This is a genomic window from Nannocystis sp. (genome assembly GCF_016714285.1).
Classification (GTDB): Bacteria; Myxococcota_A; Polyangia; order Nannocystales; family Nannocystaceae; genus Nannocystis.
In genome coordinates, this window is the sequence record NZ_JADJNN010000003.1 from 285,685 (window position 1) to 342,842 (window position 57,158).

Here is a 57,158-nt window from a genome sequence, read left to right on the forward strand (position 1 = left end):
GGGCCGAAGCGGTGGGCGAGCGCGGCGACCAGCGTGCCGGCGGCCTCGTGGTCGGGGAAGGGCCCTTGCATCCCGGTGAGCAGGACCTCGCCGGGGTGCGGGTTGTAGGTGCGCAGGCCCGGGTTGCCGATCGGTGCCGTCTGCGGGTGCACGGGGATGAGCGCGAGGTGGGTCTTCGCCAGGTCGCCGTGCAGGCGGGCGCCGTGGTGGACCTCGACGGCGAAGTGGTAGCTGGCCGGGAGGAGGTAGGGGCCGCTGTACTCGGGCAGCAGCCTGGCGAGCTTGTCGAGCTCGAGCTCGGGGGAGGTGAAGCGGAGGCGGCCGAAGGCGAGGCGGCTGTGCACGCTGATCGGGCGGTCGAGCTCGGGGTCGGTCTTGTGGCGCAGGACCGCGGTGTCGGTGCCGGAGAGGAAGTCCCAGGCCGGGACCTCGAGCTCGCCGAGGCGGTTGATGAAGCCGAGCTCGAGCCCGCGGGCGGGGGTGTCGAGTCGGAGGTGGACGATGCTACCTGGCGTGAGGCCGCTGCTCGTGGGTGCGGTGAGGACCACCGGCGGGCGCTCGCCAGCGGCGAAGGGGCCGGTGTAGTTGAACGTGACGAAGTCGCGCAGCGCGGGGTTCTTCGGCGCGTCGGGGGGTGGTGGCTCTGCGTAGAGCGAGAAGCGTTCGCCCTCGTCGAGGTGGAAGCTGCGGACGACGCCGGCCTCGAAGGTGTAGTCGGCGACGTTGAGGAAGGGGCCCTCGAGGTCACGGGCCGCCATCAGCTGGCGGAAGTTGAGGTTCGGGTCGATCGGGTGGAGCTGAAGGAAGGGCCCCAGGCGGGTCTCGACGATCTCCCGGCGGACCGGGATGCGCAGGTCGAAGCCGGCGTTCTTGCTGCGCTCCGGGTCCTTGTCGCGGAGGATCACCGTGTCGACCGTGCGTGTGAAGTCCCAGGCCGGCGCCGCGACCACGTTCTCCTCGCGGAAGGCCTCGCCGTAGCGGTGCCCGCGGGGGTCGGCGCGCAGGACCATGCGGTAGCGCTGGCCGGCTTGCAGCTCGCTGTCACGCGGCAGCACGATCAGCTGGCCGTAGTCGCTGGGCGTGAGGCCGTCGCGCAGGTGGTGCTCGAGCGCGTGGAGCTCGCGGCCGACGCTCGGGGTCGGCGTGCTCAGCTTGCCCGCGTGCGCGGCCAGCCCGGTGAGCAGCGCCACCGCGGCGACCACCAGCGACTCGCCCCAGGCTCCGCGTTGATTCGGCTGGGCCGCCGCGACGCCGCCGACCGCACCTGCCACGCTCGCTCGCAGCACGCCCTGGGCCGCCGCCGCGAGCCCGCCGGCGAGCGCGGCCTGACCGTCGAACGCGGCGCGGACGATGTCCAAGACGATCGCCGAGAGCCCGGGCCCGTTGAACAGCAGCGAGACCGTCAGCGCGGTGTACACGCCCAGCGCCAGCAAGGTCAGCGGCGCGAGCCAGCGGCCGTCACCCTGCTCTGCGCGAGGCCTTGCGCGGCGGATGCTGATGCCGGTCGCCGCGGCGAGTCCGAGGCCGATCGCCCACGGCAGGACCGGCGCAGCGGTGCCGCCCGACGCGCGCAGCAGCTCGCTGGCCTGCTGGCTGAGCAGCAGGGCGCCGGCGGACAGCGCGGTGAGCACGACGGCGAGGGCGTGGCCGACGCGGACTACCTGGCCCAAAGGACCTGTCTCGGAGGCCCTGTCCTCGGGGCCAGCCTTGGGGCCAACCTCGAGCTTGTGGATGAAGGCGCCGGCGATGCAGGCGAGCACGAGCCAGAGCAGCGCCCCCGGGCCGCCGAGGCCGACCGCGAGCAGGGCGGCGACGATGCCCGAGAAGCTGGCGTAGGCGACCTGGGTGACTGGCGCCCGCGGACCGGAGCCAGAGCCGAAGCCGGGTCGGCCCAACATCGCCGCGAGGGCAGCGAGCGCGCCGGCGGTGAAGACGACGAAGACGAGGGCCCGGGCCAGCAGGTCGAGGGGGCCGCCGAGGGCCGCGGGGATGAGGGCGAGCATGAGGTCGTGTTCCGCAGGACACTAGAACGGAGGTGCACAGGAATCGAACCTGCCCAGGAAGCTCCTCGCATCCCGCACCGGTGTTGAAGACCGGGGGCCGCACCAGCGCGCCGAGCACCTCCGCGGCGGAGCATAGCGGAAGGCGCGCTGGCTTGGAACTGCCCCGACTCGGTGGCCGACTCGGCGGGCCTACTCGGCGGGCATCACCGCCGGGATGCCGCAGTAGTCCATGCAACCCGTGACCTCGAAGACCGCGTCGCCGCGGGTCTGGAACACGTACTTCGTGGTCTCGCCGTCGCTGTTGAACAGGCCGTAGGGGAGCGTCGAGTAGCGGTAGGTCTGGTTCGAGTCGGGGTACTCCTCGACCGCGATCGAATAGGGTTCGCCGACTTTCGGCGCGGTCGAGTCCTTGGGTGGGTCCTCGACCTTGACGCCGCCCTTCGGCGTGAACTCGGTCCAGGTCATCTGCGTCTCCTCGAACTCGTAGGTGAAGCAGCGACACTGGTACGTGTCGGCGTCACACAGGGTCTCGGTGATGTCGGTCCGGTTCATCGAGTCGATGCAACCCGACGCGGCCACGATCTTCGACTCCTGATCGAAGTGGATGAGGAACTGGTCCAGGCGGGCGCTGATGTCGAATTTCACGAGGCCGGTGCCGTCGATGTCAAACAGCACCAGCGCCCAGGTGCCCTGCTCATCGAAGAGCGGAACCGGGTCCTCGTTGCAGGCCGCTGCGGGAACGATGGCGAGGGCACAGATGGCTCCGCAAGACCTGAGGAGGAGCCGAAGCTTGTGGTTGCGCTTGAGGGTCGACATGGAGGCTCCGGCCACGCTACCACAGGCCGCCCACACCGTGGAATTACACCCCGTTTCGCAGGTTGACAGGCCAGACCGGGGTGTTTAGCTTCACGCGCGCCGTGACCGCAAAACGCGATTATTACGAGGTTTTATCCGTTGAGCGGGGCGCGGCCACGGCGGACATCAAGCGCGCCTATCGCAAGCTGGCCATGCAGCACCACCCGGACCGCAACCCGGGCAACAAGGAGGCCGAGGAGCGCTTCAAGGAGGCGGCCGAGGCCTTCGAGGTCCTGAGCGACGACGACAAGCGCAAGCTCTACGACCAGTACGGCCACGAGGGGCCGTCCCGGGCGGGCTTCAGCGGCTTCCAGGGCACGGATGAGATCTTCAGCCGCTTCGGCGACCTGTTCGGCGATCTGTTCGGCAACCTCGGCGGCTTCGCGGGCGGCCGACGCGGCGGTCCGCAGCGCGGTCAGGACCTCAAGACCCGCGTCGTGATCCCGTTCAGCGAGGCCGTCGTCGGGATCGAACGCGAGGTCACGATCCCCCGCCGGGACCCCTGCGAGGAGTGCGACGGCAGCGGCGCAGCGGCCGGGACCAAGCCCCAGGCCTGCAGCACCTGCAACGGCCAGGGCCAGGTGATCCACCGCCAGGGCTTCTTCACCGTGCAGACGGCCTGCCCGCGCTGCCACGGCGAGGGCCAGATCATCGCCAGCCCGTGCCGCGGCTGCAGCGGCACCGGCGTGGTCCAGAAGGAGACCACCCTCAAGCTGTCGATCCCCGCCGGCGTCGATGACGGCCAGACCCTGCGCATCCCCGGCCGCGGCATGGCCGGCAGCAAGGGCGGTCCGGCCGGCAACCTCTACGTGGTCGTCGCCGTCGAGGCCGACCCTCGCTTCCAGCGCGACGAGTTCGACATCCACAGCAAGGTGACGATCAGCATGGTCCAGGCCGCGCTCGGTTGCACCGTCAAGGCGGCCAGCCTGCACGGCGACCAGGACCTCGAGATCGAGGCCGGCACCCAGCCCGGTCACATCATCGTCCGCAAGGGCAAGGGCATCCCGGTGCTCGGCGCCCGCGGCCACGGCGACCACCACGTCCACGTCGAGGTCACGGTGCCGAGCAAGCTCTCGGGCGAGCAGGAGGAGATCCTCCGCGAGCTGGCAGAGAGCCTCGGTGAGGCGGTCAGCGAGAAGAAGGGCTTCTTCAGCTCGCTGCGCAAGCGCAAGCGCTAGGCGCCGCTGTCCATCTTGCTGTGGGTGCCGTCGCAGAACGGCTTGCCGGCGCTGTGCTTGCAGTTACACAGCGCGACCTCCCTGCACTCCTTGATGCGCAGCTTGACCGGCTTGATGTCCGTGATCTCGTGGGTGCCATCGCAAAAGGGCTGGGTCTTCGAGCGGCCGCAGGCGCACCACCAGTAGATGCCCGGGTCGAGGGTCACCACGGTGGGCTCGCACTTGGCGACGAGAGGCTTGTCATTCGGCACGTCGTCCGTCATCGCTCTGGTCTACACCAAAGCGCCCAGCTCGCGGGGCAAGCGACGCACGAGCGCTCCTTCGCGCACGAGGCCCTCGGTGAGCACGCGGGCGTAGAGGCGGCTCCACCCCGGGTGCAGCTTCTCGGAGATGCGGGTGAATTCGCCGCCCGTGAAGCTGCCCGCGATCGTGGTGCAGGGCGGCGCAGGTCCGGAGATCTCGAGGACCGCGACCTCGCCGACGGCGAGGCGATCGCCGGCCTGTAGCTCGGACCACGGTAGCCCGGCGATCGTCAGGTTCTCACCGGCGCCGCCGGGGACGATCGGGTGACCCTCGGCGGCCAGAGCGTCGATGCACTCCTGTCCGAAGAGACAGACGGCTCGCTCAGGCCCGCCGTGGTGCTTGAGGTCGAGCTGACGATCACCGGCCACGCCGAGGGCGGTGAGCAGGGCCGCGACCACCGGCCGCTTCGGCACGCCGCCCTCCGGCGCCACGTTGATCTGGACGACGCGTCCCGTCGACATGGCCGCGAGTGTAGCGGCTTAAACGAGTCGAGCGCGCCACCTCTGGGATGGTCGCGCTCGGTCGCCGGCCAGGATCTGATGAGCTCACGGCCGGCCCAGCATCACCGGCTCACTTGGACTTGGAGCCGCCGCACTTCTCGAGATCTTCCATCGACGCGGCCTTGAGGGCGCAGTCGATCTCGGCGCGGGTGCCCTTGTCGACGCACTCCTTGACCAGATCACCCTTCATGCCGTCGGCCACCTGCTTGGTGATCTCGGCAGCCGGACCCTCCTGGCCCTTGGTCATCAGGGTGGCGAAGTGATCGGCGAACTTCTTACAGTCGTCCTCGGAGGGCTTGCCGCCGCAGGCGCCCACAGCGAGGGAAACAGTGAAGCCGGCGGCGATGAACATGGCGTAGCTCTTGCGCATTGGTGTCCTTTTCTGATCAGGCACGGAGGGCCGTGAAACGAGTGCGGTTTCTGGGGTTCAAACCGATCGTTGGGGAGGCTACACGCACGCCCACAGCTTCCACAACCGTTTCTTTCGCCGGCCCGCGCGCCCGTTGGGGCGTCGCCCAAGCACCCGACATCTGCCAGCGGAGGCCCAGGCGGCGCCGATTCGCGCGTGATTCATGAAGGGATTGTGCGCGTTCGCACCCAATCTACGGCGCATCCATGAAGGGATATCGGTGGGTCCGCAGCGCCGCGAAGTTCTCCTTGATCGTCCGCGGCGAGACCCAGCGGATCAGGTTGAGCAGGCTGCCGGCCTTGTCGTTGGTGCCGCTGGCTCGACTGCCGCCAAAGGGCTGCTGACCGACGACGGCGCCGGTCGGCTTGTCGTTGATATAGAAGTTGCCCGCGGCGTGGCGCAGCACGGTGGTCGCAGTGGCGATCGCGCCCCGGTCCTCGGCGAAGATGGCCCCCGTCAGCGCGTACTCGCTGCCCTTGTCGCACAGCGCGAGGGTCTCCTTGTAGCGCTCGGCCGGGTAGACGAAGACGGTGAGCACCGGTCCGAACAGCTCCTCGCGCATGGTCCGGTAGTCGGGCTCGCGGGCGACGATCACGGTGGGCTTCACGAAGTAGCCCTCGCTGTCGTCGCAGTCGCCGCCCAGCACCTCGTCGATGCGCCCGCCCTGGCGCTGCTTCGCCTCGTCGATCGCCTCCTTGAGCTTGTTGAAGCTGCGGTTGTCGATCACGGCGCCCATGAAGTTGCGAAAGTCGGCCACGTCGCCGACCTTGAGCTGAGCGAGGCCGTCCGCGAGCCGCTCGCGCAGCTCCGGCCACAGGTTGTCCGGGATGTACGCCCGCGAGGCTGCGGAGCACTTCTGGCCCTGATACTCGAAGGCGCCGCGCAGCAGGTTGTGCGCCAGCGACTCGACGTCGGCGCTCTGGTGGGCGAACACGAAGTCCTTGCCGCCGGTCTCGCCGACCAGGCGCGGATAGGCGGCGTAGCCGTCGATGTTCTGGGCGATGTTCCGCCACATCTGCTTGAAGACCGGGGTGGAGCCGGTGAAGTGCACGCCGGCGAGGTCGCGGTGGGCGATCACCGGGTCGCCGACGGCGGCGCCCGAGCCCGGCACGAAGTTGATGACGCCCGGCGGCAGCCCGGCGGCGGTGAGCAGCTCCATGATCACGCTGCCGCTCAGCACCGCGGTGGAGGCCGGCTTCCACACCACCGTGTTGCCGCACAGCGCCGGCGCGGTCGGCAGGTTGCCGGCGATCGAGGTGAAGTTGAAGGGCGTCACCGCGAACACGAAGCCGTCGAGCGGGCGGTACTCCGAGCGGTTCCACGTGCCCGGCGGCGAGATCGGCTGCTCGCGGTAGAGCTGGGTGAGGTAGTGGACATTGAACAGGAAGAAGTCGATGAGCTCGCAGGCGGCGTCGATCTCGGCCTGGTGGGCCGTCTTCGACTGGCCGAGCATGGTGGCGGCGTTGAGGCGGTCGCGGAACTCGCCGCGCAGCAAGGTCGCGGCGCGCAGGAAGATGGCGGCGCGGTCCTGCCAGGCGAGCGCGGCCCACTCGGGGCGCGCGGCCTGGGCCGCCGCGATCGCGTCGTTGACCTCGTTGGTGCCGGCCTGATGAAACACGCCGATCGGCTTGCGGCGGTGGTGCGGGACGATCAGCGGCGCCGTGTTCCCGGTGCGCACCGGTTTGCCGCCGATCCACAGCGGGATGTCGAAGCTCGCGCCGGCGAGCTGGCGGTACACGGCCTTGAGCTGGTCGCGCTCGGGGCTCCCGGGCGCGTAGCTTCGCACCGGCTCGTTGATTGGTTCGGGGACGCGGAACAGACCAAAGGACATCGACGCTCGACTCCGGGGGTGGCGAGAGCATGCCCGGAAATTCGCGCGTCGGCGACGCCCCGGGGCCGTGCGACGCCGCTCGCGCCGGGTCAGGCTCGGCGGCGCAACGGGAGGCTTCGCCGGGCGCGCCCAACGAGGCAAACGAGGCAAACGAGGCAAACGAGGCGAGCCAGGCTGACCGGCTCGCTGGCGACGGCGCAGCCGCTGCGGGAGATCGGCGCCGGACCGCCGAGGTCGGGCGGTGGCGGGGCGATCCGCGGTGGTTCGCGGCTGGTTGGTTCGGCCACCGGACGGTTGCCCGGCGCGCTGCCTGGGCCGAGCACCGCGAGGTCCTCGTCGGCCGAACTCGCCAGCCGCGTGCGTGAGCAGAGGTTGTCCGTCAGCTGGCCGTCGTCCTGCTTGCTCGCGTAGATGACATAGACCTTGCCGATCGTCAGGCTGCGCCCGCAGGCCGCGCTGCTGGCCCGCGAGCTCAGCTGCACCGCGGCCTTGAGCTCGCCCTTCCACTGGCGCAGCACCTCGAGGTCGTAGCGCACGAGGCCGGGGCCGGAGGAGCTGGCGAGGTCGGCGCTGACGTTCTCGACGCGGGCCTCGAACACCGCGTCGGCGCGCTCCATGGCGACCGCGGGGGCGGGCGGCTGCAGGCACGAGCAGGCGCGTGCGGCGTGAGGAAGCGCCCAGACCGTGAGCGCGAGCAGGCCGACCGCGAGTCGCGGGAGAGGTTGCCGGGTCAAGGAGCGCACGCTAACCCCTGCGGGCTGGCGTCGGCAAGCGTCGCGGCGCTGGTCAAGCGGCGTTGAAGTGCCTTACATAGCGCCGCCTGCGGGCCACATCGGCGGCGCGGCGAGGGGTAGCGATGCTCACGGTATCGGAAGTCACCAAGTCTTACGGCGGCAAGACCTTGTTCGAGGATGTCACCACCAGCTTCGAGCCGGGACATCGTTACGGCCTCACGGGGGCCAACGGGGCGGGCAAGTCGACCTTCATGAAGATCCTCGCGGGTCAGCTCGACCCGGACAAGGGCACGGTGTCGCGGCTGCCGCGGACGCGCCTCAGCGTGCTGCATCAGGACCACTACCGCTACGAGAACGACCGCATCCGCGACGTCGTGATCATGGGCAACGCCAAGCTGTGGGCGGCGATGCAGGAGAAGGAGCAGCTGCTGGCGTCGGGCGACGACAGCAACGAGGTCGGCATGCGGCTCGGCGAGCTCGAGGGCACGATCGCCGAGGAAGATGGCTACGGCGCGGAGCACGAGGCTGAGCAGCTGCTCGAGGGCCTCGGCCTGCCGACGGCGCAGCAGGACCAGCCGCTGAAGGTCCTGACCGGCGGCATGCGCCTGCGCGTGCTGCTGGCGCAGGCGCTGTTCGGCACGCCCGACATCCTGCTGCTCGACGAGCCGACCAACCACCTCGACCTCGAGTCGATCCACTGGCTGTCACGGTTCTTGATGGAGTACCGCGGCGTGCTGGTCGTGATCTCGCACGACCGTCACTTCCTCAATGAGGTGTGCACCCACACCGCCGACGTCGACTACCAGAACATCATCACGTACACCGGCGGCTACGACGAGATGATGAAGCAGAAGATCCAGTACCGGATCTCGGCCGAGAAGGGTAACGCGAGCAAGCAGAAGCGGATCGCCGAGCTCAAGGACTTCATCCAGCGCTTCGGCGCCAACGCCAAGAAGGCCAGCCAGGCCCAGTCGCGGCGGCGGGCGATCACCAAGATCGACCTCGTCGACCTCAAGCGATCGAACATCCAGCGCCCCTTCATCCGCTTCGACCCGAAGGTGCCGAGCGGCAAGCTGGCGCTGGCGGTCGACAAGCTGTGCAAGTCCTTCGATCGCCCGGTGATCAAGGACCTCACGTTCAACGCGACCCGCGGCGAGAAGATCGCGGTGGTGGGCCCCAACGGGATCGGCAAGACGACGCTGCTCAAGTGCCTGGCGGGGGTCTACGAGCCCGATCGCGGCAAGATCGTGCAGGGGCACGAGGTCGTGCTCGGGTATCTACCGCAGGACCACGAGGAGGGAATTGGCAAGGCCGACAACATGACCGCCTTCCAGTGGCTGTACCAGTGGGACGTGAAGTCGACGGTCGAGGAGATCCGCGGGCTGCTCGGGCGCATGCTGTTCCCCTCGGAGGACGCCGACAAGCCGGTCAAGGCGCTCAGCGGCGGCGAGACGGTCCGCCTGCTGCTGGCCAAGCTGACGCTGACCCGGCCGAACCTGCTGCTGATGGACGAGCCGACCAACCACCTCGACCTCGAGTCGATCCGCGCGCTCACCGAGGCGCTGCAGCGCTACGAGGGCACGTTGATCTTCGTCACCCACGACCACGCGATGATCGCCGAGGTTGCGACCCAGGTGCTCGAGCTCAAGGGCGAGAAGGGCTACGACCTGTTCCCCGGCAGCTACGAGGAGTTCCTGGAGAAGACCGGGAAGAACGACAAGCGCTAGACCGACGGGCGCGTCGGTTCACTCGTCCGGTTGGTTTGCGGCTGGCTCGTCAGGTTGGGCGGGCTCGGCCGGTCCTGCGATCGGCGGGCCCTTGTAGAGCTTTTGCGCAGAGAACAGCTCGGCGAGCGAGATGGTGCCGTCGGCGTTGAGGCCGAGGCGCAGCACGGCGTCCTCACCGTTGTCGCAGCGGGCGTGGAACAGGCCGCCGCGCTCGCCGACCACCCACGGCTGCAGCAGGGTGCAGTGGCCCAGCTTGGTCGCGGGCGAGAGGGTGAGGTTGTGCTTGAAGGGGTGGCTGGTGTTCCAGGCCCAGGGCAGCGAGGCGAGCAGCGTCTTGGCGGCGGCGAGCAGCGCGGGCGGGGTGGGGATCCCAGCGGCCCCCGAGCGGACGCGGACGATGTGGCCGGCCGCGTCGAGGGTGAAGTGGGCCTCGAGCGCGCCGCGCTCGCAGGGGTAGCTCCAGCGGGCGCTGCGTTTGTCAGCGACCCACATGAATCGCGGCTCGCCGCAGGCGCCGAGCTGCTCGCGCAGCCACGTGAAGTGTTCGCGGGAGTGCCCGACTGGATCGGGCAACGCGGACAGCTTCGCCGCCTTTTCCGGAGTGAACAGCGCGAGGAAGCGGGCCTCGTCCCAGTTGTTGTAGAGGGCGCCGTACTCGGCGGCGACCTCGGGCATGACCTCGGGGGTCGGGCGCGGGGTCGGGCCACCGCAGGCGCCGACGAGCACGAGCGAGGTGACCAGCAGGCGTAAGCGCATCGTGCCACCGTAACAGCGCCCGCGGACGCTGTCACTTCAGGGCCGGGGCCTCGCAAGTCGGCACACCGCTTCGCCTGGCCTCGTCGGCGCTGGCTTCGCCCGGTACAGCTTCGATGTGCCGCCTCGCCAGCGACGGCGAGGGTCTCAGAGTGGCACTAGAACCGGTCGCGCGCCGCGAACACCTTCTCGACGTACTTCTTGCTGCCGTCGGGGATGCCGCGCTTGCCGGCTTTTTGCCACTTGAGCACGTGGCCGGGGCCGCCGTGATAGGCGGCGAGGCCGAGCTTCACGTCGCCGAAGCGCTTGATCATGCGCGAGAGGTAGAGGCTGCCGGCGCGGATGTTGAAGCCGGGGTCGTAGGGCCGGGGCCGCTCACCGAGGCTCTTGGCGAGCTCGCGTGCGGTGGCCGGCATCAGCTGCATGAGCCCCTGGGTGCCGCCCGGACCGCGAGCCCGGGCGTTGAACTTGCTCTCGACCCAGATGATGCCGTTCACCAGGCCAGGGTCGATCTGGAAGCGCTGCGCGGCCTCCTGGACCTCGGGCTGCACGGCGGCGATCTGCTCCCGCTGCGCCGCGGGCCACGAGGGCTCGCCGCCGCTGCCGTGGACCATGCCGGGAGATCGCGCTGCGCTCGATCGTGAGCCCGCACATGCCCCGCTGGTCAGCGCCAGGCCCAGCAACAGCCATGTGACCGTCCACGGCGTCGGGCCGATGGCCCGCACGAGGCTGTTGCGCCAGAGATGCCGTGCGACTGTGCGCAACCGCCGACCGGGAGCTGAAGTGGGCATATGTAAGCCTCATCTTACATGGTGCGATGTGGCTTCCAAGTTTTTCCCGTCCAGGACAGGACAGCCGAGGGTTGGAGCAGCACCGGTTGGGGGTTCTGGCGCGAGGCGAGGTGGCGCTGCAGGGGGCCCGGGTCGGCGTGTCACGCGCGACGGGACCGCGGCCGTGTGTGCGCGGCTTGACCCTTCGGGGTCGATCCCGTTATACGCCTTGTCCCTTCGCGCTCGGCGGGGGCTTCACCACTCCGAGCAGACGCGGCCGGCTCGACGGTCGCCGCCCGGGTGGGCGCATCACCTGAAGAACTGAGAGTTTCTGTGAGCGAGCTTCAGCAAGCCATCATCCGCACCGGCGGCAAGCAGTACCGCGTCAGCCCCGGCTCCGTCCTCAAGGTCGAGAAGCTGGCGGTCGCCCAGGGCACCGCGGTCGACTTCGAGGTGCTCCTCGTCGGTCAGGGTGACGCCGTCAAGATCGGCACGCCGCTCGTCGCCGGTGCCAAGGTCACCGGCGAGGTCGTGAGCCACGGCCGCGGCGTCAAGATCGTCGTGTACAAGTTCCGCAAGCGCACCAACTACCGGAAGAAGCAGGGCCACCGCCAGGCTTACACCGAGGTCAAGATCACCGGGATCCACGGCTAAGAGACAGCCGCTTGTGTCTGTCCTTCGGGGCAGGCCGCGGCAGGAGAGACGACGATGGCACACAAAAAAGGTCAAGGTTCGATCAAGAACGGCCGCGACTCCAAGTCGCAGCGGCGCGGCGTCAAGAAGTTCGGCGGCGAGCTGGTGCGCGCGGGCAACATCCTGGTGCGCCAGGTCGGCAGCAGCTTCCACGCCGGCAACAACGTCGGCACCGGCAAGGACTACACGCTGTTCGCCCTCAGCGACGGCACCGTCCGCTTCTACAAGCGGGGCCACGAGCGCAAGACCTTCGTCGCCATCGACCCGGTCGCGGTCGGCGCGAACGAGGCCGAGCTCGCGTCGGCGGCCGAGTAGCGATGCGCTTCGTCGACCAGGTGCGCATCGTCGTCCGCGCCGGCAAGGGCGGCGACGGCCTGGTCGGCTGGCGACGCGAGAAGTTCGTGCCCGACGGCGGTCCCGCGGGCGGTGATGGTGGTGGCGGCGGCGATGTCATCTTCGTCGCCGACGACCATTTAACCACCCTGCTGGATCTGAAGTTTCGCCAGCACTTCGCGGCCGAGTCGGGCAAGAACGGCGGGCCGAACAAGATGGCCGGGCGCAGCGGGGACGACCTGCGGGTGCGCGTGCCGCTCGGCACGATGGTGTACCTCGAGGGTCTCGCGGGCGAGCCCGGCGAGCGCCCGCCGTGGCTCGCGGAGGCGGGCGAGGACGCGGACGCGATGGAGAACTTCGGCCTGGTCCACTGGGTCGAGGATCCGCGCGACGAGGAGGACGAGCCGCCGGAGCTCGTGTTGCCGGAGAAGCCGCAGAAGCCGAGGAAGCGGCGCCAGGGCCAGAAGGACCCGGAGCTGCCGCCCGAGCCGGGGGACCTGCTGGCCGACCTGACGACGCCGGGGCAAGAGCTGGTGATCGCCAAGGGCGGCCGCGGCGGGCGCGGCAACGTGCACTTTCGCAGCTCGACCAACCGGGCGCCGGACCACGCCGAGCCGGGCACGCCCGGTGACGCCTACTGGCTGCGCCTCGAGCTCAAGCTGCTGGCCGACGTGGGCATCGTCGGCTTCCCCAACGTCGGCAAGTCGACCTTCATCCGGGCGATCTCTCGCGCGCGGCCGAAGGTCGGGGACTATCCGTTCACGACGCTCGTGCCGCAGCTCGGCGTGGCTGCGCTGCCCGATGAGCGCTCGCTGGTGGTCGCCGACGTGCCGGGGCTGATCCGCGGCGCGAGCGAGGGCAAGGGCCTCGGCCTCGACTTCCTCCGCCACCTTGAGCGCACCCGCGTGCTGCTGCACATCCTCTCGCCGGACTTCGCCGAGGACCGCGACCCGCTGCGCGACCTGGCCGCGCTCGAGCACGAGCTCAAGCACTACGGCGACATGTTCGAGGGCCGCCCGCGGGTGGTGGCGATCAACAAGATCGACACCAGCGAGAGCCAGGAGGCGTTGCAGCCGCTGCGCAAGGCGCTGCGGGCCCAGGGCATCCCGCTGTTCCCGATCTCCGCGCTCACCGGCGAGGGCGTGCCAGAGCTGATGGAGGCGCTGTGGCGCCGCGTCGACATGGTGCGCCGCCAGCCCGCCGCGGTGGAGTGACCCCGCGGGGCGCGGCGGAGTGACCTGTCCGATCGGACAGGCGGGAGCTGCCGTGCGAACGGCGCGTGGAGTGGCGGCGAGCGAGTGGCGGCGCCGTGATCAGACCAGGCGCTCGAGCTCGTGTTCGAAGCCGCCGCTGAGGATCGGGAAGCGGCACCAGGTCTTCGGGTCGAGGTTTTGGTCGTCGAGGTGGAAGCTCGGGGCGTAGCGCTCGCGCTTCCACTGGTTGCGGGACCACAGGCGGAAGAAGCGTTTGACCCACACGATGAGCTGGGGGCGGTCGTACTCGGGGAAGCGGGCGGCCATGACCTGCAGGCACTCCTGCGGGGTCCGCTTGTCGCGGATCGCGGCGCGTTCGATGGCGTCGAGGAGGGGGTAGGGCATGAGGTCGGCCTCGTCGGTCTGGGCCTGCTCGGCGGGGCGCAGCTCGGCGGTGGGCTGCTGGGCGTTGACGGCGTGGAGCTCGGGGACGGGGGCGAGGCCGGTGGGGCCCTTGGCCTCGACCCAGCGCAGCCACTCGCGCAGGAAGGCCTTGTCGATGCCGGCGATCGGGGAGAGGCCGCCGCAGGTGTCGCCGTCCATGGTGGCGTAGCCGACGGCGGCCTCGCTGCGGTTGCTGGTGGCGAGCAGGAGGGCGCCGCGGAGGTTGGCGATCATCCACACGCCGGGGGCGCGGACGCGGGCCTGGATGTTCTGCAGGGCGATGTCGTCGGTCTTCCACGACAGCTGGCGGCCGATCGCTCCCTCGACCATGCCGAGGTAGCCGCGGACCAGGGGCTCGACGTCGAAGAGGAGGAACTCGGCGCCGACGGCCGCGGCGACGGTGCGGGCGGCGCTGAGGGTGACGGGGCCGCTGTTGGCGGTGGCCTGGTAGACGCACACGAGCAGGGCGTGGCAGAGGTCGCGGGGGGTCTCGGCGGGCGGTTGGCCCAGGCGCGTGCAGGCGGCGGCGAGGCCGAGCTCCTGGCAGGCGAGCTCGACCATGGCGGAGATGAGGTACGCGATCGCGGCCGAGTCGGCGCCGCCGCTGAGCGAGATGACGAAGCCGCGGGACCGGCTCTTGCGCAGGTAGTCGAACAGGCCGAGGGCGAGGGCGCGGGTGAACTCCTCGTGCTTCTCGTAGCGGGGCTCGGGCCACTGGTTGGCCTGGCTGGGCGGCGGGACCACGAACTCGGCGGCGGGCAGCGCGGCCTCGGAGCGGACGACGGCGCGGAGGCTGTCGTCGACGGCGGGGGTGAAGGTGGTGCGGCTGTGGCTCATGCGCACGTGGTCGATGTCGATCACGGCGGTGGTGAGATAGACGTCGTCGAAGCCGAAGCGGGGCCCTCGGCGAGCAGCTTGCCGCACGAGGCGATGAGCACCTCGCCGTCGTAGATGATGCGGCCGGCCTCGTTGCCGACGAGGTTGGAGTAGACGTAGGTGGCGCCGAAGGTGCGGGAGGCGTCGAGGACGATCTGCTTGCGGACCTCGTGCTTGGCGAAGGCGAAGTGGGAGGCGCTGGGGTTCAGGATGATGTCGACGCCCTGGGCGGCGAGCTCGGGGCCGGGGCGGCCGGGGACCCAGGCGTCCTCGCAGATCTCGAAGCCGACGCGCAGGCCGCCGATCTCGAACAGGAGGTCGCCCAGCGGGTAGCTCTGGCCGGCGTGCTTCCACTGGATGTGCTTGCCGGCGGGCCAGGGCTTGAACCAGCGCGGCTCGTAGTGGATGCCGTCGCCGGCGAGGAAGCGCTTGGCGACGAGGCCGAGGACGACGCCGTCGGCGATCATGCAGGCGGCGTTGTAGAGCACGCCGCGGTGCATGATCGGGAGGCCGAGGGCGACGGCGATGCCCTGCGTCTCTGGAAGGATCTCTTGCAAGATCCGCCACGACTCGAGGGTGACGCCGCGGCTCTGGAACTCGTCCTCGCAGCCGTAGCCGGGGATGCACAGCTCCGGCAGGCACAGGAGGGCGACGTTCTGGGCCTTCGCCGCGCGGATCGCGCGGACGATGCGGGCCTGGTTGCCGTCCCAGTCGAGCGGGGTCTGGTTGAGCGCGGCGGCGGCGACCTTGACGAGCTGCATTGCGGATGGCCTTTCGGACAGGTTCTTAGAGGTAGGGCAGGAACAGGTGGCCGATCGCGGCGACCTCGAGGCCTTGCGGGGCGAGCTCGCGGGCGCGGGGGTGGCTGTCGGTGCAGACGATGTCGGTGAAGAGGCCGGAGCGCTGGAGCTTGGCGAGGGAGTCGCCGGGCAGGAGGGCGTGGGTGGCGACGGCGGCGAGGCTGGTGGCGCCGGCGCGTTGATAGGCGCGGGCGGCCCCGACGAGCGAGCCGCCGGTGCGGATCATGTCGTCGTAGATGACGACGCGCTTGCCCTGGACCTGGGCGTCGAGGGCGGAGACCTCGGTGTGGTCGCCGGAGAGGCGGCGCTTGAACACGAAGGCCGCGGTGACGCCGACGTCGTTGGCGAGCGACTCGACCCACTTGGCCCGGCCGGCGTCGGTGCAGGCGAGCACGAAGTCGGGGCCGCCCAGGCGGGTGATGACGTCGCGGAGGACCGGCTTGGCGTAGACGTGAAACGCCGTGAGGCCGCCCTCGAAGTAGTGCGGGATGCCCTCGGCGTGGAGGTCGAGCAGGAGGATGCGGTTGCCGTAGGAGGCGGAGGGGATCGCGGAGAGCAGGGCGGCGCGGGTCTTGGCGGTGACGACCTCGCCGGGGTGGACGGCGCGCTCCATGGTGGCGTAGCCGTAGTAGGGGACGATGAGGGTCAGGCGGCGGGCGCCGCAGCGGACCAGGGCGCAGCCGAGGTCGAAGACGGTGAGGGTGGCGGCGTCGGAGATGGTGCCGCCGAGCAGGACGACGTCGCGGCCGTCGACCTCCGAGGCGATCCGCATGTAGCGCTCGCCGTCGGGGAAGGTGTCGATGTGGAGCTCGCCGGGCTCGTGACCGGCGGCGCACAGCTGGGCCTGCATGTCGCGGTACTCGGGGATGGCGAACACCAGGGACGGGGCCGAGGACGGGGGGCGCTGCATGCCGGGCCGGGAGCATAGCCCGGGGCGCGCGTGCGGCTCAATGCGAGCGGCGGATCAATCTGCGGCGAGCGGGCTCGGCTGCGGATCCCTCTGCGGCGAGCGGGCTCGTGCGAGCGGCGGATCAATCTGTGGGCCCGGGCTCGGCTGCATGCGAGCGGCGGATCAATCTGCGGCGAGGGGGCTCGGGACGCGGGTGTAGCCGTAGTCGCTGACGCGCTCGTCGATGCGCATGCGCAGCAGCGCCTTGGCCTGGACCTCGGGCGCGAGCAGGGCGGAGCGGTCGGCGGCGCAGGCGTCCGCGAGGCGCGGCTGCGCGGCGGCCCAGGCGGTGAGGGCGGCGTCGATGGTGGCGCGGGTGTGGGCCCACAACGCGCGCTCGTCGGCGCCGAGCAGCTCGGCGGCCCAGGTGAAGACGGCGGCGAGGTGGGCGTGCAAGAGCGTGTGGGCGAGCTTGGTCTGCAGCTCGGCGAGGTCGTCGGTGACGATGAAAGCCGGGGGCGAGGGTCGGGTTGTGGCCGGCGGCGGCGAGGCGGGCGCGGTGGAGGCGGACGCCGCCGAGGTCGCGGACGATGAAGCCGCACAGGCGGCCGCGGCGGTGGACGACGAGGGTGTTCTGGAGGTGGAACTCGAGGGCGACGCCGTGGGCGCTGCACAGGCGCAGGGCGGGCGGGACCAGGAGGTCGACGTAGTGGGCGAGGGCGGCCTCGGGGGAGGGGTAGGCGGCGGTGATCGTGCGCAGGAGCGGGTCGCCCTCACGGCGGTGGAGGAGGGCGGACTCGTGGGTGAGGTCGCGAGGGGATGTCCTGGAGGACAGGTCGCTCGGGACAGGTGAGGATGATCGTTGGGACAGGTCGATTGGGACAGGTGTGAGCTCGGCGCGGAGCTCGGCGGGGTCGCCGGGCCAGCGCTCGCCGAGGGCGGCGCAGACCCAGACGGTGGGCTCGTCGCTGGAGGGGTGGAGCTCGTCGGCGAGCTCGCGGGCGGGCTGGCGGAGGTCGCGACGGAAGATGGCCCCGAGCTGGCCGGCGCGCGGGGCGAGCTCGGCGAGGGCCTCCGGGGCGAGGCCAGCGGCGGCGGGCTCGGGCTGCAGGCGGAGGCGGCGGCGGACCTGCGGGTCGGCGGCGGCGATGCTCGCGATCAGGGCGCCGAGCGGCGGGCCGTTGCGGCTGCTCATCGGTGAGACCTGACGGCGGGCGCTGGTGGTCTGGAGGTCGGCGGCGAGCTTGAGGTGCAGGTCGGCGACGGCGACGGTGCGCAGGCTGAGCAGGGCCCGGGCCGGGAGCGGGGCGAGCACGGTGGGGCGGATCGCGTTGCCCCACAGGGGGGCGAGCAGGCGGGGCAGGCGGCGCAGCTGCAGCGCGTGGACGAGCAGGGCGCAGCCACCCGGGCGCGGCGGGTGGGAACAGCTCGGCGCTCATCGCCGCGAAGGCGCCGCTGGTGTGGACCAGCGCGGGGTCGACGTCGACGGCGTGGACGCGGGCGGCGGCGAGGGCCTCGGGGGCGAAGCGGAGGACCTCGTGGAGGTGCAGGCCGAGGCGGGTCTTGCACATCGGGTGCCACGGGTGGCCGGAGATCACGAGGTTCTCGGGGTCCAGCGGGGCGGGCCAGGGGGCGCGGGCGAGGCGGGCGCGGACCCGCAGCTCGGCGATGACGCGGGCCATGGCGAGGTGGAACACGCTGTCGGCGAGCTCGAGCTCGAGGCGGGCGCGGGTGGCGGGCGCGAGGCCGAGGTCGAGGGCGGTGAGGAGGGCGTGGGGGTGCTCGAGCGGTGCAGTGCGGGGGGCGTCGAGGTCGGGCTGGTGGAGGCCGAAGGCGCCGCGGCGGCGCAGCGGGACGGAGATCGGACCGGCGCGGCCGCGGAGGGCGTCGTGGTCGACGGCGACGAGGTCCTCGCGGGCGAGGGCGAGGGCGAGGCGGGCGGCGATCTCGCGGGCGGCGAGGGTCCAGGCTGCGCGCAGGGTCGTCGCGGTGAGCGCGGGGAGGCCGGGGAAGGCGCGCGGGAGGGCGGCGGCGGCCCAGGCGAGGAAGCGGGGCTCGGCGCGGGCGGTCAGCGGAGTGGAGGGGGCGGAGGGCACGGCGGGGTGGATGGCGGGAGGGACAGGTCGGGGTGTCTGGAGGGACAGGTCGTGTGGGACAGGTCGGGGTGTCCGGAGGGACAGGTTGTGTGGGACAGGTCGGGGTGTCCGGAGGGACAGGTCGTGTGGGACAGGTCGGGGTGTCCGGAGGGACAGGTCGGGCTCAGGGGGCGAGGAGGCGCTTGATCAAATTTTCGCCGAGCATGAGCAGGCCGGTGGCGACCAGGACCCAGGCGATGATCTTCAGGAGGGTCTCGGGGGCGAGCTGGCCGGTCTTGCGGGCGCCGAGGTGGGCGCCGAGGACGGTGGTGGGGGCGATGACGGCGAAGGCGATGAGGTCGACCTGGCCCTCGAGGAAGGTCGCGACGCCGGCGGAGAGGCCGGTGAGGGTGCCGATCGCCATGTTGGTGCCGATCGCGATCGGGGTCGGGACGCGGGCGTAGCGGATCATCGCGGGCAGGCGCAGGGAGCCGAGCAGGAGGCCGATGAGGCCGGAGATCGCGCCGAGCACGGCGCCGACCACGACCTCGGCGAGCATCGGGGCGACCCGCGGTGGGTCGGCGGCGGCCGGGGCTTTGCGGCGGATCAACATCGACGCGCCGGTGAGGATGAGGACGATCGCGATCGCCAGCTTGAGCAGGCGCGCGTCGATTAAGTGGGCGTAGCGGGCGGTGAAGAAGGCGGCCGCGGCCGAGGGCCCGCCGATCGTGAGCAGCAGCAGCGGCTGGACGCGGCCGTCGACGGCGTGGCGCAGGGTCCCGATCAGGGTGCCGGCGGTGGAGATCGCCAGGCTGGTGGCGGCCCCGACGGCGGCGTTGCCGAGGGCGTAGGCGAGGAGGGCGACGCGCAGCTGGCCGAGCACGAGGCCGACGGTCGCGCCGATGTAGCTGAGCAACAGCGAGACGAGGGCGATCAGGCCCAGAAAGAGCGGGTCGGCGGTCACGCTGGCCTCGCGCCCGATGGCGCGCGGGCGACCTTAGCACGCCGGTGGCTTGACACCGGGGCGCGGCGGGCGGCATCGTCGCGCTGCGGATGGCAGAGCTCGCAGCGACGCACGGCGAGGGGCTCGGCCGCCTGGTGGTGGTGAACTGGGCGCCGGAGGCGATCGGGCTGGTGCGGGCGCTGCAGGGGCTCGGGGCCGCGTCGCTCGTGTTGATCGGCACGCACGCGGCGGCGGCGGTCGAGGCCTCGCTGGTCGCGGCGCGGGCGCGGGGGTCCGTGGAGTATCTGGCGGCGTCGGTGGGCGACGGGGTCGAGGTGTTCGCGGAGTTCCTCGGGCGCGCGGCGTCGGTGGCCACGGCGGGCTCGGTGATCGTGCTGCCGCACCGGGGTCGCGGGGAGACCGACGCGTTCTCGCGGCTGACCTGCACGGCGATCCACCGGGCGTGTCGGGGGCAGCCGCCGCGCATCGTGGTCGCGGTCGAGGACCCGGAGGCGACGCACGAGTTCGCGGGCCTCGGGGTGACGACGATCTTCTACCCGGGCTTCCTGCGCGCGGCCCTGCTGGCGCACGCGTGCCTCGACCTCGGGGTGCTGCGCTTCATGCTGGCGCTGCTGCGCGGCGGGCTGCGGGTGCAGAGCTGGCCGCTGCCGCCCGAGCTGCGCGAGCGCAGCTTCCGTGACGCGTGCCTGGCCGTCGAGACCGACCCCGAGGGGCGGCCGGTGACGTTGCTCGGGCTGTTCGACGCGGAGCGGACGATGGTGGTCAACCCCGGGCCAGGGCGCTCGCTGGCCGGCGCGACCGGGCTGCTGGTGCTCACGGGGCAGGACACATGACGCGGCCTGTGACATGGCGCGGGGGACAGGGCGGTCGGGACAGGTCCGTGGGGACAGGTCGTGAGGGACAGGTCGTGAGGGACAGGTCCGTGGGGACAGGTCGTGAGGGACAGGTCGCGGGGGACATGGCGGGGAGCGGGTCACGGAGGTGGTCGGGCTGGCTCGTGGCGGGGCTGGTGCTGCTGACGGGTGGGGTCGCGGGGGCCGAGCCGGCGCGCTTCGGGACGGGCAGCAAGGGGGGGGACTACGATCTGCTGGGCGCGGCGCTGGCGGCCGATCTCGAGGCTGCGGGCACCGGGCTGACGCTGGCGACGGAGACGACGAAGGGGTCGTGCGAGAACATCCGGCGCCTGCTCGACGGGACGCTGGACTTCGCGCTCGTGCAGTACGACGTGGCGGCGGAGGCGTACCGCGCGAGCCAGGCGCACGGGACCGAGGCCGACACCCGGCTGGGCGGGTGGATGTGCAAGGTGTCGCCGAAGCTGGCGCGGGAGGCCGAGCTGCGGCTCATCTCGGCGGTGAGCGACAGCGCGGTGCACATGCTGGTGCGCCGGCCGGTGCGCCTGGCCGACCTCGACGCGATCGGGCTGGCGCCGATCTTCATCGGCAAGGACGGCTCGGGGAGCTTCGAGACGGCGCGGGTGATCCTCGGGGCCAGCGGGCACCCGCTCGAGCACCTGCAGCTGTTCACGGGCAGCGCCGACGAGGCGCTGGAGGCGATGGGCAGGCGCGAGCTGCTGATGATGATGCGCACGACCAGCCGCGGCCACGCCGACGTGCAGGACGTGCTCGACTCGGGGTTGGCGGCGCTCAATCCCCTGCCGGAGGACGTGATCAATCGCCTGATCGACGGCTATCCGTATTACCGGGTCTGTCCGATCGAGCCGAAGCACTACCGCGGGGGGCTCGAGTACAGCCTGCCGACGGTGTGCGTGAGCGCGGTGCTGCTGACGGCGATGCCGCGGGCGAAGGTCGGGGATGTGCGGGCCGAGGCGGCCCAGGACGTGGCGGTGGGGCAGCTGCTGGACGCGCTCGGGCGGGTCGCCGCGGACCCGCAGCAGCACGCGCTGGGGCTCGAGCCGCGCTTCCGCGACTTCGCCGAGAAGGAGCCGATCCCGCTGCACCACGCGGCGGCGCAGCGCGAGCGGCGGGCCAACTGGACCGGGGCGCTCGAGGGGGCGGCGGCGCTGCTCGGGCTCGGGCTGCTGCTGTGGTTGCTGCGTCGGGCGCTGCGGCGGCGCGGCATCGCCACGGGCTTCGGCTTCGAGGGGCAGCTGTCGAACCCGCTGGTGCCGTTCGCGGCCTTCGTGCTGGTGGTGGTGTGCTCGACCTACGTGGTGTGGTGGCTCGAGCACGACTCGAACACGCGGCTGCGGACGCTGAACGACTCGTTCTGGGAGATGAACACGTTCGCCACGGGGAACTTCAGCGCGGAGGCGCTGAAGACCTCGGGCGCGCGGCTGATCGGCGCGGTGGCGACGATCCTCGGGCTCGGGCTGCTGGCGTGGTTCACGGCGGCGCTGACCAACATCTTCGCCCAGGACCAGACCCGGCTGTGGCGGCGCACGCACGAGCACCTGGTGGTGCTCAACTTCCGCGAGGACATGCTGCCGCTGATCCGCCTGCTGCGCAGCCCGGGGCCGACGCGGCTGCGCTCGCTGCACGTGGTGGTGCCCGACGCGCTGCCGAAGCGGGTGCGCCTGCAGCTCGGCAAGATCAAGGCGCTGACGATCCACTACGACAACCCCGAGGCGCCGGAGAACCTCGGGGTGCTGCGGCTGCCGCGGGCGTCGCGGGTGATCGTGCTGGGCGGCGGGAGCAGCGGGCTCGGGGGCGGCGAGGCGAGCAGCTACGACCCGCTGCGGATCGCCCGCGCGGTGCATCAGGCCTGCGCCCGCGACCCGCACAACCTCGCGCTGCAGGGCAAGAGCGGGCACGCGGGGCGCGAGCTGACGGTGGCGACGAGCTGGTCGCCGGGCGAGCAGGCGACGCGGGTGCCGTTGCAGCTGCCGGTCACGCTGGTGGAGACCTCGGAGGCGGAGCCCGACGAGATCTTCGAGCCCTTCAGCGGCTGGCTGATCCCGGTCGACAGCCAGCAGCTCGGCTACACCTGGTTGGCCACGGCCTGCCGCGACCCGGCCTTCGCCGAGTTCTTCAGCGGCATCGTCGCGTTTAGCGACGCCAACGCCGAGGTGTACACGGTGCCGCTGCCGGCGGCGTGGCAGGGTCAGAGCTGGCGTGCGCTGCGACGGGCGCTGTACGGGGTGACGGCGCCCGAGCGTGGGGCGGGGGCGGTGCCGCTGGGGCTCTATCGTGCGAGCCTGAGCGAGCAGACGCGGCGGCCGAGCGCGCACGCGGATCTGCGGACGCGGCTGCTGATCAACCCCCCGCACGACACGATGGTTGCGGCGGGGGACCTGCTGGTGGGGCTCAGCGAGGACGAGGCGGCGCTGCGGCAGATCGTCCGCCACCTTCGTTTACCGGCTTGATCGAGGGCTTGATCGAGGGCTTGATCGAGGCTTGATCGAGGTATGGTCGTTGCGCATGCAGCGACTCTGGTTCCTGTCCGCGGTGGTCTTCCTGGGTGCTTGTGGCGACGGCTCTGCGGGCGCCGGGTCGAGCACGGGTGGGTCGGGCTCGGGCGAGACGGGTGAGGTGGGCAGCAGCACCGGGGCGAGCCCGACGACGACGGGGAGCACGGGCGAGGGCGGGGCGTCCAGCACCGGCGAGGTGGTCGATCCGACGGCGTGCTGGAGCGACCTGGCGGTCGGTGAGCAGGAGTTCTTCTATCGCGGCTTCGCGGGCGGCAGCGAGGGGATCGCGTTCGGGGCGGACGGGCTGTTGCGGGTGACGACGGACGGGACGGTGTGGCAGCTCGACGCGGCCGGGGAGGCCAGCGTGTTCGCGATGATGCCGGACCCGGTCGGGCTGGCGGGGCTGGCCGACGGGGGCTTCATCGTCGCCGGGTTCGGGAAGGCGATGATGCCGGACGGTGCGGTCTATCGCGTCGACGCGGGCGGCCAGGCGAGCGTGATCGCGATGGGGATCGCCGATCCGAACTTCATCACCATCGCGCCGGACGGCAGCGCTCTGGTCTCCGACGACTTCGACACGCGGGTGTTTCGCGTGACGCTGGACGGCGAGGTCAGCGTGGTGCTCGAGGTGGACTCGCCGAATGGGATGGCCTACAGCCCCGATGGCGAGGCCTTCTACGTCGCGTCGACCTTCACCAAGGATGGGCCGCTGACCCGCTTCGCGGTCGACGCGGAGGGCATGCCGGTCGCGGGCAGTGGGCTCGAGATCTTGCACGTCGGCGCTGGTTCGACGCCCGACGGGATCGCGGTGTCCGAGGACAATCACGTGTACGTCGCGGCGAACCTGGGCGGGGCGATCTGGCGGGTCGACGGGGCGGCGACGGAGCTGCAGGAGGGCGAGCTCGTGGCGTCGCTCAAGTATCCGGCGAGCCTCGTGTTCGGACGCGGTCCGGACTTCGACCCCTGCTCGATCTACATCACGCAGCTGGCCGCTGACGGGGTCGTGCGCGTCGCGGTCGGGGTGCGTGGCGCGGCGCTCTACGACTGAGGGCGCAGCAGCGGAGGTCGGCGCTCCTTGATGGACGCAGCAGCGAAGGTCGGCGGCGCGAGCCAGCGCGCGAGCTGGGGCTCGGAGGCCCCGCGGGCCTGGCCGAATTCGCGGTCGTCGGGCCCGGCTTGACGCGTCGCGCGGGCCCGGGTGACCCTGGCGGGATGTCGCCTCGCGTGCTGCTCGTCGCTGGTGTCCTGGGGGTGTCGGCCTGCTACGTCGGGCTCGACGAGGACGCGCTGGTCAGCAGCAGCGGCGCGGGCAGCAGCGGCGGCGGGCCGACGGGTGCGACCTCGAATTCGGGCGGGCCGGGGGGCCGGGGAGCGACAGCGACGCGCCGACCAGCGCGGGGCCGGGGAGCTCGGCTGGCTCGACGGACATGTCCGCAGGGCCAGGTAGCGACGGCGCGAGCACGGGGCTGGAGAGCACCGGTGCGGTGCTGACGGGCGGGCCGGAGACGAGCGGTCCGGGGACGAGCGGTCCGGGGACGAGCGGTCCGGGGACGAGCGACTCTGGGAGCACGAGCGGCGACCCGCCGCCGGACGAGGCGGCGCTGCTGTGCGAGCGCTGGAACGGCGACCGGGCGCAGCTGGGGGAGGGCAGCTGGAGCGGGGACGTGAACAGCTGCAACAAGGGCGCGGTGTCGCAGGACGGTCGGGACAACGCGCTGCGCCTGGTGAACCTGTACCGATGGATCGCCGAGCTGCCTCCGGTGGCGGAGGACGCGACGAAGACGGGCAAGGCGCAGGCGTGTGCGCTGATGATGCACGCGAACGGGCAGCTCAGTCACAGTCCGCCGATGAACTGGAAGTGCTACAGCGCGGAGGGGGCGGAGGCGGCGGGGAAGAGCAACATCTCGGGCGGCGCGGGGGTGTTCAGCGTCGACCTGTACATGATCGACGTCGGCAACGAGACGACGATGGGGCACCGACGCTGGATCTTGTCGAACAGCCTCGGGCCGATCGGGCTCGGCTCGACCACCCAGTATTCGTGCCTGTTCGTGATCGGCGGGGCGGGCAACGCCGGCAAGCAGTGGCTGGCCTGGCCGCCGCCGGGGCTGGTGCCGCTGCAGGCGATGCACGTGGATACGGTGGGCTGGTCGGACGTCGACCTCGCGGGCTGGACGGTGCAGAGCGACAGCATCGACCTGAACAGCGCGACCGTGTCGGTGAAGGAGGGCGGGGTCGATAAGCCGGTGACGGTGAACGCGCTCGGCGGCGGCTACGGCTCGAGCTCGGCGGTCCGCTTCGTGCCGCAGGGCTGGAAGGTGCAGGCGGGCAAGACCTACGACGTGAAGCTCGGCGGCGTGAACCCGGCGATCGCGTACAGCGTGACGATCGTTGACTGTGGGTAGTGGCCTCGGGATCTCGGTGGCGCGGATGACGTCGCACGGGCCGGTGCGGTCCGGCTGGGCGTCCGCGTAGGCTCGAGAAGCCGGAGGTCCGAGAGGGGGGTCGCCCTCAAACACGGCCTGACACACCGTCGCCGGGGTGATGCCCGGGTCTACGCCGGACTCGGTCGACCCCCCTCTCGGCCCTCCGGCACGGCAAGCCTCCGCTCAAGGACGGTGCGGTCGGCGTCGCCGAGAAGCCGGACCGCACCGGCCCTGAGCGGGCGACATGGCGGCACGGACATGTCCCTTGCGACATGCTCCGGGCGGTGCGAGTGGTGCCAACGCGCTTTGGACGTCGTGGGCACACATGCGGCAATGTCCATCGGCGGCGCGGACGACGGTCCCTATGTCGAGGTGTTCGGGGCCTGCGCGGGCTGTGTTAGGGTTGCGGCGCGATGTGGAATCCGCCTCAGAGACAGCGGCACGTGGTCGCAGCGGCGCGCTGGCCTTCGGCCGAGGAGGCGGCGCGGAGCCTGTGGTTCTCGCCGATCGCTTGCGGGCCGCTGGCGCTGCGGCAGCGCACCTGGGTGCCGGCGATGGTGCCGTGGCGGGCGAGCGAGGACGGGCTGGTGACGCGCGACGTGATCGACTGGTACGCCCGCTTCGCGGCGGGGCGGCCGGGGGCGCTGGTGGTCGAGGCGACGGGGATCCGCGACGTGCCGTCGGGGCCGCTGCTGCGGGCCGGCGACGACCGCTTCGTGCCGGGGCTGCGCGCGCTGGTCGAGGCGGTGCGGGTCGCCAGCGGCGGGCAGACGCGGCTGCTCATCCAGCTGATCGACTTCCTCGCGGTGAAGCGCCGGCCGCCGGCCGACAAGTTCTTCGCCCGCTTCCTGGTGGTCGATGACGGGCATCGTCAGCGCCTGGCGGCGCGGCTCGGGGACCCGGCCTGGCGCGACGCGCCGGAGGCGGCGCTGCGCGAGCGCTTGCTGGCGGAAGGGCCAGGTTGTTGGGGACATGTCCTGACGGCCAGGGAGCTGCGCGACCTCGAGTACGGGTACCGCGAGCAGGTGACGGACCTCGAACTGGCGCAGGTGCGCGAGCTGCCGGCGGTGCTGCCGGGGCTGTTCGCGGATGCGGCCGGGCGGGCGCGGGCGGCGGGCTTCGACGGGGTCGAGCTGCACTACGCGCACGCGTACACCATGGCGAGCTTCCTCTCGCGCACGAACACGCGGAGTGACGGCTACGGCGGCGATCTGGAGGGGCGGGTGCGGCTGCCGCTGGAGGTTATCGGTGCGGTGCGGGGGCGGGTCGGGGCGGAGTTCGCGGTGGGCTGCCGGATGCTGGGCGACGAGGTGATCGCGGCGGGGAGCGACCTCGAGGACGCGGTGTACTTTGCCCGGAGCTTCGCGCGGGCGGGGCTCGACTTCATCAGCGTGTCGAAGGGCGGCAAGTTCGATGACGCCGAGCAGCCGCGGGTGGGCGAGGCGGTCTACCCATATACGGGGCCGAGCGGCTATGAGTGCATGCCGACGGTGATCAGCGACGAGCGCGGGCCCTTCGGGCGCAACGTGACGCTGGCGGCGGCGATCCGCGCGGGTATCCGCGACGAGGGACTGACGACGCCGGTGGTCGCGGCGGGGGGGTTCAATAGCTTCGACCAGGCCGAGGCGGCGCTGCAGGCGGGGCACGCGGATATCGTCGCGGCGGCGCGGCAGAGCCTGGCGGACCCGGACTGGTTTTTAAAGGTGTCGCTCGGGCGCGGCGAGGAGGTGCGGCGCTGCAAATATACGAACTACTGCGAGGCGCTGGATACGCGGCACAAGCAGGTGACGTGTCAGCTGTGGGACCGCAAGGAGCTGGACGCGCCGGACGTGACGCTGGCGCAGGACGGGAAGCGGAGATTGTTGGCGCCGCGGTGGCGGTGAGAGATCGGAGGTTAGTGTATTCGCGGATGCCGCGGAACGGCGCCGCAGATGTCAGCGGCTGGGCCTTGCCAGGACGAGCACGTTGCCGGCGGGGTCGGCGAAGTAGGCGGCGTCGTCGCCCCAGGGGCGGGGTGCGAGCGGGCTCAAGCTGCGGGCACCGGCCGCCTGCAGGCGCTGCATCGCGGCGTCGAGATCGTCGGTGTGGAAGTAGAGCTCGGTCGGGGCCAGCTCGCCATCGGCGATCTTCGCGGGGACTCGTCCGGTGTTGCGGGCGAAGGCCTCGCGCTCGTAGAGGCCGATGCGTGCGCCGCCGGGGAGGGTGAACTCCACATAGACGGGGGTCTCGACGCTGGTGTCCCAGGGGAACGCGGCGCGGTAGAATTCGACGCTCTCGCGGAGGCGCTCGACGGCGAGGATCGTGAGGACGTGGGTGACGGCGGGGCGCATCGTTCGCGGCTTGGTGGGTGCGGCGTCAGGGCGCGCGGGTTGCGAGGAAGTTCTGGTAGGTGCCGCCTTTGAGGCGGAATTGGTGGTAGGCGAGCTCGCAGCCGTCGGCGGTGACGCTGTTCGGGCAGGTGGCGCCGTCGATGTCCGCTGGCGATGGCGATGCGGGTGGCCGGGCCCCAGGGGGCGTCGCGAGCGTCGCGGGTGGTGTAGTAGATACCCACGGCCGTATCGACGTTGTTGTCGTCGAGGAAGGCCTCCTCGGTGCTGGCGAAGAACAGGCGCAGGCCGTCGGGCGAGAGCACCGGGCAGATCGAGAGGTGCAGGGTCCCGACCTGCGGTGAGACGTCGGTGTCGCCGCTGAAGGCGTCGCCGGGCTTGGGCTTGACGCGGGTGAATTGATGGAAGCGCGGGGACTCCTGCGGGAAGTAGGGCAGGAGCGGGGGGCCGTCCTTGCGAGCGACGATCAGGACCTCGCCGTCGGCGGTGGCGGTGACCTGCTGCTCCGGATCGGCGGTGTTGGTGCCGGCGATGAGCACGGGATCGCTGTATTTGTCGAAGTTGCCGCCCTGGTACACGGAGAAGGCGATGTCGTCGAAGTTGGACATCAACATCTCGGTCTCGGCGAGCACGAAGGCCGGGTAGGCGGGCACGTAGGCCGGGTTGGTGTCCCAGATGGCCAGCTGCACGCCGTTGCCGAAGGGGAGGTCGCGGCTCACACGAGTGCTGAGGAAGGGACGCCGCTCGTTCAGCGCGATGTAGTAGAGGCGCAGGCCGTCGGGCGTGATGAAGGGGTCGCCCGGGTTCAGGTCCTGGAACATGTCGAGCGGGGCGCCGATCGTCGGCCAGCCCTCGGCGCCCTGCGACCAGCAGTCCTGCGCGCCGCCGGTGCTGGCGTCCGTGGCGGTGCTGGCGTCGGTGGTGTCGCTGGTGAGGCCGGTGGTGCCGCCCGCGGTGGTGAGCGGCCCGGTGGTGGGCGTGGTTTCGCCAGTGGGGTCGCCAGTGGTGCCGCCCGTGGGGTCGCCCGTGAGGCCGCCCGTGAGGCCGCCCGTGAGGCCGCCCGTCATGGCACCGTCGTTGATGCCGAAGGCGGGGTTGGGGGCACAGGCGGCGCTGGCGATCACGGTCGCTAGCAGCAGGGGGATCCGCATTTCCTCGATCTACACCAATACTGAACGGATGCTTAGATGAAACACGTTCTCCGGATGCGACTGAACGCTCATCCGCTGATGACCTCTGCCTCGACGAAGGTGGGGAGGATGTCGCTGCTCTGGTGGGCGCGGACGGACAGGCCGTCCGCGCTGAGGCCGGTGCGGGCGAAGTCGAGGATGTGGCCCTTGCCGGGGGTGTAGGGGACCTCGAAGCTGTCGCCGACGGGTTCACCGTCGATGAAGAAGTCGACCGTGATCGCCGCGCGAATGGTGGCGGGCTGGTCGGGCGGGACGGTGGCGTCGAGCAGGCGATATGCGTCGACGGGCCAGGTCTCGATGCTGGTGGGCTGGGGTTGCTCGTGGGTCCAGGCGAGGGTGAGGGTGCCGTTGTGGAGGGTTGCGGCGAGCTGGTCGGCCTTGCCGGCGGTGACGACGAAGGGGGAGGAGGCGACCTCGTAGTCGGTGAGGCTGTCCTGCTTCGCGGGGCCGCGGGCGACCAGGCGATAGGCGCCGGCGGGGAGGTCGAGCGGGGCCTGGAAATCGACGTACCAGTGATGCTTGCGGCTGGCGAGGATCTTCCCGTTGGGCTTGGGGTCGGGGGTGTAGCGGGTGAGCATGTGGTAGCGGCTGTTGTCGAGGACAGCGCCGGGCCAGCCGCTCGGGCTGGCGACGTCGGTGAATTCGCCGGGCGCGGCCTCGACCTGCAGGACGACGTGCGGGTCGCCGAGCGACGGGTCGCCGCCGCCCCAGGCGAGGCGCACGGTGTCGCCGCGCTGGACGTCGGCGGCGGTGTCGACGAGGCGCTCGCCGGCGTCGTCGCTGCGCTCGATGGCCCGCGCTTCGAAGGGTTTTGGCAGCGAGAGGTTCGGCGACTCCTCGCTCCACACCGGGGCGCCCTCGCCGGCCTTGAGCGCCTCGACGAGCTCCATCTGGCGCGCGATCAGGTGGTCGGCGGCGAGGGGGCCCCACAGGCTCATCTCGGCCTCGTAGCCGCCCTGATACCAGTCGTCGGGGTGGGTCAGGTAGAGCATGTGGTCCTGCGAGTAGCCGAAGGCCATGCCGCGGACATCGCGGGCGGCGAGCTCCTCGCGCAGGTGCTTGATGACGGAGTATGTCGGTTCGCCGGGGAGGGTGACGAGGTAGAAGTCGTCGAGGGCGGCGACGGTGGTGTACATCTGGTGCACCTCGCCGTGGGGGACGGTCTCGCCGAACTCCGCGAGCAGGCCCTTGATATCGATGCAGTCCTTGGGCATGCCCTGCATGCTGGTGGCCGGGTTGCCGTCGTCGACGGGGAGCGGGCCCTTGCATTGCCAGCCGCCCCAGGTGTAGGGAAAGTTGGCGGCGTTCTGGAACTCGGGGAGCTCGTCGTAGCCGATGCCGGCGTAGGTGAGGTCGATGCGGCGCGAGCGGACGCCGAGGGTGAGCTCGGTCTTCCAGGTGATCTGCTGATATACGTCGTAGATCTTCGGGGCCGCGTCCTCGCCGAGCAGCTCGATGCGGGCGGCGCCGGGGTGGTTGAAGCGGTCGCCGCCGGGCGAGGCGTCGCCGCCCCCGGATTGGATGAACATGCCGAAGATCGGCTTGCCGCTGCGGGCGAAGAAGTGCTCCTCGAACTTGAGCTCGAGGCCGCCGGGGGCGTCCTCGGTGAACAGCTCGTTGTCGCTGTCGAACACGGTGCCGTGCATGCCAAAGTTGAGGATCGCGGCCATCGGATCGCCGCCGGGGCGGCGCACGGCGAGGATCGTGAGGCGCGGGTCCTTGCCGTAGGTGGGGTCATTCTCGCCGCGGCGGTCGCGATAAATGAGATCATCGGCGTCCCAATCTTCGGCCTCGGTGGTGCCCCACTCGGCGGGCCCGAGGTCGGCGATCGCGTCGGCGACGACCTGGGCGAGCTCGGTCGAGATGCGGTCGATGATCTCCTCGTCGGGCGAGTCGGCGCCGACGCCGGCCAGCAGCTTGGGCAGGCGCCAGTAGCGGGCGATGTTGTGGTGCGAGTGGGTGGCGCCGGTGATCAGGCGGCCGCTGAGGTCGATGTCGTGGAGCTGCTTGAGCTTGGCGATCGTGCCCTCGGTGAGCGAGGCCTCGGAGCTCATGGTCGGCATCTTCAGCAGGACCAGGCGCTCACCCTCGACCTCGAGCGCGATCGCCTTGGCGGCGCCGTAGCCGTAGAAGCCAGAAGCGCCGTTTAGCACGTCGTTCCACGGGGTGTTGTTGGTCTTCTTGCGGCCGCCGTAGCCGGCCATCGAGGCGCCGACCGGACCGGTGATGTGGCCGACGGCGACACCGGCCCGGAGCGGGCCGTGGGTCAGGCCGGCGGCGGGCTCGCCGGTGCTGCCGGTGTCGCCGCTGCTGGTGGCCTCGCCGGTGGTCGGCAGTGGGTCGCTGGCGCCGCTGGTTGCGCCTGTGCCGCTGCTGGGGTCGTCGGCGGTGGCGGAGATCACGGGGTTGTTGCAGGCCGGGAGGGCGAGCAGCAGGGGAATGAGCCGACGGACGGGCGCGGGCAACATGGCCGGACCATAGGCTGCGGGGCGGTGAAACTCAATCGCGCGGCGAGCCGGAGATGCGGGGTGCTGGGCCCTGGGACAGGTCCGGGGTCGCGAGCTGGCGGGGTTGCAGCGGCCCGGTGAGCATGAATTTGGGTTAGCTTTGCGGGTCCCCTGCGCGGCACGTCACCGTGCTCATCTCGACAACGATCTATCTGCTCTCGCGGGTCGCCTCGGCGTCGCCGGGCGCGTCGCTCGAGCCGGAGGCGGCGGACAAGCCGATCGGCGCCGACGCGGCGCAGGCTGGCGACGCGGTGTCGTTGGAGCACGGACGTCCGGTCGAGGTCGCGGCCGGCGACGCCGCGCCAGCGCCGTCGAGTCCGGCGCCGCCGGTGTCGGCGATCCCCGCGGCGGCGCTGCCGAGCGAGGACGGGCTGACCGCGGCGCCGCAGGAGGTGCCGCGCTGGGAGTGGCTCGGCAACCCGCTGGCGCCGAAGACCCGCGGGGCGAAGACGGCGAAGCGCCGCAACCCGCACCGCTTCCTGCCGCTGCCGAGCCTGCGCTCGCAGCCGTCGGTGGGGCTGATGCTGGGGGCGTCGCTGAACTACGCGTATCGCACGCGTGACGACGAGCCGAATCGTGTGTACCTGTATATCGAGTCGCGGGTGTCGCTGCGCAAGGTGCAGCAGCACGGATTTTCGCTGCGGCTGCGCGACCTGCTCGGCTACCGCGAGATCTTCGAGGTGTCGACGGGGGTGATCATCGACCCGGTGTTCCCGTACTTCGGGGTCGCGAACAACGCGTACCTGCGCGGGCAGGATCTGCGCGGGCGCCACTTCCAGACCTTCGTGCGGACGATCGGCGGGGCCTTCACGTATCAGCATCCGCTGTGGACCTACAAGGCGCCCGGTCCGCAGCCGATGGGGACGCTGCGATCGTATTCCGGGTTCGGTTACTGGGTCGACCAGATCCGCAAATATGAGGGTTCGCTGTTCGCGACGGAGCGGGCCTACGACGAGGGGACCACGCGCCGCGGGGTGCTGCGCCTCGGCCTCACCTGGGACCGCCGCGACAATGAGTGGAGCCCCAAGCGCGGGGCGCTGCACGACATCACGGTCGACTCGGCGGGGCCGTGGACCGGGTCGAACCACGCGTGGGGGCGGGTGCACGCGACGCTGCGCCACTACTGGACGCTCGGCGTGCCGAGCCTGGTGTTGGCGCACCGGCTGACCTACGACGGGCTGTGGGGCGACGCGCCGTTCGTGCCGCTGGGTGAGTTCGGCGGGCTGGTGAGCTCGGACGGGCTCGGCGGCGTGGTGACCGGGCGCGGGTGGATGCGGCGGCGCTTCATCGGCAAGCACAAGGCGTTCGCGAGCGTCGAGCTGCGCTTCGAGCCGATCGAGTTCAAGGTCCGCAAGCACACGCTGGGGATCGGCCTCAAGGGCTATGTGGACATCGGCCTGGTGGCGCAGCGGATGCGGGACCTGCCGCTGAACTGGCACGTGTCGGGCGGGCCGGGGCTGCTCATCACCTGGGATCGCTTCGCGGTGATCCGCGTCGACGGCGGCTTCAGTCGCGAGTCGGCCGGGTTCTATCTGATGACCGAACACGCGTTCTAATGCGGGGGCCGCGGCGTGGATGTGATCGCGCGCGCGCGGCGGGCGTCGCGGGAACGCGGTTTTTTTGTACACTGGCCCGCCGTGCCCGCCCTGCCGCCGCCCGTGTCCCTCGCCGCCGCGCTCGCGCCGTGCCGCAGCTGCGGCCGCGTGTATCCGGCGGAGCGCCTGCAGTGCCCGCAGGACGGGACCTTGCTGCCGCTCGAGGGCCGCCTGCTCGACAACAAGTTCCGCCTCGACCGCAAGATCGGCGACGGCGGGATGGCGAGCGTGTGGCAGGCGACCAACACCTTCGTGCACCGGTCGGTGGCGCTGAAGCTGATGCACGCGCGCTTCGCCAGCGACGCGGAGCTGCTCGGCCGCTTCCGCAACGAGGCCTCCGCGGCGGGGCGGATCGGCAGCCCGCACATCTGCGACGTGCTCGACTTCGGGACCAGCGAGATCGGGCCCTACATCGTGCTCGAGCTGCTCGAGGGGGCGTCGCTGGCGGAGCTGATCCAGACCCACCGCCGCCTCGACCCGGGCCTGGCGGTGTGGATCGTTCGCCAGGCGCTGACGGGGCTGGCGGCGGCGCACAAGGCGGGAATCGTCCACCGCGACCTCAAGCCCGAGAACATCTACCTGTGCCGGGCGATCCGCGGGCAGTGGGTGGTGAAGCTGATGGACTTCGGCATCTCGAAGTTCGCCCACCACTTCCTCACCGCCGCCGGGGCGACGATGGGCACGCCGCACTACATGGCGCCGGAGCAGCTGCAGGGCGCGTCGCGGGTCGACGCGCGGGCCGACCTGTGGTCGATCGGTGTGATCCTGTATGAGGCGATCACGGGGGTGCAGCTGTTCGCGCGCCAGAACGTGGCCGACGCCCTGGTCGCGCTGCGCAGCTACCAGCCGCCGCCGCTCAGCCAGTACCTGCCCACGGCGCCGCGCGGGCTCGCCGAGGTGATCACGCGCTGCCTGCAGCGCGAGCCGAAGAACCGCTACGCGTCGGCCGAGGCGCTGCTCGCTGACCTGGCGCCGTTCGAGCGCGCCGGTCCGGCGGAGCTCAAGCGCGCGGCGGGGGCTGGCCCGAAGGACATGTCGGCTGCGGGGGCGGTGAAGACGACGGGGGCGCAGGCGGCGGTGAAGGCCGCGGTGACGGCGGCGGTGAAGACGACAGGAGCGCAGGCGGTGGTGAAGCCGGTAGCGTCCGCGGGAGTGGCGAAGCCGGCCGGGCCGCAGGCGGTGAAGACGACGGGGGCGCAGGCGGTGGTGAAGCCGGGGGCGCCCGCGGGAGTGGTGAAGCCGGCCGGGCCGATGGCGGTGAAGACGACGGGAGCGCAGGCGGTGGTGAAGCCAGGCGCGCCGGTGGCAGCGCCCGCGGCGAAGCCGGTCGCCGTCGCGGCGAAGTCAGGTGCACCCGGCGCGGTGAGGCCGACGGTGGCGCAGCCGGCGGTGGCGAGGCCGACGGGGCCCGGGGCGGCGCGGCCAGGTCCTGGAGGCGTGGGGGCGAAGCCCTCGCAGGCGCTCGACTCGTTGCCGACGCGGCCGATGCAGCGACCCGCGGCCGCGGGTCCTGCGGCGCGCGCGAGGCCGCCAGCGCAGTGGTACATGCAGACGTGGCTGTGGGGTCTGGCGCTTGGATTGCTCGGTGGCTTGCTGGTGCTGCTCGCCGCGCTGACGCGGTGAGGCCGCGTCAGCGGAGCCAGCCGAGGTAGCAGGTCGCCCCGGGCTGGCGGCGCGCGGCGGCGAGGGCCCGCTTGAAGGTCGCGTAGGAGCGGAAGAACAGCTCGAGGCCGACGCGCTGGCGCGGCGAGAGCGGGCCCTCGCTGCAGATGACCTTGGGGTCGTGCACGCCGAGGTCGAGGAAGCCGATCACGCCGACAGCGACCAGCGAGCGGCGGGTGCCGTGCGGCAGGCGGGGGCCGAGGACGACGGCGTCGAGGAGGTCGCCGTCACCGGAGCGCCGGCCGGCGATCGATCCGTAGTTGTATGGGCAGGGGAGCGGGGCGATGAAGTCGACGGAGCCGTCGCTGCGCCGCTTGACCATGCTCCACCGCGGGTACTCGACCAGGACCTCGCAGCGCTCGCCGCGGGCCGGGAGGTCGAGGTCGCAGGGCGGAGCGTCGCGCACGGGCAGCACGTAGCACGCGGCCCGCGTCGCGACCAGCGCGATCAGGTCGCCGGTGCTCGCAGCTCCTGCGAGCATCGGCGCCATCGCGCCTGGGGGTGTGCGCTGAGTTCTCCAGGACGAGCGTCGCTGGAGCGCTCGCGGGCCCGGGCGATTGATCGTACATGTCTCTCAGGACATGTATCAGGGCAGCGGCACGCAGCGGGTCAGGATCGCGTCGCGGATCGCGTCGCCGCCGGCGGGCACGCTGTCCATCTCGTGCGGGGCGCCGGTGATGTAGTCGATGTCGACCGCGGCGCCCCCGGCGAGCAGCGAGTCGTGCAAGGCGGTGGCCAGCGGCTCGTAGGCGCCGGGGTCGTCCTTGCCGATCATGAAGTGGATCGGGAGATCGCCGAGGTCAGCGACGTCGGGCCCGAGCTCGGGGCCGCGCTCGGCGAGCAGGGCGAGGTCGCCCGGGCCTGGTTTGGTGCAGCGCGGGGTGTCGGCGAATGCGATGTCCATCAGCGAACGCGGGCCGTTGCCGAGCTGGCAGCCGGTGCTCGCGCAATCGGGGCAGGTCGCCTGGCGCAGGGCGTCGCACTGGTCCGGCCAATCCGCGTCCGCCTCGCCCTGGCAGGCGAGATCGAGGCGGTGAAACGGGCCCGAGGTCGGCATGGCGAAGTCGAGGGAGGGCGCGGCGCCTTGCCAGGTCAGGGCATAGCCGAGCTCGGCGCTGCCGCCCGAATTGCCGGTGGCGCACAGCGGGCCGCGGGCGGGGGGCGATGTGCGGAGGTGACGGATGAGCGCGGCGAGGCGACAGGCGGCATGCTGCGGGCCGTCGGTGCCGCCGGTGAACCATCCCGCGGGCCAGCGGCGCTCGACCACGGTGTAGCCGGTGTTGTTGAGCGCCTTGGTCTGGGTGAAGTTGTAGAAGCCAGTGCCGTCGCCGCCGCTGCCGAACAGCACGGTGCCCCTGGATGGGACGCCGTTCTTGGCCCCGTAGATCGCGAGGTCGACGATCGCCGGGGCCAGGCCGGCGCAGGTCACCTCGTAGCGCTCGCAGCGAGTCGCGGCCGGCGGCGACTTCTCGCAGGGCATGTCGAGCAGCGTGACCATCTCGTCCTCGCTCGCGCCGGTGCTGTCGGCGGCGCCGGTGCTGTCGGCGGCGCCGGTGCTGCCGGTGCTGTCGGGCATGCCGCTGGTGCTCGCGTCGCTGCCTGTCGTCGGGGCGGAGCTGGTCGGGGTGTCGGTGGAGCTGTCGCTGGCGGTGGTGGTCGAGCTTGTGGTGGAGCTGCCGGTGGCGTCGCCGGTGGAGCCGGCATCGGTCGTGGTGGACGAGCCGGTGTCACCGGGGCAGGCGATGAGGAGGGCAGATATCGGGAGCAGGCGAAAGGTAGGGGTCATGAGCGGGCGCCGATCGGAATGATCGTACACCTGCATGCGGCGGCAGCGTCGACGATGGGGATGGTTGTGGGTTGCAGGGGGGAGGCGACCCCACGCGACCTCGACGTATTGGGTCTGCCGAGAACGTTTTTTGGGAAAGTCGCCCGGTATGAACGAATTTCTGGCCGCGTGACGATTCTTGGCTGGGCCGTGGCGCCATTGGCGTGGCTTCGCGCCTCCCCGGAGGGCGCGGATCTTCGGGCAGCGCGGTGTCGCTCGCCCGGCGCCGACATGTCCCTCGGGACAGGTTACACCGACGCTGTCGGGCGACATTTTCGTTACGATGCCCGGTATGCGTTCATGGATTTCTGCCGGTCACCTCTCACTCATCTCTGTCGCTGCGCTGGCATCTGCCTGCGGTGACGACTCCGCAGGCACGCAGGGCACTGACGCCGCGACGGGCACCGGGACCGGTGTCGCGAGCGTGACCTCGGGGGTCGACACCAGCGCGACGGGTCCCGGCGGGAGCACCACGCAGGTGCCGACCGGGGGCGACAGCGAGTCGAACTCGACGGTGGCCACGGACGTGACGAGCGCGACCGGGACGACGGGCGACGTGAGCGCGACGGGGCCCGGCATGACGACGACCGGCATGACGAGCGACTCGACGGCCACCGACGTGTCGACGAGCACGGGCCCGGGCAGCACCAGCGGCGACCCGCCGTGCGCGGACGGGACGATCTTGTGCGAGGGCAACAACAAGAAGGTCTGCGACGGCGTGGGCGGCTTCAAGGACGAGGAGGTCTGCCCGGGCTTCTGCCTCGAGGGGGTCGGCTGCGTCGCGTGTGAGCCGGGGAGCTTCAAGTGCGAGGGCGACAAGGTCCAGAAGTGCGACGATCAGGGCGGCGCCTACGGGGACATCGAGACCTGCGACCCGATCCAGGGCCAGCTGTGTGACGCGATGGCGGGCAGCTGTCAGGGCGACTGCGCGCCGGCCAATCTCGGGACCAGCTACATCGGCTGCGACTACTACCCGACGGTGACGGCCGGCCTGCACGAGACGAACCCGTGGGTGTTCGACTACGCGGTGGTGGTCGCCAACACGACCGCGAAGAACACCAAGATCACGGTGACGCGCGGCGCCAACCTGATCGTGAACGACATGGTCGGGCCGAACACGGCGAAGGTGATCAAGCTGCCGTACATCGACGCGCTGAACATCCCGGCCATCGCCACCCAGGGCCCGACGGTGATGCTGGCCGACGGGGCCTACCGCCTGCGCTCCGACAACCCGGTGACGGTCTATCAATACCAGCCGCTGCAGTACAAGGTCGGTAACGCCTTCTCGTACATCAACGACGCGGGGCTGCTGCTGCCGGTGAACACCTGGGGTCAGGACTTCCGGGTCGCGTCGCGCAACCACTGGACCTTCGCCAACTACCAGATCCCCGGCTTCTACGCGGTGACGGCGAAGGAGGACGGCACGCAGGTGACGCTGACGCCGTCGGCGACCGGCAACAAGGTGTACGCGGGCGCGGGGGTCGCGGCCGACGGGACCGGCGTGGTCATGCTGAACGAGGGCGACGTGCTCGAGGTGTTCACGCAGGCGAAGGGCGGCGGCCCGGACGGCTCCGACCTGACCGGCACGCGCATCGAGTCGACCAAGCCGGTGCAGGTGATCGGCGGCCACAAGTGCACCAATGTGCCGTTCAACGTGCAGTTCTGCGACCGCCTGGAGGAGTCGATCCCGCCGATCGACGTGCTGTCGAAGGAGTACATCGTCACCGCACCGCTGATCAACGCCAACACGAAGAAGGGCGAGATGGTCCGCATCATCGCTACCGAGGCGAACACGGCGCTGACCTACGATCCGCCGCAGAACGGCGCGCCGGCAATGCTGGTCAACGCCGGCGACTACGCGGAGATCGCCAACACCCAGGCGGACTTCAAGATCACCGGCGACAAGAAGATCCTGGTCGCGCAGTACTTCATCGGTCAAAACGGCGGCGGCGGCTCGGGCGACCCGGCGATGGCGATCGCGGTGACCACCGAGCAGTTCCGGACCGGGTATCTCATCCACGCGCCGACCAACTACGACACCAGCTTCGCCAATATCGTCGCGCCGCCCAACGCCAACATCACGGTCGACGGCGCCCCGGTCGGCGGCTTCGCGGCGATCGGCGCGACCGGCTTCAGCGTGGCCCGCATCCCGCTGTCGAACGCGGGCGACGGCAATCACCTGTTCGCGGGCGACCAGAAGTTCGGCGTGATGATCTACGGGTACGGGCAATATACGAGCTACTGGTACCCGGGCGGGCTCGACCTGAACTTCATCCCGCAGTGATCAATCTTCGCCGGGCTCGGAGCCCGACAGCGGGAGCTGATGCCCACGTCCGGCGTGGCGTTGCTTCCAGCTGGCGAGCTCGGGGTCGGCCAGGCCGCGCATCGAGTCGCGCCGCTGCGCCCCGTCGGGAGCGAACCACAGCGCCAGCCCCGCCCCCAGGCGTCCGCCACGAAACGCACCGGCGATATCGCGGAGCACCTGGGGTTGATCGAGGGACAGCGCCATCCAGACCTTGAGCACGACAGCGAGGTCATCGACCATCGCCAGGTAGGTTTGCTCCGCCTGCGCCTGCCAGCGTTCGATGGCCCGCGCGAAGCCGGTGTGCGCGAGGGTCTGCCCGGTCGCGGATGTGGCGAGCACATGCATCCAGATCATCATGGTCAGGTGGTGGGAGGCGTAGGGCATGAAGATCTCCGCCCACGCGGGGTAGGCACGCGTCCGCCGCCGGGTCTCCACGTCACGGAGCACCAACACCGCGGCGACCAGCTCTGCGCCGGTCAAGGTCGGTGTAAACACCTGACTGTAGTACTGATCGAACAATTTCATCCCCGCGGTGCGGGCCACGTGGGGCTTTTGGCGCCACACCGACATGATCGCCTCGGCGGCCTCGGCAGAGCCGATCGCTCCCTCCATGCGGCGGGCGCCGCCGCGTTTGGACACGTAGGTGTAGCCGATCGCCTGGACGTCGAGGACGAGCCGGCGCTGCACCTCGTCGTTGGCGCGGAGGTCCTGCAGCTCGATCGGCGTCTGACTGTTGGTCGCGTAGGTGATCTTGTCGACGATCTCCTGGTCGTCCTCCCCCAGCGCGTACAGGCGTACCAGCACGTGCGCCTGCGAGTAGTCGTCCTCGGGGCGGGCTTCCAGCGCGCGTTGGATCGTCTTGCAGGTTTGACCGCCATTGATGATCTGCAGCCCCTTGACCTGTACCGCGAAGTTCCGGGCTTGCAGCGAGTTATGCTGGAAGCCGCGGCAGACCATCGTGACCCCGTTGTTATAGAAGTAAAAATTGGGGCGCAGCGCGGGCGTTGCGAGCGTCGTCAGCATGTCGTGGTTGACGCGATTGTTCGGGCCCAGGAAGCGGCGGATGTTTCGCTCGAGCAGGAGGTCGCCGTGCTCGTGCATCAGGGCGGCGATCTGGCGCACGCTGAGCCGGCCGACGAGGACGCGACGGAAGCTGAGGTCCTCGACGGCGGCGTCGCCCTCGAAGGCCAGGACCGTGTTGATCTCGCGGGGTACCTTCAGCTCGACGAGGCGGCGGTGATTGACGTGCTCCCATTGCACCTGGCGGGGATCGAGGTCCGCCTGGGCGATGCGAGCGTCACCGTCCTTCTGCCAGCGTACGCCGTTGTTGCACAGCACGACCTGGACCTGGGGGATCGCGCCGTCGCGGATCCGCGAGCGGGCGTCCTCGACCGCGTGGGCGATGTCCCGCATGCCGGTGAGAGGCTTCTCGGGGTCGAAGATGGTCGTGACAGTCTGGATGATCTTGGACAGCTCGCCGGCCGGGAACGCCTTTGTGCCATCGAGACTGCCATGATATTTGGCCTGAAATAGCCATACTGTGAAGCTGTCATGGAGCGTCTCGCCGACGTGGATCGCATCGACCCCGCCGTCCTCACCTCCATCGGTGAGGCAGTCGACGGCCTTCCCCTCGTCGAGCTCGAGGAGCGCCGCGACGCAGAGCGCGCAGAATGCATTGGACTTGCGCCGACCTGGATCGTCCACGCCGCGTGCTGCGAGGCGGGACCCGTATTCGTCGACGACCCTGCGGACCCACTGCTCGACGATGCCGGCGTAGCTGTCGCTCATGAGCGCGCAGCATACAACGATGACGCGTCGGTGGTCACTTGCGGCGGGGTCGCTTGCTCGCCCGGCTGCGGCGAGCGAGGGCCTCGTCGTGGGCGCGGCGGAGGGCGCGGAAGGCCTCGGGGTCGCCGCCGTGGTCGGGGTGGGTGAGGAGGGCGCGTTGGCGGAAGGCGGCGCGGATCTCCGGGATGGTGGCCTGGGGTGTGAGGCCGAGGAGCTGCCAGATCGACGCGGGGGCCTCGCGGGTGGCTCGCGGGGCGGTGCTCGTGGTGTCGCTGGCGGGGCTGGTGAAGGGCTCCTGGCCCATGAGGACGCGGGCCCAGGCGCGGGCCCAGCGGGCCTCGATCTCGACGAGGCTGCGACCGGCGGCCTGCTCAGCGGCACGCAGGGCCTCGTCGCGGGTGCGGGCGCCGCCCTCGGAGGCGTCGGGCTTGCGGAAGGGCTCGCGGGTCGGCGGGGCGGTCCACCACGCGGCCCACAGGAAGCGGCGGCGCTTCGTCGGGGCGATCGAGACGGCGGCGGCGAACAGCTCGGACACGCGGGGCAGGCTACTCGAAGTGGCGCGGGAGCTGTGAGGCGCTTCGCTCACGAGGGGGCGGCCGTGCAGAGTGCGACGATATTACTCGCGGGAGGCGGCGTCGCTGGCCACCGCGCTGAGGTGGGGGGGTGTCTCGACGACGCCGATGGTCTCGGGGCGGCTCTCGGTGTATTGGGCGGTGCCGAAGATCTCGACGAGCTCGGGCCAGCCGCGGCGATCGAGGGTCTGCAGGGTCTGCTCGGAGAGGCGCGAGAAGTCGGTGAAATGGCCGGTCGTGATCGAGGTTTCGAGGCAGCGCCCGTGGGCGGCGACGGCGGCGGCGAGCAGTGGTTGCACCTGGGTGAGCATCGCCTCGCAGTAGGCGGCGACGATTGGGGGGGCGTCGATCTCGGCGGGGAGCTCGGCGAGCAGGAGGGCGGCGGCGCGGTACTCGGCGAGCTGCCCCAGGCGGGTGAGCGCGGCGATCGTCGCTTCGGGGCTGGTGCGGGAGGCCGCGATCTCTGCGTATTGCCGCTCGAGCGTCTGCGCCAGCGCGCCTGTGTCGGCGAGGTATTTGGATAGGCGCCGGAGCGAGTCCTCGCGGACGCGCTGCTGTTTGCGGTCCGCGGGCTCGCTTGCGAAGCGGAGGCCCGAGGGCACAGGGAGCGCGAGCAGCTCCTCGAGCTTGGCGTCGGCGAGGTGGAGGGCGGCCATCGCCGTGGCGTCGTGGTAGGCGCGTGCGCGCGGAACGTCGTCGGCGGGGATCGCCACCGGAGCGCGACGGGCGAGCTCGAGGGCCTCGGTGAGCCAGCGGCGGGCCTCGGCGGCGAGCTTTGGGTTGCGGGGGTAGACCGTCAGCGTCGGGGTCGTGGCTTGTTTGCAGGTCGGCGGCTCGGGGGGTCTGGGGCGCTGATGGTGACGGGTGCGATCGCGGAGCATGCGGGCGCGGTCGCGGGGGCCCTCGTCGGAGGTCTTGCCGCCAGGGCGCTGTATGGATATGCACAGGTCGTGGAGCGGGCCCTTCTCGCACGCGGCCTGCCACTGCAGTTGGCCGACGCGGGCCGACGCGACGATCAGGAGGTCCTGCGGGCCCGACTTGCCGTGGCGCTTGAGGTACGCGATGGCGTGCTCGCGGTGCTCGTGATCGCCGCGGAGCAGGTCGCGGCGGCGCCAGAAGATCTGGGCGGCCTGCTCCGGGTCGCGCCGGAGGTACCGCGCCTCGAGGCGGTCGAGCACGGCGAGCGCCTGGTCGCGCTGACCGAGGCCGACGCGGATGCGGTAGGCGTCGCGGAGCAGGTCTGGCGTCTGCATGTCGTCGGGGTAGCGGGCGGCGTACTGTTCAGCGAAGTCGGCGGCGTCGGCGTAGCGGCCGACGGCCTCGTGGCCACGGGCGAGCTCGGCGAGGGCGCGGCGGGCGAGCTCGGGGTCGGTGGGCTGGGCGCTGGGCGCCTCGGGAGGCGCGGCGTGGGTCGGCGCCCCGACCAGCAGGGCGAGCACGGCGAGCGCGAGCACGGCGGCTTTGTGGTGCGGGCGCATCGGCCGGGGGACAACCGGGTCGCGGCGATGTTCCTGGCTCGCGGTCGGGCGCGGGTTCACGGGTCAGGGCATTTGGGCGGGGGTTGGCCGGTGTCGGGGCCGGGGGCGCCGCAGTCGATCCACTCGCGCAGGAGGGCGAGCTCGTCGTCGGGGACGATCGCCGCGGGCGGCATCGGCTTGCTGTCGTACTTCTGCCAGTCGATCGCGCGGACCTCGATGCTGGCGGCGAAGGGGACGACGCCGGCGTGGGCGTCGAAGTTGACGGCGCAGGGGGCACCGGCACGGTCGGCGGTCGGCAGGGCGGAGCTGTGACAGCCGGTGCACCAGCTGAGCATGAAGGCCTCGCCGAAGTTCTCCCAGGTGAGCATATTGTCGCAGTGGACGGCGTCGCCGGTGCTGCTGGTATGGGTCGTCGCAGCGGTGGTATCGGCGGCGCCGCTGGTGCTCTCGGCGGTGGTGGTGGTGGCGGCTTCGGTGGTGGTATTGGTGGTGGTCGGCGTTGCGGCGCTGGAGGAGGAGGTGGTGGCGGCGGTGGTGGTGCTTTCGCTGTCGCTGTCTTCGTGGCCGCAGGCGGCGAGGACGGCGGCGAGGAGGAGGCGCTCAGGGAGCGATGAAGCCTTCGATCGGTGGGACATCGGGGAGCCACTCCTGGGGGTCGACGCCGACGAGCTTGAGGACGCCGGCGGCGAAGTTGTCGTAGCGAAGGGGTTCGAGGGACTTGTCGTCGGCCTTGCCGGTGAGGAGGTTGACGTTGCGGCCGTTGAGGCTGCTGTCGGTGCCGCCGTAGACCCCGGGCTGGACGCCGGCGCCGAGGACCATGGCGGAGGTGATGGGCCAGTGGTCCTTGCCGCCCTGGGGCGCGGGGGCGTTGAGCTTGGGGGTGCGGCCCATCTCGGACATGACGACGACGACGGTGTCGGCGAGGCGGCCGGCGGCCTCGAGCTTGGCCATGAGGAGGGAGAGGTCGGCGAACAGTGCGTCGGCGCTGTCGCCCTGGTCGGCGATGGTGGTGTGGGTGTCCCAGTCCTGGCCGCTGTCGAGGTAGACGGCGCAGGAGCTCTGGTCGAGCATGGTGATGGCGAGGTCGACCTGACCGGGGAGGGCCGAGGAGGCGCTGAGCTTGAGGGTCTGGAGGGCCGGGATGGCGCGGAGGTCGTCGGCGCGGTGGAAGCAATCACGGTAGTCGCCGAGGCGGCGATTGTTGTCGCCGAGGGCGCCGCGGAGCTTGGCGGCCGCGGCCGCGCGAGCCTCGACGTAATCGTGGATCTGCTGGGCCTCGGCGGGGCCCGGGACGAGCAATGGAGTCTGCGTATAGTCGACCTTGGTGGGCGCGGGCTTGTAGCTCTTCTTGGCGCGGTCGAGCAATGTTGCGATCTGGTTGTGGTTGCCGAGGCGGCCCATCTGGGCGGCGAAGGGGCCGGCATAGGCGCCGCCGCCGATGTCGGCGTAGGGGAGCGGCAGGCCGTCGCCGAGGCTGACCGCCGTGATCGCGCCGAGGTCGGGGCTCAGCTCGGTGCGGGTGCCGGTCATCATGCGCACGTGGGCGCTGAAGTGGGCGATCGAGCCGACGTTGATGCCGCGGACGACGGCGCAGCCGCTGGCCCAGTCCTTGAAGAACAGGTCGATGTTGGGGTGGCCGTCGGGGCTGAGGACCTCGATGCCCTTGCTGTACGGGATGACGGTGCCGGCGGGCGAGTCGATGCTCTTGTTCTGCGGGTCCTGCGGGTCGATGTGCCACACGGGGTCCCAGGCGCCGCGGGCGAACACGACGAGGAGGTTCTTCGCGCCGGCCGCGGCGGCGCGGCGGGGGAGGGCGAGCGCGCCGAGGCCGGCGAGGCCGAGACCGATGAATGAACGACGATTGAATCGCATGAGATATCCCTCCTAGTAGAAGGTCAGGCGGTGGTCCTGGAACATGGCGGTGAGCAAGATCTTCCACTTCTGGCGGTTGTCGCCGGCGACGGCGGTCCACAGGGCGAAGGACTGGTCGACCTCGGGGCTGTCGGCGGCGACCAGCTCGGCGAGGACGCGGGCGTGGAGCAGGGCGATCTGGGCGCGCACGCCGGGCTCGTCGCCGGTGCTGTCCTTGAGCTCGGTGAGGAGGGTGGCCTTGGCGGGGAGGTCGAAGTCGCGGTCGACGACGTAGCCGGCGGCCTCGGCCGCGAGGGCCTGCAGCACGAGGGTGCGGGTGGGGTTGAAGGTGTGGGTCGGCTGGGTGATCGAGTAGCCGTCGATGCCGCCGGCCATGGCGCGGTAGCCGAAGGCGTCGCTGCCGAGCAGCGAGAACTCGCCGTTGATGTCGTCGGCGGTGCGGATGCCGTACCAGTCGAAGCCGGCGAGCTCCTTGAACATGCGGGCGAGCTGCTCGGGCCGGGCGACCTTGTAGCCGACCAGGGTCTCGGCCTCCTCGGCGTCGAGGCTGTGGCTGGCGCGGAACTCGTCGGACAGGACGATCTCGCGGGCGAGGGCGCGGACGTCGAGCTTGCCGTCCTGGTCGAGGGCGTCGGTGAAGCGCGCGACCAGGGCGAAGGGGACGGCGTCCTGGTGGACCTGGGCCATGTAGCTGTAGAAGCGCCGCGCGGTGCACTGGGCGAAGCGGGGGTCGGCGGCGATGCGTAGGCCGAGCTTGTCGACGCCGCCCTCGGCCTCGGGGACGCCGAAGTAGCCGGGGGTGCGCTTGGTCTTGGTCTTCCAGTCGTCCTCGAAGTCGAGCTCGTATTCGGTGGTGGGATAACAGACGTCGGGCTTGAGGCAGGTGACGCCGTCCATCGCGTCGTAGGCCTGGACGAGGCCGGCGCGGCCGCGGGAGGCGACGCCCCAGAAGTAGCCGGCGAGGGGGTCGAGGGTCTGGTGGCAGCCCTGACAGCCGGGGTTCTGCTGGAGGGCGTTGTTGACGGCGTCGGGGTCGGAGAAGTCGACGTCGTTGAAGGGGGGGACGTCGCGGGTGAGGTAGTCGTCGCAGAGGAAGACGCGGCTGACGAGGTTGGCGCGGGCGCGCTGGTAGTTGTTGCCGTTGGAGGCGTGGCGGTGCCACAGCGCGGAGCTCGCGAGCACGCCGCCGCCCTTGGGACGGTCGTCGCTCCACTGCACGGGCTGCCAGCCGCCGGTCTGCTTGTCGTAGCCGCTGACGTGCCAGGCGGTTGCGCCGATCTCGTCGACCATGACGGTGTCGGTGGTGACGATCTCGCTGAAGGAGCGGGTGGGGTCGGAGACCACCCAGGCGATGAGCTGCAGCGGCTCCTCGGGGGTCGAGGCCATGTAGGTCGCGTCGTCGAGGTCGAGCAGCGGGCCGCGGTAGGCGAGCATGGAGCCGTTGAGCTGGGCGCGCACGAGCAGCGCCTCGGCGTAGATATCCTTGACGGTCTCGGCGAAGCGCGGGTCGGCGAGGTAGTCGTCGACGAACATCGGCAGCAGGGTCGGGTCGGCGGCGACGTCGGCGAGGTCGTCGGCGGACGGCCGGACGCCGCGCAGGGCCATCGAGACGCGGACGAGGTGGTCGGTGGGGGACAGCGGGACGGTGGTGGGCGCCGGGCCGTCGGTGGTGGGGTCATCGGCGGTGGTGGCGGTGGTGGTGCCGGCGGTGGTGCCGGGTTCGCTGTCGCTGCTCGCGGTGGTGGTGGGGTTGTCGCTGTCGCCGCTGGTGGGCGCGGTGGCGCTGGCGTCGGTGGTGGCGGACTTGGTGGTGTCGCTGCTGCCGTTGCCGGTGTCGTCGCTGCAGGCTGCGAGGGCGAGGGCGGCGGAGAGCGAGAGGCTGCGGATCGGTGTCATGCGTGGTCTCCTCGCGGTCGGTGGGCGGCTGGGTGGGTCACTTGTCGGCGCAGGCGCGGGTGACGTCGAAGACGCGGCCCTTGGGGCCGCGGACGACGAGCTGGCCCTTGCCGGTGTAGCGCCAGGCGAGCGTGGAGCCGGCGCCCCAGGCGATGAGGCCCTCGCCGGCGTCGGGGCAGTTGGCCTCGCAGACGTGGACGTCGTGGCCGGCGGCGCTGATCTCTTGGGTATCGGTGGCGATCTCGAGGCCGAAGTCGGCGGTGAAGCAGCCGAGGTTGGTGGTCCAGCTCGAGTCGCTGCGGGCGCTCAGGTGGTCGCCGTCGGGGCCGATGAGCTCGGCCTCGCCGTGATGGACGCGCGCTGACTTGTCGGTGGGGATCCGCAGCGTGGAGTCGGCGGCGAGCAGCTCCACTTCGCCGAGCTTGAGGGCGTCGATCTCGAGGGTGTAGACGACGGCGACGATGCAGGCGGTGCCGTCGCAGTCGCCGGTCTCGGGGGCGATGTGCAGCTGGACGAGGCCGTCGAGCTCGTGGTTGGCGGCGTAGTCGCAGGCGGTGAAGCGCAGGCTGAGGCTGTCGGCGGTGCGGGTGAGCGTCAGGCAGTCGGGGTCGACGAGGTCCTGGCGCAGGCGATCCTCGACCTGGGCGAGGGCGACGGCGGCGACGTCGTCAGCGGCGAGGTCGCGGAGGCCGACCGGGCGGAGCATGCGGTCGAACACGCGGAGCTGGGCGACGTCGGTGTCGAGCGCGGTGAGGGTCTGGTTGGTGACCGGCTTGTCGTCGGCCGCGGGGGCGTCGGGATCGCAGGCGGCGAGGATCGCCGCGAGTGACAGTGCCGTCCGGAGTGGGCCCACGGGAGACCCACAGCACGCTTCGAGCCAGCGACACGCGAGGGATCTCGCGGACATGGGTGGGCGTGCCCGGGCCCTGGGCGGGTGGTGTTGACGACTGTCAAGGGTCGACTGTCGAGGTGTTCGCCCTCGCCGGTCGTGGTGCGCTCAGGGACAGAAGGGTGGGACGGTGAGCGGGCAGAGGGTGGCGTCGGCGTCGTCGCAGCGGATCGGGACGAGGAGTTCGTCGTCGGCGTCGGCGAGGTCGGCGAAGCCGCACAGGCGGCGGTCGTCCTCGCCGCAGCCGAGGCGGGTGTGGCCGAGCACGGCGATCTGTCGCGTGCCGGCGAGCTCGATGTCGACGATCGGCTGCATCGCGGCGCGCAGGGTCGCCTCGATCTCGGCGAGCTCGGTAGGCGCGTCGACGGTGACGCAGCGGCGGGCGAGCGTGCAGGGGGCGCCGTCGGCGTCGCCGTAGACCTCGACCGAGACGCTGGCGAGGGCGCCGAGACGCTCGGGGGTGCAGCTGGCGTCGCCGCTCAGCTCGAGGGCGATGATGGTGGGCTCGGGGCTGCAGCCGGCGAGGCCGAGGACGAGGCCGAGGACGAGGGGCCGGGCCGCGATCATGGGACGATGAGCTGGAGGTGGCCGCTGTCGTGGGGTCGCAGGCCGAGGCCGAGGCCGAGGCCGAGCGCGACGCTGGTGACGGCGGCGGCGGCGAGGCCGACCCACAGGCGGGTGCGGCGGTTGTTGCGGGGCTTTTCGTCGCGTGGTCGCGGCGGGATGTTGTTGCTGCTGCGCAGGCTGGCGAGGGCGGCGGTGACGGCCTGACCAGGGGAGTCGCCGCGGGCGGGGTCACGGATACCGTCCTCGAGGATCAGTCGGGCGAGGTGGCCGTCCGCGGTGGCGGCGAGCCAGAGGATCGGTCGGTCGTCGGCGAGTTTGCGGAGGGCCGCGCGGGCGCTGGGCTCGGCGGGGTCGAGGCGGCCGGCGACCCACAGCGGGCCGATCGGGTCGGTGGGGTCGGGACGGAGGGTCGCGGCGATCGGGGCGTCAGCGGGGAGATCGAGGACGCGAGCGTCGGCGGCGTGGCCGGGGGCGTCGATCTGCAGCAGGTGCAGGCCGGGGCGCAGGCCGGGGAGCTCGGCGAGCGGGCGACAGTCGACGCGCACGCTGGCGTCGACGGGGAGCACGGCGCGGCGCATGGGGCGAAGCGGGCGCTGGCTGTCACTCGCTTGCAAGAAGGCGAAGCCGACGTCGGGGCCGTAGAGGGCGCCGTCGGGGCGGCGCTGCGGGTCGAGGGCGAGGGCGAGGGTGTAGCGGTCGCGGGCGCGGAGGGCGTCGCCGGGGCGGGCGCGGGCGCCGTATGCGAGGCCGAGCTGGAACTCGATGTCCCACAGGGTGGCGCTGCACAGCGGGTCGCCGTCGAGGGCGAGGGCGGCGTCGGTCTCGAGGCGCTCGAGGCCGGCGATCATGTCGTCGTAGCGCTGCTCGAGGTAGGCGCGGCGGGCGGTGGCGAGGCCGGACTCGACGGCGCCGAGGGTCCTCGCGGTGGCCTCGCTGCTGGCGGCGGCCTCGGCGAGCAGGCGATCGCGCAGCGGGCCGAGCTCGCGCAGCTGGTGGCCCTCGGCCGTCGCGGCGGCGCTGGCCCCGTGCACGGGGGTGGTCGGGGTCCGCGGCCAGAGCAGCAGCTCGCGAGCGTGCGCGGCGGCGGGCGCGAGTGCGCACAGCGCTGTCCAGAATAGACAGGCGAGGCGGGCGAGGCGAGCGAGGCGAGCGAGGCGGGTGAGGCGAGCGAGGCGGGCGAGGCGGGCGAGCGCGGTGCGGCGGGTGAAGCCGACGCGGTGGGCGAGGGGACGGGCGCGGTGCCGTATGATGGCCAGGTGGGCACGCGGCGGCTGGGTCGGTACGAGGTCGGCGAGCGGGTCGGCAGCGGTGGGCTGGCGGACGTGTATGTGGCGCACGTGGAGGGGGCGCAGGGGTTTCGCAAGCGGCTGGTGATCAAGCAGCTGCGGAGCGAGTTGCATGCGCACCCGGAGGCGTTCGCCCTGCTGCTGGCCGAGGCTCAGCTGGTCCAGCGGCTGTCGCACGGGAACATCGTACAGGTGTTCGACTTCGGCGTCGACGCGCAAGTCCCGTATCTGGTGATGGAGCACGTCGACGGGGTTTCGTTGGCGGACCTGCTGCGCGACGCTCGCGAGCGCGACGCGGCGATCGACGCGTCGGCGGTGTTGTTCGTGGTCGAGTCGGTGTGCGCGGCCCTCGACTATGCACACTGCGCGGTGGACGAGGCGGAGCAGCCGCTCGGGCTGGTCCATCGCGACGTGACGCCGGCGAACATCCTGGTGTCGCGTGAGGGCCTGGTGAAGCTCACGGACTTCGGCATCGCCCGCCTGAGCGCGGCGGCGGGGGCGGAGGGGCGGGCGATCGGGACGCCGGGTTATCGGGCACCCGAGCAGGAGGCGGGGGCGGAGGTCGATCGTCGGGCCGATGTATATGCGCTCGGGGTGGTCGTGGCGGAGCTGGCCGAGCGCGTCGCGGAGCCGCCTCTGCGAACTGGGCTGGTGGCGCTGGCAGAGCGGGCGACGCGGACGGCGGTGGCCGAGCGGATCGCCGACGCGGGGGCGCTGGGTCGCGAGCTCGAGCAGCTGCGTGCGAGCTCCGCGGTGCCGCGCGGCGCGGGGGAGCTGGCGGCGCGGGTGCGCCGACTGCAAGGCGAGCGCCTGCGGGTCGCGCAGAGCGTGGACGCGGCGCTGCGCATGCGCGGGCGGGCGGCGCAGACCGAGGCGCTGGTCGGGTCGCCGGCGCGAGGGCGGGCGAGTCGGTGGAGCCTGGGGCTCGGGCTGGCGGGGGTGGTGATCGCGGGGACGATCGCGGCGCTGCTGATGCCCGACGCGCGCGGTGACGCGGACGGGGCGGTGGTCGCGGCGATGCGCGAGGGGCTGGAGTCGCCAGGGCTCGCTGCGAGCGCGGTCGAGGCGGCGGGGCCGAGCGTGGGGCCGGCCGCGATGAGCGTGGGGTCGGTCGCCTCGGTAGCGATCGATGACGGGCCGGTCGTCGGGGCCGCGATCGGTGGCGGAGAGACGGTCGCCGGGGTGGCGATCGATAGCGGAGAGACGGGCATGGTTTCGCCCGTCGGGGCGGAGCGGTCGCAGCGGGTCCGGCCGGCGCTGGTGGGTGGGCGCCTGCGGGTCAACCTGATCCCGTGGGCGGAGGCCAGCCTCGACGGAGTGGCGATCGGGCGCACACCGATCGACCGCAGCGTCGCGCCGGGACGGCACACGCTCGAGCTGCGCAACCCGGACAGCGGTCAGCGGCGCAGCCGCGAGATCGAGGTGCGCCGCGGCGGGGAGCTGAACATCACGGAGTGGTAAGGTCCGGGCGATGACCTCGGCGAGGACAACGGCGACGGTGAATTCCCGAGCTGAACATCACGGAGTGGTAAGGTCCGGGCGACCGATGTCCGCCGCCAGTCCGCACACCGAGCAGCTCCGTGACGCCCGCGGGGTCGTCAGCCTCCGCCGCCACCCGCTGCGCATCAGCGTCACGGCGGGGCCCGACCGCAAGCTGGTGCGCGAGCTGAGCGGCGAGCGCATCGTGGTCGGCACGCACGAGAGCTGCGACCTGGTGTTGACCGACCCGACGGTGTCGCGGCAGCACCTCGAGATCTCGCTGGTGCCGCAGGGCTGGGCGCTGTGCGATCTGGACTCGCGCAACGGGACCTTCGTCGGCGACCTGCGCGTGCGCGAGGTGATCGTCAGCCGCGATACCCGGGTGCAGGTCGGCGGGACGCAGCTGCGGCTCGAGCCCGTGCGGGCGGCGGTCGAGCTGGCGGTCGGGGACACCGAGCGCTTCGGGCCGCTGCTCGGGCGCAGCCCGGTGATGCGTCGGCTGTTCGAGGTGCTGGGTCGCATCGCGCCGAGCGACGCGACGGTGCTGATCACCGGCGAGTCCGGCACCGGCAAGGAGGTCGCGGCGCGGGCGATCCACGACGCGAGTCCGCGGCGCCACAAGCCCTTCGTGGTGGTCGACTGCGGCGGGTTGCCGGCCAACCTGATCGAGAGCGAGTTGTATGGTCACCAGCGCGGGGCCTTCACCGGCGCGACCCACCCGCGCGACGGGGCCTTCGTGGCGGCCGAGGGCGGGACCCTGTTCCTCGACGAGCTCGGCGAGCTGCCGCTCGAGCTTCAGACGCGCCTGCTCGGCGTGCTCGAGCGGCGCCAGGTCCAGCCGCTCGGCTCGAACCGCCCGCGCAGCGTCGACACGCGGGTGATCGCGGCGAGCAATCGCGACCTGCGGAAGGAGGTCAACCGCGGCAGCTTCCGCGCCGACCTGTACTTTCGTCTCGCGGTGATGAACGTGCACATGCCGGCGCTGCGCGAGCATAGCGAGGACATCCCGCAGTATGTGGCGGCGATGCTGGCGGAGTGGTCGGAGGCGGGCAGCCCGGCGCAGATCGACGCGGAGACGGTGGCCCGCCTGCAGGCGCAGCCGTGGCCGGGGAACGTCCGCGAGCTGCGGAACACGGTGGAGCGGGCGGTGATTTTGGGCGAGTTGCAGGCGCCGGTCGAGGCTGCGTTCACGCAGGCACCGGGGCAGGCGTCCGCGTCGTCGGCGACGGAGAGCCGCGCCGCGGTCGTCGACTCGACGATCCCGTTCAAGACCGGCAAGGCCGCGCTCATCGAGCAGTACGAGCGCAGCTACATCGAGGCGCTGATGCAGCGCTTCGGGCAGAACATCACGCGCGCGACCCGGGCGGCGGAGATCGACCGGGTGTACCTGTTGCGCCTGCTCGACAAGTACGGGCTGCGGCCCGGCCGCCAGGGCTGAGCGATCGGCAGAGTCTGCCGGATCGGGGCCCGGCTCGCTCGGCGGTTGTTGCCGGCATGTCCCTTGGGACAGATCAGCGGTGCGGGCGCTCGGAGAAATTCTGCGACGCGTTGTAATCGCCGATCGCGTCGGGTCACTCATCCTCGAAGCCCCATGCGGGCAACAACGGAGTGGCAGATGCAAATCAAGCAATGGACAGGTCATGGTCGTTTCCTCGGGCTTATCATCGGCGCCGCGCTGTTCGGGCTCGTGCCTGGCTGCGATGCGGGTGACGGCGATGTCGACGATCGCAGCATCGACGGCGAGGACGAGGAGGACGGCGAGGGCGCCGACGATGAGGGCTGCGATTCGATGGGCGGCGAGGGCGAGCACGGTCACAAGCCGCCGAAGGGCGAGAAGCCGCCGAAGGGTGAGAAGCCGCCGAAGGGTGAGAAGCCGCCGAAGGGTGACAAGCCGGGCTGCGGTTGCGGCAAGCCGCCGCCGCCCCCTCCTCCGCCGCCCTGCGACGAGGATGGTGGTCCCGGTGAGGGCACGGGTCCTGGTGAGGGCACGGGTGGAGAGAGCACGGGCGGCGAGAGCAGCGGCGGGGACGAGACGACCGGGAGCGACCCTATCCCGCAGTGAAGCGCCGCGGCGACGGGGTGGGCGATGGCGAGGCGCGCAGCGAGGTCGAGCCGACCTCGCGGCGCCGCCGCGACGGCGTGGGCGATGGCGAGGCGCGCAGCGAGGTCGAGCCGACCTCGCGGCGACGCGCCTGGGCCCGGCGCCCGGAGGAGGGAGACATGGAAGCCAGGATCTTGATCGTGGACGATGACCCGTGGACCCCGGAGGTGGTGAGCTCCGCGTTGCGCGATGGGGACTACGTCTTCTCGACGGCGCGCGACGGCTGTGTGGCGCTGGCCAAGGCGCTGCGCGAGCCGCCGCAGCTGGTGATCTCGGGCGTACGCATGCCAGGGATGAGCGGGTGGCGGCTGGTCCGCAAGCTGCGTGCGCACCGACGCCTCTCGGCGACGCCGTTCATCTTCCTCACGGACATGACCCACGCGGCGAGCCGTCGTCACGGCTTTCGCGTCGGCGCCGACGACTATCTGGGCAAGCCCTGCGACCCGCGCGAGCTGGCGCTCCGGGTGGCGAACGCGCTGCGGCGCAGCCGTTCGCGCGGCGCTCCGGGCCCCGTGGAGGCGCGGGGCTTCTCGGGGGCGATCGAGGACATCAGCCTGGCGTCGCTGCTGGTGCTGCTGGAGATGGAGCACAAGACCGGGATGCTGGTGCTCAGCCGCCGCGGCTCGCGTGAGCGCTGCCGGCTGTTCCTGCGCGAGGGGCACATCGTGGCGGCCTTCCTCGACGGCGACCCGAGTCGGGTCCACCGCGAGCTGCTCTACGCGATCGTGGGGTGGTCGGCTGGGGTGTTCGAGTTCAAGTCGCTGCCGGTCGAGATGCGCGACGAGGTGGGCTCCAGCACCACGCACCTGTTGATGGAGGCGATGCGGCGCAGCGACGAGGAGGGCCGCCTCGACGAGGTGGACGTGTGCGCGAGCTCGGGCGAGTTCATGTGAGGGCCGCGCCGGCACGCGGCCCTGGGCCTGCGGCGGCACGCTCACCGGCAGCCCTGCGGCGGCGGCACGCCGGCCCCGGCCCCGGGCCCGGGCCCGGGCTCGATCGGCCAGTGGACAGTCGGTCGACGATGGGCCTAAGGTGTCTGGAGGTATGCGGGCGATCTTCCAGTTCCTCGTCTGTTTCGTCGCGGCCGGCAACGGTCTCGCCGTCGGCGCCTGCACTTCCGAGACCGGGAGCATGCCGGTCCTCGAGCCCTACTTCGAGGCTCGCGACGCGCGAACGTCCACGTTCTGCGGCTGTTTTCACGAGCTGGTCGGCTCCGGCGACCCGGTTGCCTGCGAGGAGGCGCAGGCGCTGACGGGCGCGCAGAAGGGCTGCATTGGCGGCATCTTCGACGATCATCCTGCGGACCAATACACCTACTATAGCGCCCCGCTCGAGTGCCTGGCTGCGGTCGAGTCCGACTATGCCGCTTGCCTGCACCCGCTGGGGTGCGAAGACTTCGACGGGCTTGACGTCTGCGTCAAGGCGTACAACGAGGCGGTGCTCGACTGCCCGCGCCTGAGCGAGCACGACACGGAGGACTTCGAGCAGTGCATGCTTCTCTGAGGCCGCGGGCGCGGCGACTGTTGTTATTGGCGGCCGCGATGGTCGCTGGCTGCGGTCAGCCCGAGGCCGAGGTGCTGCTGCGCGCGCCCGTGGATCACGCCGAGGACGTCGCGGAGGACATCCCGATGACCGGCGAGGCCAGCCCCTTGTTCGCCGAGCTCGATGTGGCCATGCGCCAGTTCGTCAAGTGGCGCTGCGTCGGCGCCAGCGCGCTGGCCGTCTCGTACAAGGGGCGCCGGATCTACAAGCGCGGGTTCGGGCGAATGCACGGACGTGCCAGTGAGGCGCCCTATCCCGGGTGCGGCGACGACAGCCAGGACCCCTACGATCCTGACGCGGCGTTGGTCCAGCCCGATACACCGATGTTCCTCGGCAGCAACTCCAAGCCGGTCGCCGCCGCGGTGCTCCGCTGGTTGCTCGACGAGCGGGTCGCCGCGCACCCGGAGCTGCTGCCGCCGCCGTGCGAGGGCGAGCTGTGCAGCTGCGCCGAGCCGCCCTGCGAGCCGACCTCCGCCGACCTCCGCCTCCTCGATCCGGCCAACGATCTGCTCCCCGCCGGGCTCGCCGACATCTACCGCGGGGATGTGCCGCTCCCGTTCCCGCTGGTCGACGAGCCCTGCACGCACGGGCACGACCCGGGCTTCGCGGACCCGCGCTGGCGGGACCTCACGGTCACCAACCTGTTCTCGCACCAGGCCGGGCTGGGCCGGGGCGGGGTCGTCTATGTCGACAACGTCGAGGGCGCCCCGTACTTCGCCGAGATGCGCGGCTACGCGGACGGTGACGAGGCGGCGTGGATCGCCGAGGATGCGTCGGTGCGGGCGGCCAACTCCGCGCTCGGTCCGGCGATCGACGCGGCCGCCGAGTGGCTCGGCGCGCGCGAGGGCGACGACCCCGTATATTTCGTCAATCGCTACAACATCCTCGCGGGTGAGGAGCCGATCGAGGAGACGCTCAAGCTCAACGCCGGGGCTTGCATGGAATATACGCCGGGGGCCGCCGGGGTCTACACCGACGACGACGGGCTCTACGACCCGCTCGGGCAGAGCGGAGAATATTCGAATCACGGGTATTCCATCGTCGGGCGGATCATCGATCACATCTACGCGGCGCGCAGCGGCGGCCGGTATCACGCGGCATACGGCCAGCCGCAGAGCCACTGGCACAGCGCCCTCGCCGAGTTCTTCGCCGAGAAGCTGGACATCCACGAGGGCGTCGAGTCGCCCGAGGGTATCTTCGCGTTTCAAGGCGATTACAAGCACCTTGAGACGCTCGGCCACCCGGTACCGCGGATCTGGGACAAGAAGAGCTATGAACCCGAGGCTTATGAGGTCAAGCGGCCGTTCTGCGTGTGGCGCGGCGATAGCTGCGACTTCGGCCCCTGGCGCCGTCGCCGCGACGCCGACACCAGGCTTCGCCCAAATATGGACTTTCAACTGCTCGACGACGAGCTCGGCTTTGCGATGGCTCCTCGGTGGTCGGCCGACCGAGCGCAGCTCGGCCACGCGCCGGGTGGGCTCGTCGTCGAGATGCCCGTCTACCTCGAGTTTGCCCGCAAATACTACATCTCCGGCCGATCGACGCGCCTCGACAATGGCAACGGGAAGGAGCGCGTCGGGCCGCTCGCGGGGGTGAGTGGCGGGCACGCTGGGGCGCTCGACGGGGCTCGCGCCTTTGTCTCGCAGCTGGTCGCCCAGACCGGGATGAACGCCCTCCCGCCGCTGGTCGGCGGCCACATGGTCGACGACTTCGATCACCTCCAGTCGGTGCGGTTGGACATCCCGGGCAACGTCGATTTCTCCGTCGCGGTCAATCAGAATGGGGACCCTCGCTGTACGGACGTCGTCGCCGAGGGCTGCGGCGATGAGTACTCGATGCTGCGGAAGTTCGTCCTCTTCGGGCTCTCGCGGGTCGACTGGAGCGCCGTCGATGCGCTGCTCGCCGAGCAGCGCGACCAGGTCGTCGGTATGGCGTTGCGCGACGGTTTCACCCATTTCTGGTTCGCCGACGATCACCACGTCGTCTGGAATGGCCTGCCAGGCAGCTTCCCCGGGCGCGCGCAGGACGATCCGGGCACGGTGATCGCCAGCCCGCTCGCGGGCCCCTACGCGCTGCCGTCGACGCGGATCGGCCCCGATGTGCTCGGCGTGGCGATGGCCCCCGACGGCGAGGTCTTCGCCTGGTACAACGACGGCCGCTACAGCGCCGGCGATGTCCGCGACCTCTCGGCCAGCGCCGCGCCGTTGCGCTTCACGTGCGCGGAGGGTCAGACGCCGATGGACATCGTCGCGGTCGCCATCGCCAGCTACGGGGTCGTCTATACCTGGTACGCCGACGGGACCTGGAGCTCCGGGACCGCGAGCGACCTGGCCGCGGCGGGCAGCGGCAGCTACAGCCTCCCGCCGGGCTACGAGCCGGGCGACATCGAGGCGATCGCGTTCGAGCCCGCGCTTCCGGACCGGGTGTGGACGCGGTTTGGCGACGGAACGATCCGCATCGGCACGGTCCTGCAGCCCGGCACCCCGGGCTAAGATCATACATCGTGATCGCGCCTGGCAGGCCCGGGCTCCCCGGCGTCGCCCACGCAATCGGCGCCTGCAAGGCTTGCGGCGGCGACGCAGCCGTTCCCCGGTGGCCGCTGGTGCGGGTTGCGGGTGCGTCGATTCCCCGGGGTGCTGCTTCCGGTGCACATTGCGTGCGCAGGTTGTCGACGTTTCCAGGAATGTTCGCTTGCCTGACGCATTGTTAGTATCCCGCCGATTTGTCAGGAGTCATCATGACCGCACGTATTTCCTTGCTCCTGCTCATCGTCGCCGGCTGTGGTGGTTCGCCGAAGGCCGATACCGATGGCTCGGACACCTCGCAGAGCGCCGGCACCTCGCAGGCCACGAGCGGGTCGGGCCTCGCGTCGACCAGCGACGCGGAGAGCTCCTCCGAGGCTGCCACCACGTCGACGGGCGGGGGCGAGGCGAGCGACTCGCTGAATGAGGTCCAATCTGGCAGCCACAGCGACTCGCAATCCGCGACCGGCCCGGCGGAGGACACCGGCGAGGTCGCCACGTCGAGCACCGGCGACGGGAGCACGAGCGGGAGCACGAGCGGGAGCACGAGCGGGAGCACGAGCACGACCGGCGAGACGACGACCGGTGACACGACGACCGGTGACACGACGACCGGCGAATGCATGGCCCAGATG

Annotated in this window: 47 protein-coding genes, 1 tRNA gene and 2 pseudogenes (2 of these 50 only partly in view); 20 read left to right on the forward strand and 30 right to left on the reverse strand. The window is 71.3% G+C overall.

All coding sequences use genetic code 11. The annotated features are described in order from the left end of the window. The 3 genes from IPJ59_RS08795 to IPJ59_RS08805 all read right to left on the reverse strand — a co-directional run. Positions 1–2,003 carry the 5' portion of a hypothetical protein gene (locus IPJ59_RS08795; protein WP_293259226.1) on the reverse strand. It extends 274 nt beyond the left edge of the window, so only the first 2,003 of its 2,277 coding nucleotides appear in the window; its start codon is at positions 2,001–2,003; the stop codon falls past the left edge of the window. A gap of 27 nt (positions 2,004–2,030) precedes the next feature. Beyond that, a tRNA-Sec gene (locus IPJ59_RS08800) sits at positions 2,031–2,125 on the reverse strand. A gap of 67 nt (positions 2,126–2,192) precedes the next feature. Then, positions 2,193–2,819: a hypothetical protein gene (locus tag IPJ59_RS08805; RefSeq protein ID WP_293270772.1), complete on the reverse strand. Its 627-nt coding sequence runs from the start codon at positions 2,817–2,819 to the stop codon at positions 2,193–2,195. A 101-nt stretch (positions 2,820–2,920) separates the two neighbouring features. Between IPJ59_RS08805 and dnaJ the strand changes: the two genes are divergently transcribed. Further along, positions 2,921–4,036, forward strand: coding sequence for a molecular chaperone DnaJ (gene dnaJ / locus IPJ59_RS08810; protein WP_293259221.1), 1,116 nt, complete (start codon positions 2,921–2,923; stop codon positions 4,034–4,036). Here the strand turns inward: dnaJ and IPJ59_RS08815 are convergent. From IPJ59_RS08815 to IPJ59_RS08835, 5 genes are all read right to left on the reverse strand, one after another. Beyond that, a complete protein-coding gene (locus tag IPJ59_RS08815; RefSeq protein WP_293259218.1) occupies positions 4,033–4,299 on the reverse strand; it encodes a CDGSH iron-sulfur domain-containing protein in 267 nt (88 codons plus the stop codon). The two genes, dnaJ and IPJ59_RS08815, sit on opposite strands and share 4 nt — an antisense overlap. 9 nt (positions 4,300–4,308) lie before the next feature. Continuing rightward, complete coding sequence (locus IPJ59_RS08820) at positions 4,309–4,800, reverse strand: MOSC domain-containing protein (RefSeq protein ID WP_293270774.1); 492 nt, start codon at positions 4,798–4,800, stop codon at positions 4,309–4,311. Between the two features lie 109 nt (positions 4,801–4,909). Next, complete coding sequence (locus tag IPJ59_RS08825; RefSeq protein WP_293259212.1) at positions 4,910–5,209, reverse strand: hypothetical protein; 300 nt, start codon at positions 5,207–5,209, stop codon at positions 4,910–4,912. A gap of 232 nt (positions 5,210–5,441) precedes the next feature. Continuing rightward, the gene (gene pruA / locus IPJ59_RS08830) at positions 5,442–7,079 is read right to left on the reverse strand and encodes an L-glutamate gamma-semialdehyde dehydrogenase (RefSeq protein WP_293270776.1); all 1,638 of its coding nucleotides are present in this window, start codon (positions 7,077–7,079) and stop codon (positions 5,442–5,444) included. Positions 7,080–7,168: 89 nt separating this feature from the next. Further along, positions 7,169–7,813, reverse strand: coding sequence for a hypothetical protein (locus IPJ59_RS08835; RefSeq protein WP_293259206.1), 645 nt, complete (start codon positions 7,811–7,813; stop codon positions 7,169–7,171). Between the two features lie 122 nt (positions 7,814–7,935). Between IPJ59_RS08835 and IPJ59_RS08840 the strand changes: the two genes are divergently transcribed. After that, positions 7,936–9,540 carry an ABC-F family ATP-binding cassette domain-containing protein gene (locus tag IPJ59_RS08840; RefSeq protein WP_293270777.1) on the forward strand — a complete coding sequence of 535 codons (1,605 nt, stop codon included), beginning with the start codon at positions 7,936–7,938 and terminating at the stop codon, positions 9,538–9,540. Between the two features lie 18 nt (positions 9,541–9,558). Here IPJ59_RS08840 and IPJ59_RS08845 read toward each other — a convergent pair whose 3' ends face one another. Together IPJ59_RS08845 and IPJ59_RS08850 are read right to left on the reverse strand one after the other, a co-directional pair. Next, the gene (locus IPJ59_RS08845; RefSeq protein ID WP_293270779.1) at positions 9,559–10,296 is read right to left on the reverse strand and encodes a hypothetical protein; all 738 of its coding nucleotides are present in this window, start codon (positions 10,294–10,296) and stop codon (positions 9,559–9,561) included. Positions 10,297–10,451: 155 nt separating this feature from the next. Next, positions 10,452–10,907 (reverse strand): lytic transglycosylase domain-containing protein, encoded by a 456-nt coding sequence (locus IPJ59_RS08850; RefSeq protein ID WP_293259198.1) that lies wholly within the window; start codon positions 10,905–10,907, stop codon positions 10,452–10,454. A gap of 489 nt (positions 10,908–11,396) precedes the next feature. Between IPJ59_RS08850 and rplU the strand changes: the two genes are divergently transcribed. From rplU to cgtA, 3 genes are read left to right on the forward strand one after another with little or no spacing between them, the layout of a single operon-like run. Beyond that, on the forward strand, positions 11,397–11,717 hold the full coding sequence (rplU, locus tag IPJ59_RS08855) for a 50S ribosomal protein L21 (RefSeq protein WP_293259196.1): 321 nt from the start codon (positions 11,397–11,399) through the stop codon (positions 11,715–11,717). 54 nt (positions 11,718–11,771) lie between these two features. Beyond that, complete coding sequence (gene rpmA, locus IPJ59_RS08860) at positions 11,772–12,071, forward strand: 50S ribosomal protein L27 (protein WP_293259194.1); 300 nt, start codon at positions 11,772–11,774, stop codon at positions 12,069–12,071. 2 nt (positions 12,072–12,073) lie between these two features. Continuing rightward, on the forward strand, positions 12,074–13,303 hold the full coding sequence (gene cgtA, locus IPJ59_RS08865) for an Obg family GTPase CgtA (RefSeq protein ID WP_293259192.1): 1,230 nt from the start codon (positions 12,074–12,076) through the stop codon (positions 13,301–13,303). A gap of 99 nt (positions 13,304–13,402) precedes the next feature. Here cgtA and nadE read toward each other — a convergent pair whose 3' ends face one another. The 6 genes and pseudogenes from nadE to IPJ59_RS08895 all read right to left on the reverse strand — a co-directional run bounded on the left by nadE (position 13,403) and on the right by IPJ59_RS08895 (position 19,330). Further along, on the reverse strand, positions 13,403–14,587 hold the full coding sequence (gene nadE / locus IPJ59_RS08870; protein WP_293270781.1) for an NAD(+) synthase: 1,185 nt from the start codon (positions 14,585–14,587) through the stop codon (positions 13,403–13,405). Next, positions 14,584–15,363 (reverse strand): nitrilase-related carbon-nitrogen hydrolase, encoded by a 780-nt coding sequence (locus IPJ59_RS08875; protein WP_293270782.1) that lies wholly within the window; start codon positions 15,361–15,363, stop codon positions 14,584–14,586. The genes nadE and IPJ59_RS08875 overlap by 4 nt, the downstream gene beginning before the upstream one ends. Positions 15,364–15,388: 25 nt before the next feature. Further along, positions 15,389–16,312 carry a ribose-phosphate diphosphokinase gene (locus IPJ59_RS08880; protein WP_293270784.1) on the reverse strand — a complete coding sequence of 308 codons (924 nt, stop codon included), beginning with the start codon at positions 16,310–16,312 and terminating at the stop codon, positions 15,389–15,391. A gap of 162 nt (positions 16,313–16,474) precedes the next feature. Continuing rightward, a pseudogene (locus tag IPJ59_RS37685) lies at positions 16,475–17,684 on the reverse strand (IucA/IucC family C-terminal-domain containing protein). 67 nt (positions 17,685–17,751) lie between these two features. Beyond that, positions 17,752–17,973 (reverse strand): annotated as a pseudogene (locus tag IPJ59_RS37690) (IucA/IucC family protein); the annotation flags it as partial. A gap of 577 nt (positions 17,974–18,550) precedes the next feature. Then, positions 18,551–19,330 carry a sulfite exporter TauE/SafE family protein gene (locus tag IPJ59_RS08895; RefSeq protein ID WP_293270790.1) on the reverse strand — a complete coding sequence of 260 codons (780 nt, stop codon included), beginning with the start codon at positions 19,328–19,330 and terminating at the stop codon, positions 18,551–18,553. An 89-nt stretch (positions 19,331–19,419) separates the two neighbouring features. On the opposite strand from IPJ59_RS08895, the gene IPJ59_RS08900 reads away from it, so the two are divergent. The 3 genes from IPJ59_RS08900 (at position 19,420) to IPJ59_RS08910 (ending at position 23,745) form a co-directional block, all read left to right on the forward strand. After that, entirely contained in the window at positions 19,420–20,163 is a 744-nt protein-coding gene (locus tag IPJ59_RS08900) for a potassium channel family protein (RefSeq protein ID WP_293270792.1), read from the forward strand. Positions 20,164–20,237: 74 nt separating this feature from the next. Further along, entirely contained in the window at positions 20,238–22,652 is a 2,415-nt protein-coding gene (locus tag IPJ59_RS08905; protein ID WP_293270794.1) for a TAXI family TRAP transporter solute-binding subunit, read from the forward strand. 55 nt (positions 22,653–22,707) lie between these two features. Continuing rightward, complete coding sequence (locus tag IPJ59_RS08910) at positions 22,708–23,745, forward strand: SMP-30/gluconolactonase/LRE family protein (protein ID WP_293270796.1); 1,038 nt, start codon at positions 22,708–22,710, stop codon at positions 23,743–23,745. A gap of 243 nt (positions 23,746–23,988) precedes the next feature. On the opposite strand, the gene IPJ59_RS08915 is transcribed toward IPJ59_RS08910, so the two are convergent. Further along, positions 23,989–24,126 (reverse strand): hypothetical protein, encoded by a 138-nt coding sequence (locus IPJ59_RS08915; RefSeq protein WP_293270798.1) that lies wholly within the window; start codon positions 24,124–24,126, stop codon positions 23,989–23,991. Between IPJ59_RS08915 and IPJ59_RS08920 the strand changes: the two genes are divergently transcribed. Then, positions 24,125–25,099 (forward strand): CAP domain-containing protein, encoded by a 975-nt coding sequence (locus IPJ59_RS08920; RefSeq protein WP_293270800.1) that lies wholly within the window; start codon positions 24,125–24,127, stop codon positions 25,097–25,099. The genes IPJ59_RS08915 and IPJ59_RS08920 overlap by 2 nt on opposite strands. 464 nt (positions 25,100–25,563) lie before the next feature. Continuing rightward, a complete protein-coding gene (locus IPJ59_RS08925) occupies positions 25,564–27,003 on the forward strand; it encodes an oxidoreductase (RefSeq protein WP_293270802.1) in 1,440 nt (479 codons plus the stop codon). A gap of 51 nt (positions 27,004–27,054) precedes the next feature. On the opposite strand, the gene IPJ59_RS08930 is transcribed toward IPJ59_RS08925, so the two are convergent. Further along, positions 27,055–27,450: a VOC family protein gene (locus IPJ59_RS08930; RefSeq protein ID WP_293259172.1), complete on the reverse strand. Its 396-nt coding sequence runs from the start codon at positions 27,448–27,450 to the stop codon at positions 27,055–27,057. Between the two features lie 1,216 nt (positions 27,451–28,666). Continuing rightward, positions 28,667–31,105, reverse strand: coding sequence for a hypothetical protein (locus tag IPJ59_RS08935; protein WP_293259168.1), 2,439 nt, complete (start codon positions 31,103–31,105; stop codon positions 28,667–28,669). A gap of 167 nt (positions 31,106–31,272) precedes the next feature. On the opposite strand from IPJ59_RS08935, the gene IPJ59_RS08940 reads away from it, so the two are divergent. After that, entirely contained in the window at positions 31,273–32,700 is a 1,428-nt protein-coding gene (locus tag IPJ59_RS08940) for a BamA/TamA family outer membrane protein (protein ID WP_293270804.1), read from the forward strand. A gap of 81 nt (positions 32,701–32,781) precedes the next feature. After that, the gene (locus tag IPJ59_RS08945; RefSeq protein ID WP_293270806.1) at positions 32,782–34,362 is read left to right on the forward strand and encodes a serine/threonine-protein kinase; all 1,581 of its coding nucleotides are present in this window, start codon (positions 32,782–32,784) and stop codon (positions 34,360–34,362) included. A gap of 7 nt (positions 34,363–34,369) precedes the next feature. Here the strand turns inward: IPJ59_RS08945 and IPJ59_RS08950 are convergent, their stop codons facing one another. Both IPJ59_RS08950 and IPJ59_RS08955 read right to left on the reverse strand, forming a co-directional pair. Then, entirely contained in the window at positions 34,370–34,891 is a 522-nt protein-coding gene (locus IPJ59_RS08950; RefSeq protein ID WP_293270808.1) for an inorganic diphosphatase, read from the reverse strand. A gap of 96 nt (positions 34,892–34,987) precedes the next feature. Beyond that, positions 34,988–36,187, reverse strand: coding sequence for a hypothetical protein (locus IPJ59_RS08955; protein ID WP_293270810.1), 1,200 nt, complete (start codon positions 36,185–36,187; stop codon positions 34,988–34,990). A gap of 463 nt (positions 36,188–36,650) precedes the next feature. Between IPJ59_RS08955 and IPJ59_RS08960 the strand changes: the two genes are divergently transcribed. Beyond that, positions 36,651–38,510 carry an IgGFc-binding protein gene (locus IPJ59_RS08960; protein ID WP_293270812.1) on the forward strand — a complete coding sequence of 620 codons (1,860 nt, stop codon included), beginning with the start codon at positions 36,651–36,653 and terminating at the stop codon, positions 38,508–38,510. Here the strand turns inward: IPJ59_RS08960 and IPJ59_RS08965 are convergent, their stop codons facing one another. The 9 genes from IPJ59_RS08965 to IPJ59_RS09005 all read right to left on the reverse strand — a co-directional run bounded on the left by IPJ59_RS08965 (position 38,511) and on the right by IPJ59_RS09005 (position 48,930). Then, positions 38,511–40,319, reverse strand: a complete 1,809-nt coding sequence (locus IPJ59_RS08965) for an AIPR family protein (protein WP_293270814.1) — start codon at positions 40,317–40,319, stop codon at positions 38,511–38,513. 34 nt (positions 40,320–40,353) lie between these two features. Further along, positions 40,354–40,854, reverse strand: coding sequence for a DnaJ domain-containing protein (locus tag IPJ59_RS08970; RefSeq protein WP_293270815.1), 501 nt, complete (start codon positions 40,852–40,854; stop codon positions 40,354–40,356). Between the two features lie 81 nt (positions 40,855–40,935). Further along, positions 40,936–42,369, reverse strand: a complete 1,434-nt coding sequence (locus tag IPJ59_RS08975) for a tetratricopeptide repeat protein (protein ID WP_293270816.1) — start codon at positions 42,367–42,369, stop codon at positions 40,936–40,938. Positions 42,370–42,425: 56 nt separating this feature from the next. Then, positions 42,426–43,004 (reverse strand): hypothetical protein, encoded by a 579-nt coding sequence (locus IPJ59_RS08980; protein WP_293259146.1) that lies wholly within the window; start codon positions 43,002–43,004, stop codon positions 42,426–42,428. Further along, a complete protein-coding gene (locus IPJ59_RS08985; protein ID WP_293270818.1) occupies positions 42,970–44,241 on the reverse strand; it encodes a DUF1501 domain-containing protein in 1,272 nt (423 codons plus the stop codon). The genes IPJ59_RS08980 and IPJ59_RS08985 overlap by 35 nt, the downstream gene beginning before the upstream one ends. A gap of 12 nt (positions 44,242–44,253) precedes the next feature. Next, entirely contained in the window at positions 44,254–46,137 is a 1,884-nt protein-coding gene (locus IPJ59_RS08990) for a hypothetical protein (RefSeq protein WP_293270820.1), read from the reverse strand. 37 nt (positions 46,138–46,174) lie between these two features. Further along, positions 46,175–46,990 (reverse strand): hypothetical protein, encoded by an 816-nt coding sequence (locus tag IPJ59_RS08995; RefSeq protein WP_293270822.1) that lies wholly within the window; start codon positions 46,988–46,990, stop codon positions 46,175–46,177. A 144-nt stretch (positions 46,991–47,134) separates the two neighbouring features. Then, on the reverse strand, positions 47,135–47,593 hold the full coding sequence (locus IPJ59_RS09000) for a hypothetical protein (protein WP_293270824.1): 459 nt from the start codon (positions 47,591–47,593) through the stop codon (positions 47,135–47,137). Beyond that, positions 47,590–48,930, reverse strand: coding sequence for a hypothetical protein (locus IPJ59_RS09005; protein WP_293270826.1), 1,341 nt, complete (start codon positions 48,928–48,930; stop codon positions 47,590–47,592). The genes IPJ59_RS09000 and IPJ59_RS09005 overlap by 4 nt, the downstream gene beginning before the upstream one ends. Between IPJ59_RS09005 and IPJ59_RS09010 the strand changes: the two genes are divergently transcribed. From IPJ59_RS09010 to IPJ59_RS09040, 7 genes are all read left to right on the forward strand, one after another. Further along, positions 48,931–50,340, forward strand: coding sequence for a serine/threonine-protein kinase (locus IPJ59_RS09010; RefSeq protein WP_293270828.1), 1,410 nt, complete (start codon positions 48,931–48,933; stop codon positions 50,338–50,340). Positions 50,341–50,425: 85 nt separating this feature from the next. Then, on the forward strand, positions 50,426–51,796 hold the full coding sequence (locus IPJ59_RS09015; protein ID WP_293270830.1) for a sigma 54-interacting transcriptional regulator: 1,371 nt from the start codon (positions 50,426–50,428) through the stop codon (positions 51,794–51,796). A gap of 177 nt (positions 51,797–51,973) precedes the next feature. Further along, the gene (locus IPJ59_RS09020; protein WP_293270832.1) at positions 51,974–52,420 is read left to right on the forward strand and encodes a hypothetical protein; all 447 of its coding nucleotides are present in this window, start codon (positions 51,974–51,976) and stop codon (positions 52,418–52,420) included. Further along, a complete protein-coding gene (locus IPJ59_RS09025; RefSeq protein ID WP_293270835.1) occupies positions 52,417–53,352 on the forward strand; it encodes a response regulator in 936 nt (311 codons plus the stop codon). Before IPJ59_RS09020 ends, IPJ59_RS09025 begins: the two co-directional genes overlap by 4 nt. Before the next feature lie 151 nt (positions 53,353–53,503). After that, positions 53,504–53,962 (forward strand): hypothetical protein, encoded by a 459-nt coding sequence (locus IPJ59_RS09030; RefSeq protein WP_293270836.1) that lies wholly within the window; start codon positions 53,504–53,506, stop codon positions 53,960–53,962. 38 nt (positions 53,963–54,000) lie between these two features. Continuing rightward, positions 54,001–56,493 carry a serine hydrolase gene (locus IPJ59_RS09035; RefSeq protein ID WP_293270838.1) on the forward strand — a complete coding sequence of 831 codons (2,493 nt, stop codon included), beginning with the start codon at positions 54,001–54,003 and terminating at the stop codon, positions 56,491–56,493. Between the two features lie 245 nt (positions 56,494–56,738). After that, positions 56,739–57,158, forward strand: the start of a protein-coding gene (locus tag IPJ59_RS09040; RefSeq protein WP_293270839.1) for an ice-binding family protein. Its footprint extends 696 nt past the window's final position; the window shows 420 of its 1,116 coding nt (coding positions 1–420); it begins with the start codon at positions 56,739–56,741; its stop codon lies beyond the right edge, outside the window.

Excerpts from the sequence above, each read along its gene's own strand:
- IPJ59_RS08805 (WP_293270772.1), bottom strand. The coding sequence starts at position 2,819 with ATGTCGACCCTCAAGCGCAACCACAAGCTTCGGCTCCTCCTCAGGTCT.
- IPJ59_RS08815 (WP_293259218.1), bottom strand. The coding sequence starts at position 4,299 with ATGACGGACGACGTGCCGAATGACAAGCCTCTCGTCGCCAAGTGCGAG.
- IPJ59_RS08820 (WP_293270774.1), bottom strand. The coding sequence starts at position 4,800 with ATGTCGACGGGACGCGTCGTCCAGATCAACGTGGCGCCGGAGGGCGGC.
- IPJ59_RS08825 (WP_293259212.1), bottom strand. The coding sequence starts at position 5,209 with ATGCGCAAGAGCTACGCCATGTTCATCGCCGCCGGCTTCACTGTTTCC.
- pruA (WP_293270776.1), bottom strand. The coding sequence starts at position 7,079 with ATGTCCTTTGGTCTGTTCCGCGTCCCCGAACCAATCAACGAGCCGGTG.
- IPJ59_RS08840 (WP_293270777.1), top strand. The coding sequence starts at position 7,936 with ATGCTCACGGTATCGGAAGTCACCAAGTCTTACGGCGGCAAGACCTTG.
- IPJ59_RS08845 (WP_293270779.1), bottom strand. The coding sequence starts at position 10,296 with ATGCGCTTACGCCTGCTGGTCACCTCGCTCGTGCTCGTCGGCGCCTGC.
- IPJ59_RS08850 (WP_293259198.1), bottom strand. The coding sequence starts at position 10,907 with ATGGTCCACGGCAGCGGCGGCGAGCCCTCGTGGCCCGCGGCGCAGCGG.
- rpmA (WP_293259194.1), top strand. The coding sequence starts at position 11,772 with ATGGCACACAAAAAAGGTCAAGGTTCGATCAAGAACGGCCGCGACTCC.
- cgtA (WP_293259192.1), top strand. The coding sequence starts at position 12,074 with ATGCGCTTCGTCGACCAGGTGCGCATCGTCGTCCGCGCCGGCAAGGGC.
- IPJ59_RS08875 (WP_293270782.1), bottom strand. The coding sequence starts at position 15,363 with ATGCAGCTCGTCAAGGTCGCCGCCGCCGCGCTCAACCAGACCCCGCTC.
- IPJ59_RS08880 (WP_293270784.1), bottom strand. The coding sequence starts at position 16,312 with ATGCAGCGCCCCCCGTCCTCGGCCCCGTCCCTGGTGTTCGCCATCCCC.
- IPJ59_RS08900 (WP_293270792.1), top strand. The coding sequence starts at position 19,420 with ATGGCAGAGCTCGCAGCGACGCACGGCGAGGGGCTCGGCCGCCTGGTG.
- IPJ59_RS08910 (WP_293270796.1), top strand. The coding sequence starts at position 22,708 with ATGCAGCGACTCTGGTTCCTGTCCGCGGTGGTCTTCCTGGGTGCTTGT.
- IPJ59_RS08920 (WP_293270800.1), top strand. The coding sequence starts at position 24,125 with ATGTCCGCAGGGCCAGGTAGCGACGGCGCGAGCACGGGGCTGGAGAGC.
- IPJ59_RS08915 (WP_293270798.1), bottom strand. The coding sequence starts at position 24,126 with ATGTCCGTCGAGCCAGCCGAGCTCCCCGGCCCCGCGCTGGTCGGCGCG.
- IPJ59_RS08930 (WP_293259172.1), bottom strand. The coding sequence starts at position 27,450 with ATGCGCCCCGCCGTCACCCACGTCCTCACGATCCTCGCCGTCGAGCGC.
- IPJ59_RS08935 (WP_293259168.1), bottom strand. The coding sequence starts at position 31,105 with ATGTTGCCCGCGCCCGTCCGTCGGCTCATTCCCCTGCTGCTCGCCCTC.
- IPJ59_RS08950 (WP_293270808.1), bottom strand. The coding sequence starts at position 34,891 with ATGGCGCCGATGCTCGCAGGAGCTGCGAGCACCGGCGACCTGATCGCG.
- IPJ59_RS08955 (WP_293270810.1), bottom strand. The coding sequence starts at position 36,187 with ATGACCCCTACCTTTCGCCTGCTCCCGATATCTGCCCTCCTCATCGCC.
- IPJ59_RS08965 (WP_293270814.1), bottom strand. The coding sequence starts at position 40,319 with ATGAGCGACAGCTACGCCGGCATCGTCGAGCAGTGGGTCCGCAGGGTC.
- IPJ59_RS08975 (WP_293270816.1), bottom strand. The coding sequence starts at position 42,369 with ATGCGCCCGCACCACAAAGCCGCCGTGCTCGCGCTCGCCGTGCTCGCC.
- IPJ59_RS08980 (WP_293259146.1), bottom strand. The coding sequence starts at position 43,004 with ATGTCCCACCGATCGAAGGCTTCATCGCTCCCTGAGCGCCTCCTCCTC.
- IPJ59_RS08985 (WP_293270818.1), bottom strand. The coding sequence starts at position 44,241 with ATGCGATTCAATCGTCGTTCATTCATCGGTCTCGGCCTCGCCGGCCTC.
- IPJ59_RS08990 (WP_293270820.1), bottom strand. The coding sequence starts at position 46,137 with ATGACACCGATCCGCAGCCTCTCGCTCTCCGCCGCCCTCGCCCTCGCA.
- IPJ59_RS09000 (WP_293270824.1), bottom strand. The coding sequence starts at position 47,593 with ATGATCGCGGCCCGGCCCCTCGTCCTCGGCCTCGTCCTCGGCCTCGCC.
- IPJ59_RS09015 (WP_293270830.1), top strand. The coding sequence starts at position 50,426 with ATGTCCGCCGCCAGTCCGCACACCGAGCAGCTCCGTGACGCCCGCGGG.
- IPJ59_RS09020 (WP_293270832.1), top strand. The coding sequence starts at position 51,974 with ATGCAAATCAAGCAATGGACAGGTCATGGTCGTTTCCTCGGGCTTATC.
- IPJ59_RS09030 (WP_293270836.1), top strand. The coding sequence starts at position 53,504 with ATGCGGGCGATCTTCCAGTTCCTCGTCTGTTTCGTCGCGGCCGGCAAC.
- IPJ59_RS09035 (WP_293270838.1), top strand. The coding sequence starts at position 54,001 with ATGGTCGCTGGCTGCGGTCAGCCCGAGGCCGAGGTGCTGCTGCGCGCG.